54 protein-coding genes and 1 tRNA gene (1 of these 55 only partly in view) are annotated in these 56,073 nt (G+C 66.8%); 29 read left to right on the top strand and 26 right to left on the bottom strand.

The window, feature by feature from the left end; translation table 11 throughout:
- The coding region (locus tag H0X91_RS12695) for a hypothetical protein (RefSeq protein WP_179109032.1) at positions 1-291 on the top strand (291 nt) is incomplete at its 5' end.
- 929 nt (positions 292-1,220) lie between these two features.
- On the opposite strand, the gene H0X91_RS12700 is transcribed toward H0X91_RS12695, so the two are convergent.
- From H0X91_RS12700 to H0X91_RS12720, 5 genes are all read right to left on the bottom strand, one after another.
- The gene (locus tag H0X91_RS12700) at positions 1,221-2,231 is read right to left on the bottom strand and encodes a HoxN/HupN/NixA family nickel/cobalt transporter (protein WP_034201438.1); all 1,011 of its coding nucleotides are present in this window, start codon (positions 2,229-2,231) and stop codon (positions 1,221-1,223) included.
- A gap of 166 nt (positions 2,232-2,397) precedes the next feature.
- Positions 2,398-4,509 carry an elongation factor G gene (gene fusA, locus H0X91_RS12705; RefSeq protein WP_006496147.1) on the bottom strand — a complete coding sequence of 704 codons (2,112 nt, stop codon included), beginning with the start codon at positions 4,507-4,509 and terminating at the stop codon, positions 2,398-2,400.
- 239 nt (positions 4,510-4,748) lie between these two features.
- A complete protein-coding gene (locus tag H0X91_RS12710; protein ID WP_006496146.1) occupies positions 4,749-5,249 on the bottom strand; it encodes a DUF192 domain-containing protein in 501 nt (166 codons plus the stop codon).
- Between the two features lie 160 nt (positions 5,250-5,409).
- Positions 5,410-5,625, bottom strand: a complete 216-nt coding sequence (locus H0X91_RS12715; RefSeq protein ID WP_011352970.1) for a hypothetical protein — start codon at positions 5,623-5,625, stop codon at positions 5,410-5,412.
- 281 nt (positions 5,626-5,906) lie between these two features.
- Positions 5,907-6,485 carry a pseudouridine synthase gene (locus H0X91_RS12720; RefSeq protein ID WP_006490892.1) on the bottom strand — a complete coding sequence of 193 codons (579 nt, stop codon included), beginning with the start codon at positions 6,483-6,485 and terminating at the stop codon, positions 5,907-5,909.
- Positions 6,486-6,762: 277 nt separating this feature from the next.
- On the opposite strand from H0X91_RS12720, the gene icd reads away from it, so the two are divergent.
- Together icd and H0X91_RS12730 are read left to right on the top strand one after the other, a co-directional pair.
- A complete protein-coding gene (icd, locus tag H0X91_RS12725; RefSeq protein WP_006478026.1) occupies positions 6,763-8,019 on the top strand; it encodes an NADP-dependent isocitrate dehydrogenase in 1,257 nt (418 codons plus the stop codon).
- 282 nt (positions 8,020-8,301) lie between these two features.
- Positions 8,302-10,530, top strand: coding sequence for an NADP-dependent isocitrate dehydrogenase (locus H0X91_RS12730; RefSeq protein WP_048984425.1), 2,229 nt, complete (start codon positions 8,302-8,304; stop codon positions 10,528-10,530).
- A gap of 123 nt (positions 10,531-10,653) precedes the next feature.
- Here H0X91_RS12730 and H0X91_RS12735 read toward each other — a convergent pair whose 3' ends face one another.
- Positions 10,654-10,878, bottom strand: a complete 225-nt coding sequence (locus tag H0X91_RS12735) for a hypothetical protein (RefSeq protein WP_006490888.1) — start codon at positions 10,876-10,878, stop codon at positions 10,654-10,656.
- 587 nt (positions 10,879-11,465) lie between these two features.
- Between H0X91_RS12735 and H0X91_RS12740 the strand changes: the two genes are divergently transcribed.
- Positions 11,466-13,064, top strand: coding sequence for a multicopper oxidase family protein (locus H0X91_RS12740; RefSeq protein ID WP_080324362.1), 1,599 nt, complete (start codon positions 11,466-11,468; stop codon positions 13,062-13,064).
- A 181-nt stretch (positions 13,065-13,245) separates the two neighbouring features.
- Here the strand turns inward: H0X91_RS12740 and H0X91_RS12745 are convergent, their stop codons facing one another.
- On the bottom strand, positions 13,246-13,449 hold the full coding sequence (locus H0X91_RS12745; protein ID WP_006488945.1) for a cold-shock protein: 204 nt from the start codon (positions 13,447-13,449) through the stop codon (positions 13,246-13,248).
- Between the two features lie 88 nt (positions 13,450-13,537).
- On the bottom strand, positions 13,538-13,705 hold the full coding sequence (locus tag H0X91_RS12750) for a hypothetical protein (RefSeq protein WP_153260047.1): 168 nt from the start codon (positions 13,703-13,705) through the stop codon (positions 13,538-13,540).
- Between the two features lie 289 nt (positions 13,706-13,994).
- Here H0X91_RS12750 and clpS point away from each other — a divergent pair, with 289 nt between their 5' ends.
- The 4 genes from clpS to H0X91_RS12770 all read left to right on the top strand — a co-directional run bounded on the left by clpS (position 13,995) and on the right by H0X91_RS12770 (position 18,994).
- Positions 13,995-14,309 (top strand): ATP-dependent Clp protease adapter ClpS, encoded by a 315-nt coding sequence (gene clpS / locus H0X91_RS12755; RefSeq protein WP_006398529.1) that lies wholly within the window; start codon positions 13,995-13,997, stop codon positions 14,307-14,309.
- The gene (gene clpA, locus H0X91_RS12760; protein ID WP_006496143.1) at positions 14,306-16,606 is read left to right on the top strand and encodes an ATP-dependent Clp protease ATP-binding subunit ClpA; all 2,301 of its coding nucleotides are present in this window, start codon (positions 14,306-14,308) and stop codon (positions 16,604-16,606) included. The genes clpS and clpA overlap by 4 nt, the downstream gene beginning before the upstream one ends.
- 103 nt (positions 16,607-16,709) lie before the next feature.
- A complete protein-coding gene (locus tag H0X91_RS12765; RefSeq protein WP_080330740.1) occupies positions 16,710-18,089 on the top strand; it encodes an amino acid permease in 1,380 nt (459 codons plus the stop codon).
- Positions 18,090-18,223: 134 nt separating this feature from the next.
- Positions 18,224-18,994 (top strand): COG4705 family protein, encoded by a 771-nt coding sequence (locus H0X91_RS12770; RefSeq protein WP_006496142.1) that lies wholly within the window; start codon positions 18,224-18,226, stop codon positions 18,992-18,994.
- Between the two features lie 60 nt (positions 18,995-19,054).
- Here H0X91_RS12770 and dut read toward each other — a convergent pair whose 3' ends face one another.
- The 5 genes from dut to H0X91_RS12795 form a co-directional block, all read right to left on the bottom strand.
- Positions 19,055-19,501, bottom strand: a complete 447-nt coding sequence (gene dut, locus H0X91_RS12775) for a dUTP diphosphatase (RefSeq protein ID WP_124632976.1) — start codon at positions 19,499-19,501, stop codon at positions 19,055-19,057.
- Positions 19,502-19,556: 55 nt separating this feature from the next.
- Positions 19,557-20,768: a bifunctional phosphopantothenoylcysteine decarboxylase/phosphopantothenate--cysteine ligase CoaBC gene (gene coaBC / locus H0X91_RS12780; RefSeq protein WP_048984467.1), complete on the bottom strand. Its 1,212-nt coding sequence runs from the start codon at positions 20,766-20,768 to the stop codon at positions 19,557-19,559.
- Between the two features lie 67 nt (positions 20,769-20,835).
- The gene (lspA, locus tag H0X91_RS12785; RefSeq protein ID WP_006488949.1) at positions 20,836-21,336 is read right to left on the bottom strand and encodes a signal peptidase II; all 501 of its coding nucleotides are present in this window, start codon (positions 21,334-21,336) and stop codon (positions 20,836-20,838) included.
- Between the two features lie 2 nt (positions 21,337-21,338).
- On the bottom strand, positions 21,339-24,176 hold the full coding sequence (ileS, locus tag H0X91_RS12790) for an isoleucine--tRNA ligase (RefSeq protein ID WP_006488953.1): 2,838 nt from the start codon (positions 24,174-24,176) through the stop codon (positions 21,339-21,341).
- A gap of 104 nt (positions 24,177-24,280) precedes the next feature.
- Positions 24,281-25,273, bottom strand: a complete 993-nt coding sequence (locus H0X91_RS12795; protein ID WP_006488971.1) for a bifunctional riboflavin kinase/FAD synthetase — start codon at positions 25,271-25,273, stop codon at positions 24,281-24,283.
- 123 nt (positions 25,274-25,396) lie between these two features.
- Between H0X91_RS12795 and purN the strand changes: the two genes are divergently transcribed.
- The 6 genes from purN to nadC all read left to right on the top strand — a co-directional run bounded on the left by purN (position 25,397) and on the right by nadC (position 32,403).
- Positions 25,397-26,059 (top strand): phosphoribosylglycinamide formyltransferase, encoded by a 663-nt coding sequence (purN, locus tag H0X91_RS12800; RefSeq protein WP_084750603.1) that lies wholly within the window; start codon positions 25,397-25,399, stop codon positions 26,057-26,059.
- Entirely contained in the window at positions 26,056-27,321 is a 1,266-nt protein-coding gene (locus tag H0X91_RS12805; RefSeq protein ID WP_006488956.1) for an RsmB/NOP family class I SAM-dependent RNA methyltransferase, read from the top strand. The genes purN and H0X91_RS12805 overlap by 4 nt, the downstream gene beginning before the upstream one ends.
- An 18-nt stretch (positions 27,322-27,339) precedes the next feature.
- Positions 27,340-28,722, top strand: a complete 1,383-nt coding sequence (locus H0X91_RS12810; protein WP_006488952.1) for a mechanosensitive ion channel family protein — start codon at positions 27,340-27,342, stop codon at positions 28,720-28,722.
- A gap of 215 nt (positions 28,723-28,937) precedes the next feature.
- The gene (locus H0X91_RS12815) at positions 28,938-30,134 is read left to right on the top strand and encodes a DesA family fatty acid desaturase (protein ID WP_006491832.1); all 1,197 of its coding nucleotides are present in this window, start codon (positions 28,938-28,940) and stop codon (positions 30,132-30,134) included.
- A gap of 254 nt (positions 30,135-30,388) precedes the next feature.
- A complete protein-coding gene (gene nadA / locus H0X91_RS12820) occupies positions 30,389-31,525 on the top strand; it encodes a quinolinate synthase NadA (protein WP_048984591.1) in 1,137 nt (378 codons plus the stop codon).
- The gene (gene nadC, locus H0X91_RS12825; RefSeq protein WP_062884360.1) at positions 31,522-32,403 is read left to right on the top strand and encodes a carboxylating nicotinate-nucleotide diphosphorylase; all 882 of its coding nucleotides are present in this window, start codon (positions 31,522-31,524) and stop codon (positions 32,401-32,403) included. The genes nadA and nadC overlap by 4 nt, the downstream gene beginning before the upstream one ends.
- A gap of 95 nt (positions 32,404-32,498) precedes the next feature.
- On the opposite strand, the gene nadB is transcribed toward nadC, so the two are convergent.
- From nadB to radC, 4 genes are all read right to left on the bottom strand, one after another.
- Positions 32,499-34,085 (bottom strand): L-aspartate oxidase, encoded by a 1,587-nt coding sequence (gene nadB / locus H0X91_RS12830; RefSeq protein ID WP_006488962.1) that lies wholly within the window; start codon positions 34,083-34,085, stop codon positions 32,499-32,501.
- 169 nt (positions 34,086-34,254) lie between these two features.
- Positions 34,255-34,422 (bottom strand): 50S ribosomal protein L33, encoded by a 168-nt coding sequence (gene rpmG, locus H0X91_RS12835; RefSeq protein ID WP_006478046.1) that lies wholly within the window; start codon positions 34,420-34,422, stop codon positions 34,255-34,257.
- Positions 34,423-34,439: 17 nt separating this feature from the next.
- A complete protein-coding gene (gene rpmB / locus H0X91_RS12840) occupies positions 34,440-34,673 on the bottom strand; it encodes a 50S ribosomal protein L28 (RefSeq protein ID WP_004186391.1) in 234 nt (77 codons plus the stop codon).
- A 237-nt stretch (positions 34,674-34,910) separates the two neighbouring features.
- On the bottom strand, positions 34,911-35,684 hold the full coding sequence (radC, locus tag H0X91_RS12845; RefSeq protein WP_006496138.1) for a RadC family protein: 774 nt from the start codon (positions 35,682-35,684) through the stop codon (positions 34,911-34,913).
- Positions 35,685-35,819: 135 nt separating this feature from the next.
- On the opposite strand from radC, the gene H0X91_RS12850 reads away from it, so the two are divergent.
- From H0X91_RS12850 to H0X91_RS12885, 8 genes are all read left to right on the top strand, one after another.
- The gene (locus H0X91_RS12850; RefSeq protein ID WP_006488950.1) at positions 35,820-36,275 is read left to right on the top strand and encodes an FKBP-type peptidyl-prolyl cis-trans isomerase; all 456 of its coding nucleotides are present in this window, start codon (positions 35,820-35,822) and stop codon (positions 36,273-36,275) included.
- Between the two features lie 2 nt (positions 36,276-36,277).
- Positions 36,278-37,258, top strand: coding sequence for a 4-hydroxy-3-methylbut-2-enyl diphosphate reductase (gene ispH, locus H0X91_RS12855; RefSeq protein WP_006488968.1), 981 nt, complete (start codon positions 36,278-36,280; stop codon positions 37,256-37,258).
- 204 nt (positions 37,259-37,462) lie between these two features.
- Complete coding sequence (locus H0X91_RS12860; RefSeq protein ID WP_006488963.1) at positions 37,463-38,173, top strand: hypothetical protein; 711 nt, start codon at positions 37,463-37,465, stop codon at positions 38,171-38,173.
- A 211-nt stretch (positions 38,174-38,384) separates the two neighbouring features.
- Positions 38,385-39,335: a branched-chain amino acid ABC transporter permease gene (locus H0X91_RS12865; RefSeq protein ID WP_006488946.1), complete on the top strand. Its 951-nt coding sequence runs from the start codon at positions 38,385-38,387 to the stop codon at positions 39,333-39,335.
- Between the two features lie 19 nt (positions 39,336-39,354).
- Positions 39,355-40,524: an ABC transporter permease subunit gene (locus H0X91_RS12870; RefSeq protein WP_006488940.1), complete on the top strand. Its 1,170-nt coding sequence runs from the start codon at positions 39,355-39,357 to the stop codon at positions 40,522-40,524.
- Between the two features lie 23 nt (positions 40,525-40,547).
- A complete protein-coding gene (locus tag H0X91_RS12875; protein WP_006478053.1) occupies positions 40,548-41,324 on the top strand; it encodes an ABC transporter ATP-binding protein in 777 nt (258 codons plus the stop codon).
- The gene (locus tag H0X91_RS12880) at positions 41,324-42,040 is read left to right on the top strand and encodes an ABC transporter ATP-binding protein (protein ID WP_012492822.1); all 717 of its coding nucleotides are present in this window, start codon (positions 41,324-41,326) and stop codon (positions 42,038-42,040) included. The genes H0X91_RS12875 and H0X91_RS12880 overlap by 1 nt, the downstream gene beginning before the upstream one ends.
- A 246-nt stretch (positions 42,041-42,286) precedes the next feature.
- Positions 42,287-42,958 carry a DUF2278 family protein gene (locus tag H0X91_RS12885; RefSeq protein WP_058901746.1) on the top strand — a complete coding sequence of 224 codons (672 nt, stop codon included), beginning with the start codon at positions 42,287-42,289 and terminating at the stop codon, positions 42,956-42,958.
- A gap of 17 nt (positions 42,959-42,975) precedes the next feature.
- On the opposite strand, the gene H0X91_RS12890 is transcribed toward H0X91_RS12885, so the two are convergent.
- The 3 genes from H0X91_RS12890 to H0X91_RS12900 all read right to left on the bottom strand — a co-directional run bounded on the left by H0X91_RS12890 (position 42,976) and on the right by H0X91_RS12900 (position 45,953).
- A complete protein-coding gene (locus H0X91_RS12890; protein WP_006488959.1) occupies positions 42,976-43,431 on the bottom strand; it encodes a GNAT family acetyltransferase in 456 nt (151 codons plus the stop codon).
- A 13-nt stretch (positions 43,432-43,444) separates the two neighbouring features.
- Complete coding sequence (locus H0X91_RS12895) at positions 43,445-44,629, bottom strand: acetylornithine transaminase (RefSeq protein ID WP_006488944.1); 1,185 nt, start codon at positions 44,627-44,629, stop codon at positions 43,445-43,447.
- Positions 44,630-44,921: 292 nt separating this feature from the next.
- Positions 44,922-45,953 carry a CDP-6-deoxy-delta-3,4-glucoseen reductase gene (locus H0X91_RS12900; RefSeq protein WP_006478058.1) on the bottom strand — a complete coding sequence of 344 codons (1,032 nt, stop codon included), beginning with the start codon at positions 45,951-45,953 and terminating at the stop codon, positions 44,922-44,924.
- 107 nt (positions 45,954-46,060) lie between these two features.
- Here H0X91_RS12900 and H0X91_RS12905 point away from each other — a divergent pair, with 107 nt between their 5' ends.
- Positions 46,061-47,098: an NAD-dependent epimerase/dehydratase family protein gene (locus H0X91_RS12905; RefSeq protein WP_006496134.1), complete on the top strand. Its 1,038-nt coding sequence runs from the start codon at positions 46,061-46,063 to the stop codon at positions 47,096-47,098.
- On the opposite strand, the gene H0X91_RS12910 is transcribed toward H0X91_RS12905, so the two are convergent.
- Positions 47,081-47,269, bottom strand: coding sequence for a hypothetical protein (locus H0X91_RS12910; protein ID WP_006496133.1), 189 nt, complete (start codon positions 47,267-47,269; stop codon positions 47,081-47,083). The genes H0X91_RS12905 and H0X91_RS12910 overlap by 18 nt on opposite strands.
- Positions 47,270-47,374: 105 nt before the next feature.
- The gene (locus H0X91_RS12915; protein ID WP_006482773.1) at positions 47,375-48,091 is read right to left on the bottom strand and encodes a 16S rRNA pseudouridine(516) synthase; all 717 of its coding nucleotides are present in this window, start codon (positions 48,089-48,091) and stop codon (positions 47,375-47,377) included.
- A gap of 115 nt (positions 48,092-48,206) precedes the next feature.
- Here H0X91_RS12915 and copC point away from each other — a divergent pair, with 115 nt between their 5' ends.
- The 4 genes from copC to H0X91_RS12935 all read left to right on the top strand — a co-directional run bounded on the left by copC (position 48,207) and on the right by H0X91_RS12935 (position 51,203).
- Positions 48,207-48,581 carry a copper homeostasis periplasmic binding protein CopC gene (gene copC / locus H0X91_RS12920; RefSeq protein WP_059721392.1) on the top strand — a complete coding sequence of 125 codons (375 nt, stop codon included), beginning with the start codon at positions 48,207-48,209 and terminating at the stop codon, positions 48,579-48,581.
- 66 nt (positions 48,582-48,647) lie between these two features.
- Positions 48,648-49,148 carry a DinB family protein gene (locus H0X91_RS12925; RefSeq protein WP_062884363.1) on the top strand — a complete coding sequence of 167 codons (501 nt, stop codon included), beginning with the start codon at positions 48,648-48,650 and terminating at the stop codon, positions 49,146-49,148.
- Positions 49,149-49,328: 180 nt separating this feature from the next.
- Positions 49,329-50,102, top strand: coding sequence for an SDR family oxidoreductase (locus H0X91_RS12930; protein ID WP_006478064.1), 774 nt, complete (start codon positions 49,329-49,331; stop codon positions 50,100-50,102).
- Between the two features lie 165 nt (positions 50,103-50,267).
- Positions 50,268-51,203, top strand: coding sequence for a LysR family transcriptional regulator (locus H0X91_RS12935; RefSeq protein ID WP_043205222.1), 936 nt, complete (start codon positions 50,268-50,270; stop codon positions 51,201-51,203).
- 25 nt (positions 51,204-51,228) lie between these two features.
- On the opposite strand, the gene H0X91_RS12940 is transcribed toward H0X91_RS12935, so the two are convergent.
- Positions 51,229-52,125 carry a LysR family transcriptional regulator gene (locus H0X91_RS12940; protein WP_058901741.1) on the bottom strand — a complete coding sequence of 299 codons (897 nt, stop codon included), beginning with the start codon at positions 52,123-52,125 and terminating at the stop codon, positions 51,229-51,231.
- Positions 52,126-52,231: 106 nt separating this feature from the next.
- Between H0X91_RS12940 and H0X91_RS12945 the strand changes: the two genes are divergently transcribed.
- Positions 52,232-53,122, top strand: a complete 891-nt coding sequence (locus H0X91_RS12945; protein ID WP_062911217.1) for an alpha/beta fold hydrolase — start codon at positions 52,232-52,234, stop codon at positions 53,120-53,122.
- A gap of 30 nt (positions 53,123-53,152) precedes the next feature.
- Here H0X91_RS12945 and H0X91_RS12950 read toward each other — a convergent pair whose 3' ends face one another.
- Positions 53,153-54,052 carry an SDR family oxidoreductase gene (locus H0X91_RS12950; RefSeq protein ID WP_196433079.1) on the bottom strand — a complete coding sequence of 300 codons (900 nt, stop codon included), beginning with the start codon at positions 54,050-54,052 and terminating at the stop codon, positions 53,153-53,155.
- 43 nt (positions 54,053-54,095) lie between these two features.
- Complete coding sequence (locus H0X91_RS12955; protein WP_006482981.1) at positions 54,096-54,833, bottom strand: SDR family oxidoreductase; 738 nt, start codon at positions 54,831-54,833, stop codon at positions 54,096-54,098.
- A gap of 121 nt (positions 54,834-54,954) precedes the next feature.
- Here H0X91_RS12955 and H0X91_RS12960 point away from each other — a divergent pair, with 121 nt between their 5' ends.
- Entirely contained in the window at positions 54,955-55,857 is a 903-nt protein-coding gene (locus H0X91_RS12960) for a LysR family transcriptional regulator (RefSeq protein WP_006482979.1), read from the top strand.
- Between the two features lie 141 nt (positions 55,858-55,998).
- On the opposite strand, the gene H0X91_RS12965 is transcribed toward H0X91_RS12960, so the two are convergent.
- Positions 55,999-56,073 (bottom strand) — tRNA-Leu (locus tag H0X91_RS12965); it runs 10 nt beyond the window's last position.

Consider the following 56,073-nt stretch of genomic DNA (forward strand, 5'->3'; position numbering starts at 1 on the left):
GCCACCGCCACCGCCGTTACCATGGCCGCCGCCATTGCCGTGACCGCCGCCGTCACCATGGCCGCCGCCATTGCCGTGACCGCCGCCGTCACCATGGCCGCCACCGTTGCCGTGACCACCGTCACCATGGCCACCACCGTGGCCGTGACCGCCGCCATCACCGTCGCCATCGCCGTGGCCGCCACCATGGCCATGACCACCGCCGTCACCGTCGCCATCGCCGTGGCCGCCACCATGGCCGTGACCACCGCCATCACCATCGCCGCCACCACCGTGCCCACCGCCACCTGAGGTGCCGCCACCTGAAGTGCCACCGCCCGAAGTGCCGCCACCTGAGGTGCCTCCACCGGAATTGCCGCCACCTGAGGTGCCGCCGCCTGAAGTGCCACCGCCCGAAGTGCCTCCGCCCGAGGTGCCGCCACCTGAGGTGCCGCCACCGGAAGTACCACCACCGGAAGTACCACCACCGGAAGTGCCGCCACCCGAACCACCGTTACCCGACGCATTGCCTCCGCGGCCGGTGCCGCTCGTACTGCCTGAAGTTCCACCTGTCGTTCCACCGACACCGGCGGGTCCGACGGCCCCGTTCCCGTTATTTCCGCCGCTACCGGTCCCGTTGCCACTGCCATTACCGCTGCCGCTGCCGCTTCCATTCCCATTACCGCTGCCGCTCGCACCGGCCCCGCTGTTGCCGACGCCCCGGCCGGCATAAACGTGCACCGCGCACGCGGCCGGATTGGCGGCGCACGGCGAGGCATTCTCGACCAGCGTCATGATGGTGTCCGCGCTGGCGTTCGCGGCGGACGCGGTGTCGGGCGTGGTGTTTTGTGCGACGGCATACGAGCAGCAGCACGCAAACGCGGCCGCGGCCAGCAAGGTTGCACGAGGGCGCCGTCCCGCCGCGCGGAACGGTTGTTTCGTCTTATGCATCATGGCCTCCCCATGCGCGCGATGCCTCGTTGCCGCGCGACTATTCACGTGTGGTGCAGGGGGGCTTAAAAGATTCGTTGTCCTATCGTCAGCCGATGACCTCCTGGCCAGCGCTTGACGCTAGCCGCGAACGCGGATCGGCACGCGGGCCCGCCGTGCGCATCCCACTCTGCGAGATTCGTGCCATCGGCCGCGCGGGGCCGTGGCGCAAGGCGGGCGCAGTCGCGTGACCACGCATGCAACGTCGTTGGGGAGGGTTTTGTTTCCGGAATGAAACGTCGGGGCGTCGTTCAGCGCGCCGGCGCGTCGGCCGCGCGCTGCCAGCGGTGAAACAGGATCGACGCGATCCAGCAGACGAGGAACAGCGCGACGATGCCGTAGCCGATCGAGCCGAAGCGTTCGCCGAGCGCATCGAGCGTGTCGCGCACGGGGCCCGTCAGCGACAGCTTATCGGCCAGCAGTCCGGCTGCCTCGATCCCGCCGATCGCCAGCGCGACGGCCGCCGACACGAACGTGATGCTCGCGTTGTAGAGCAGCTTGCGCTGCGGATCGTCCATCGCCCAGCCGTATGCGTGAATCATCAGCACGTTGTCGGTCGAGTCGATCAGCGTCATGCCGGCCGTGAACAGCGCGGGAAACAGCATGACCGTATAGATCGGCAGCCCCTGGCTCGCCTGCGCGGCGGCAATCGCGAGCAGGCCGATTTCGGTTGCAGTATCGAAACCGAGCCCGAACAGCACGCCGACCGGGTACATGTGCCAGCTCTTCGACACGAACCGGAACAGCGGGCGCAGCAGCCGCGATACGAGGCCGGCGGGGCGATGATCATGCGCGCCGTCGTGCGCGGGCGCGGATACGCCGCGATAGCGTCGCCACACGTCGCGCAGGATCATCAGGTTCACGCACGCGAGCACCAGCAGGAACGTGGCCGATACCGCCGTGCCGATCGTGCCGCCGATATCGCGGAACGCATCGAACCGGTCGCGCAGCGCGAACGCGGTCAGCGCGATGCCGAGCGTCGCGGCGATCACGATCGTCGAATGGCCGAGCGAGAAGAACAGGCCGACGCTCACCGGACGCTGGCCGTCCTGCATCAGCTTGCGCGTCGCGACGTCGATCGCGGCGATGTGATCCGCGTCGACCGCGTGACGTAGCCCGAGCCCGTACGCGATCGCCGCGGTGCCGAGCAGCAGCGGATGATCGCGCAGCACCGCGAGCGCCCACAGCCAGACGGCGACGTTCGCGGCGATCAGGCCGGCATAGAGAGTCAGCAGGCGGCGCAGGGCAGGGGTGGGCGGCATCGGGCGGGTTCCATCGGACGAATCGCGATCCATTGTGGCACGCGAAAAAAATGTCCGGCGTGCCGATCAAAAAGCCGCGCACGCCGTGGTGCGCCGGATGAAAAAAAGGCCCGTCCGGAACCGGACGGGCCTTGCGTGCCTGCGACAGCGCGCGGGCGAACGGCGCTTACTTCGTCTTCGCGCTGATCACGCCTTCCGATACGTTGGCCGGCGTTTCCGCGTACTGCTTGAACTCCATCGTGTACGTCGCGCGGCCCTGCGTGGCCGAGCGCAGCGACGTCGAATAGCCGAACATCTCCGCGAGCGGCACTTCGGCGCGCACGAGCTTGCCGCCGCCGCCCGCGATGTCCTCCATCCCCTGCACGATGCCGCGCCGGCTGGACAGGTCGCCCATCACGTTGCCCATGAACTCCTCGGGCGTCTCGACCTCGACGGCCATCATCGGCTCGAGCAGCACCGGCTTCGCCTTGCGCATCGCTTCCTTGAACGCCATCGAGCCGGCCATCCGGAACGCATTTTCGTTCGAGTCGACGTCGTGGTACGAACCGAACGTCAGGTGCACCTTCACGTCGACGACCGGGTAGCCCGCGAGCACGCCGCTCTTCAGCGTCTCGGTGATGCCCTTGTCGACGGCCGGGATGAACTCGCGCGGAATCACGCCGCCCTTGATCTCGTCGAGGAACTCGTAGCCCTTGCCCGGGTTCGGCTCGAGCGTGATCACCGCATGACCGTACTGGCCGCGCCCGCCCGACTGCTTGACGAACTTGCCTTCGACGTCGGCCGCCGTCGTGCGCACCGTTTCGCGATACGCGACCTGCGGCTTGCCGACCGTCGCCTCGACGCCGAACTCGCGCTTCATCCGGTCGACCAGGATTTCGAGGTGGAGCTCGCCCATCCCCGAAATGATCGTCTGGCCGGACTCTTCGTCGGTCTGCACGCGGAACGACGGATCTTCCTGCGCGAGACGGTTCAGCGCGAGGCCCATCTTTTCCTGGTCGGCCTTCGTCTTCGGCTCGACGGCCTGCGAGATCACCGGTTCCGGGAATTCCATCTTTTCCAGGATGATCGGCTTGGCCGGATCGCACAGCGTGTCGCCGGTGGTCGCTTCCTTCAGACCGACGGCCGCCGCGATGTCGCCCGCGCGCACTTCCTTGATTTCCTTGCGCTCGTTCGCGTGCATCTGCAGGATCCGGCCGAGCCGCTCCTTCTTGTCCTTCGTCGCGTTGAGCACCGTGTCGCCCGACTCGACGACGCCCGAATACACGCGGAAGAAGATCAGCTGGCCGACGAACGGGTCGGTCATGATCTTGAACGCGAGCGACGAGAACGGCTCGTCATCGCTCGGATGACGTTCCGCCGGCTTTTCCGGATCGGCGAAGTCGTGGCCGAGGATCGCGGGCACGTCGACCGGCGACGGCAGGTAGTCGATCACCGCGTCGAGCATCGCCTGCACGCCCTTGTTCTTGAACGCGCTGCCGCACAGCATCGGCACGATCTCGTTCGCGATCGTGCGCTTGCGCAGCGCGGCCTTGATCTCGTCCTCGGTCAGCGATTCATGGTCGTGCAGATACTTCTCGAGCAGTTCCTCGCTCGCTTCGGCCGCGGCCTCGACCATCTTCTCGCGCCATTCGTGCGCGAGCTCGACGAGGTTCGCGGGGATGTCCTCGTAGGTGAACTTCACGCCCTGGCTTTCGTCGTCCCACACGATCGCCTTCATCTTCACGAGATCGACGACGCCCTGGAAATGGTCTTCCGCGCCGATCGGAATCTGGATCGGCACGGCGACGCCTTTCAGCCGCTCGCCGATCTGCTTCTGCACGCGGAAGAAGTCGGCGCCGATCCGGTCCATCTTGTTGACGAACGCGATGCGCGGCACCTTGTACTTGTTCGCCTGGCGCCACACGGTTTCCGATTGCGGCTGCACGCCGCCGACCGAGTCGTAGACCATGCACGCACCGTCGAGCACGCGCATCGAGCGCTCGACCTCGATCGTGAAGTCGACGTGCCCGGGCGTATCGATGATGTTGATCCGGTGTTCCGGATAGTTGCCGGCCATGCCCTTCCAGAAGGCGGTGGTCGCCGCCGACGTGATCGTGATGCCGCGTTCCTGCTCCTGCTCCATCCAGTCCATCGTGGCCGCGCCGTCGTGCACTTCACCGATCTTGTGGCTCACGCCGGTGTAAAACAGGATGCGCTCGGTCGTCGTGGTCTTGCCGGCATCGATGTGAGCGCTGATCCCGATATTTCGATAGCGCTCGATGGGGGTTTTGCGGGGCACGTGAACCTCCTGGTGGTTCGGATCGTAAGCGGGCCGTCTGATTGGGTGCCGGCCCGGGCTGGAACTAGCGAGATTTAAAGGATAGCGCTTGTCCGTGGCTTTTGCAGATGCGGGCAGCGGGTGCCGAATCAAGGCGGGCGCCGCCGGCGGGCGAAAAAAAACCGGCGCCCGACGACAAATGACGGGCGGCCGGCTTTCGGTCGGTGCGCGGCGCGGTGCCGCCGCGCGCGCCGGGGCGGTTACTGGGCCCGCGGCAGGCCGTCGAGCTTCATGCCGGGCTTGATGCCCTTCGCGGCGAACCAGCCCTTGCTCATTTCGAGCGCATAGACGCCGTTGTTGCGCGGGCAGTGGTTGTCGGTGGTTTCCGCGCGCATCTCGTCGATGTCGGTGATCGTGCCGTCGGCACGGATGAACGCGATCGACAGCGGAATCAGCGTGTTCTTCATCCAGAAGCAGTGCACGGCGTTCTCGTTGAAGACGAACAGCATGCCTTCGTTCGGCGCGAGCTGCGAACGGTACATCAGCCCCTGTTCGCGGTCGGCGTCGTTCGCGGCGACGGCCGCGTCGATCACGTACATGCCGGCGCGCAGCTTCACGCGCGGGAACTCGCTCGGCTGCTTGGCACCGGACGGCACTTGCGCGCCGGCGGCCTGCATGCCGAGCGCGAGGACGGCGAGCGCGGCGGGAAACACGGCGGCACGCGCAAGGCGGCCGAGCGACGGGCGCAGGGAGAAGTGCACAGCATGGCTCCTGTCTGGAAAACAAGACCCGCATGGTACGCGATGCGCGCCGGCGGGCACAAAAAAGAAAAAGGCAGATCGCCTTGCGGTGATCTGCCTTTCAACGCCGTAAGAACGGCAAGACTGCGTGTTCTTGACTGCGTTATTACAGCTTGCTTACTTAGTTCGAAGCAGCTGCCGGTGCTGCTGCGTCGCTTGCTGCAGCCTTCTTCGATGCCTTGTGGTGCTTCTTGGCAGCGTGGTGCTTCTTGGCAGCGTGCTTGGCCGGTGCCGAAGCAGCTTCTGCTGCTGCCGGAGCAGCTTCCGGAGCCGAAGCTTGTGCGAAAGCAGCCGTTGCGAAGAGGCCAGCGACCAGAGCGGCGATCAGTTTGTTCATGTTGTGTTCCTCAGCTTTAGTTAATTAACCAAATGACCCGGCAATAGGAGTCATGTCGTCTAACGGTGCCATCCACCTTTCGGTTGACAGACGCTTCGAGAAATTTCTCTTTGCGCTGCGGGCGCCGAATCGTATTCGAATAAAACGTCGCTTTCGTGACGCAAACACGGGTTCGGCTGCCAATGCCGGATAGCTAAGGTTGGCATCTGCGTGGTTTAACGCACGATCTCCGCAGGCGGTTGACGAAAAAGATGACGAAAAATTCGCGCGTCCCGGATGCGTCATCCGGCGGGCGCGAAACCGTCCCATGGCGCGCGCGGCGGCAGGGCAATTGTTTCGCCTGGCGCAATGCCGAGCGCGAATATATCGAGTGCGCCGATGCCGACGCGCACGAGGCGCAACGTCGGAAACCCGACGGCTGCCGTCATCCGGCGCACCTGCCGGTTCTTGCCCTCGGTGATCGCCAGCTCGATCCACGTGGTCGGAATCGCGGCGCGGTAGCGGATCGGCGGGTTGCGCGGCCACAGCGTGTCGGGTGGCTCGATGAATTCGGCGCGGCACGGGCGGGTCACGTAGTCGCCGAGGTCGACGCCGCGGGCGAGCGCCTTCAGGTCGGCCGGCCCGGGTGCGCCGTCGACCTGCGCCCAGTAGCGCTTCACCAGTTTGTGGCGCGGCTCCGCGATGCGCGCCTGCAGCGCGCCGTCGTCGGTGAGCAGCAGCAGCCCCTCGCTGTCCGCGTCGAGCCGGCCGGCTGCGTACACGCCGGGCGTTTTGACCCAGTCGCCGAGCGAGGGCCGCGTCTCGTGCGCGGAAAACTGGCAAATCGTGCCGAACGGCTTGTTGAGGGCGATGAGGTTCATGGCAGGGCGCCCGCCCGGCGCACCGCGGGAGGCGGGAGCGGGCGGTCTATGGCAAATGGCGGAATCTTAATGCATAATACGGAACGGCAAGTCCTCTGTCTTATATAAGACATAAGTGAGGTCTTGATACGCAGTGCCGCGGTTCACGCCGAAGTGCCCGGTTGGGGCGCTAGAATAGCGGCTCGCTGTTGCCGTCACGGGGTGGCCATGCCGCGCCCCCGCCGCGCGCGCAGCTTCGACCAGCATCACCTGCTCAGCCACGTCACTGGAGTCGATCATGCCGTATCAGCACATCAAGGTTCCGGAGGGCGGTGACAAGATCACCGTCAACAAGGACTTCTCGCTCAACGTTTCCGATCAGCCGATCATTCCCTATATCGAAGGCGACGGTACGGGCTTCGATATCACGCCGGTCATGATCAAGGTCGTCGACGCGGCGGTCGCGCACGCGTACAAGGGCAAGCGCAAGATCCACTGGATGGAGATCTTCGCGGGCGAGAAGGCGACCAAGGTGTACGGTCCGGACGTGTGGCTGCCGGACGAAACGCTGCAGGTCCTGAAGGAATACGTGGTGTCGATCAAGGGGCCGCTCACGACCCCGGTCGGCGGTGGCATCCGTTCGCTGAACGTCGCGCTGCGCCAGGAGCTCGATCTCTACGTGTGCCTGCGCCCCGTCCAGTACTTCAAGGGCGTGCCGTCGCCGGTGCGCGAACCGCAGAAGATCGACATGGTGATCTTCCGCGAGAACTCGGAAGACATCTACGCGGGCATCGAATGGGCCGCGGGCTCCGAGCAGGCGAAGAAGGTGATCAAGTTCCTGCAGGACGAGATGGGCGTGAAGAAGATCCGTTTCCCGGAAACCTCCGGGATCGGCGTGAAGCCCGTGTCGACGGAAGGCACCGAGCGGCTCGTGCGCAAGGCGATCCAGTACGCGATCGACAACGATCGCAAGTCGGTCACGCTGGTGCACAAGGGCAACATCATGAAGTTCACGGAAGGCCTGTTCCGTGACGCCGGCTACGCGCTCGCGCAGAAGGAATTCGGCGGCGAGCTGATCGACGGCGGCCCGTGGATGCGCGTGAAGAACCCGAAGACGGGTAACGAGATCGTGATCAAGGATTCGATCGCCGACGCGTTCCTGCAGCAGATCCTGCTGCGCCCGGCCGAATACGACGTGATCGCGACGCTGAACCTGAACGGCGACTACATCTCCGATGCGCTGGCCGCGCAGGTCGGCGGCATCGGGATCGCGCCGGGCGCGAACCTGTCGGATTCGGTCGCGATGTTCGAGGCGACGCACGGCACGGCGCCGAAGTACGCGGGCAAGGATTACGTGAACCCGGGTTCCGAGATCCTGTCGGCGGAAATGATGCTGCGCCACCTCGGCTGGACGGAAGCAGCCGACACGATCATCGCCGCGATGGAGAAGTCGATCCTGCAGAAGCGCGTCACGTACGACTTCGCGCGCCTGATGGAAGGCGCGACGCAGGTGTCGTGCTCCGGCTTCGGCGAAGTGTTGATCGAGAACATGTAAGACCCCTTCCGGGGTGGGCCGGCACGTTGCCGGCCGCCCCGGCGCTGACTGCCGGCGCCGGAGCGTTTCGTGGATGGCAGGTTTGTTGGCAGGGCGGTCCGGCATGCGGGCCGCGGCGCCGCGATGCGGCCCGCAAGCCCTGCAAGGTAGAACATGACGGCCCTCGCAACACCTCCGCCGGGCTGAGCCGGCGCACCCCTTTCGCGATCGACCCGGTCGCTCCCCGCCGGTTACCGCCGGCGCTCTTCAGTCCCACCATTACGTAGCAATGCTTTGACCACCATGTCCACTTCGCCCAAGATCATCTACACCCTCACCGACGAAGCGCCGGCGCTCGCGACCTATTCGCTGCTGCCGATCGTCAAGGCCTTCACGCGTTCGTCCGGCGTCGCCGTCGAAACGCGCGACATCTCGCTCGCCGGCCGCATCATCGCGGCATTCGCAGACGTCCTGCCGTCGGAGCAGAAGGGTTCCGACGATCTGGCCGAGCTGGGCCAGCTCACGCTGAAGCCGGAAGCGAACATCATCAAGCTGCCGAACATCAGCGCATCGGTGCCGCAGCTGAAGGCCGCGATCGCCGAACTGCAGGCGCAGGGCTACGCGCTGCCGGCCTATCCGGAAGATCCGTCGACGGACGAAGAGAAGGCCGTCAAGGCGCGCTACGACAAGATCAAGGGCAGCGCGGTGAACCCGGTGCTGCGCGAAGGCAACTCCGACCGCCGCGCGCCGCTGTCGGTCAAGAACTACGCACGCAAGCATCCGCACAAGATGGGCGCGTGGAAGTCCACGTCGAAGGCCCACGTCGCGCACATGAGCGAAGGCGACTTCTACGGCAGCGAGAAGTCGGCGCTGATCGCCGAGGCCGGCAGCGTGAAGATCGAACTCACGACGACCGACGGCGCGAAGAAGGTGCTGAAGGAAAAGACGGCCGTGAAGGCCGGTGAAGTGATCGACGCATCGGTGATGAGCCGCAACGCGCTGCGCAGCTTCATCGAAGCGCAGATCGCCGACGCGAAGGCGCAGGACGTGCTGTTCTCGGTGCACCTGAAGGCGACCATGATGAAGGTCTCGGACCCGATCCTGTTCGGTCACTTCGTGTCGGTGTTCTACCGCGACGCGCTCACGAAGCACGCGGACGTGCTGGCGAAGGCCGGCTTCAATCCGAACAACGGGATCGGCGACCTGTACGCGCGCCTGAAGGACCTGCCGGCCGACACGCGCGAAGCGATCGAGGCCGACGTCAAGGCCGAGTACGCGGTGCGCCCGCGCCTCGCGATGGTCAACTCGGACAAGGGCATCACGAACCTGCACGTGCCGAGCGACGTGATCGTTGATGCATCGATGCCGGCGATGATCCGCGATTCGGGCGGCATGTGGGGCCCGGACGGTCAACTGTACGACGCGAAGGCCGTGATTCCGGACCGCTGCTACGCAGGCGTGTACCAGGCCGTGATCGAGGACTGCAAGCAGCACGGCGCGTTCGATCCGGTCACGATGGGCAGCGTGCCGAACGTCGGCCTGATGGCGCAGGCGGCCGAAGAATACGGTTCGCACGACAAGACGTTCCAGATCCCGGCGGACGGCGTCGTGCGCGTCACCGACGAAGCCGGCAACGTGCTGCTCGAGCACGCGGTCGAGGCGGGCGACATCTGGCGCATGTGCCAGACGAAGGACGCACCGGTGCAGGACTGGGTCAAGCTCGCGGTCAACCGCGCCCGCGCGACCGGCGCCCCGGCCGTGTTCTGGCTCGATCCGGCGCGCGCGCACGATGCGCAGATCATCGCGAAGGTCGAACGCTACCTGAAGGATCACGACACGAACGGCCTCGACATCCGGATCATGACGCCGGTCGACGCCACGCGTTTCTCGCTCGAGCGCATCCGCGCGGGCAAGGACACGATCTCGGTCACCGGCAACGTGCTGCGCGATTACCTGACCGACCTGTTCCCGATCATGGAACTCGGCACCAGCGCGAAGATGCTGTCGATCGTGCCGCTGATGGCCGGCGGCGGGATGTTCGAAACGGGGGCGGGCGGCTCCGCGCCGAAGCACGTGCAGCAGTTCGTCGAGGAAGGCTTCCTGCGCTGGGATTCGCTCGGCGAATTCCTTGCGCTGGCCGCGTCGCTCGAGCACCTCGGCAACGCGTACCAGAACCCGAAGGCGCTCGTGCTCGCGAAGACGCTCGACCAGGCAACCGGCAAGTTCCTGGACGAGAACAAGTCGCCGGCGCGCAAGGTCGGCGGCCTCGACAACCGCGGCAGCCACTTCTACCTGTGCCTGTACTGGGCGCAGGCATTGGCCGAGCAGACCGAGGACGCCGCGCTGAAGGCGCAGTTCGAGGGCGTGGCGAAGGCGCTGTCCGACAACGAAGCGCGCATCCTGGAGGAACTGGCGGCCGCGCAGGGCAAGCCGCAGGCGATCGGCGGCTACTACCGTCCGAACGTCGACCTGACGAGCCAGGCCATGCGCCCGAGCGCGACGCTGAACGGCATCGTCGACGCGGTCGCCTGACGCCGGGCGCGCACTCGCGCGAGCCGATGCGCGTGTCGACGCGGCGCGGTCAGCCGTTCGCCGCCCGACATCCAATGAAAACGCCCCGGTCGCCCGGGGCGTTTTTCGTTGCAGGCGTGCCATTCAGACGTGGACGATTTCCCATTCGGCGATTTCGTGCGGCACTTCGAGCGTCGCGGTGTCGAGTTCGGACAGTTGCTCGCAGTCGCCGCGGGAGATGTGGTCGGCCGCCACTTCGGGGCACGAGAATGCGCCGAGCAGGGCGTTGCCGAACGTCGCTTCCCAGCCGCCGTTACCCGGCAGGATGTAGAACGACCCGAGCGCTGAACCAAAGCGAAATCCCTTCATTTCCGTTCTCCCTTTCTGATGACGAGCGATTCTGTTGTGCCGCCTGCCGGCTCGGCCGGCGGTGGCCCGACTGGCTGCCTGCGCCGCGTTCCGTGTCGGACCGTCGTGGCGAAGCGTCAGTGCATGGAACAAAGTCTACGTCCGCGACCCGCCCGGATGGTGCATGTAGAACGGCTTCTCGAAACAAAAATTCTCTTTTAAAAACAAATAATTATTTCGATCGTTTTGTATTGCGGAACGTTTTTCGGCATCGCGAAACGGGAAATTTGTGCCCTGCACCACGAATTTTTATAACGCAGTGACTTGTTCCGCATCGTGAAAAATCAACGGGTTTGCGGATCGTCGATGCAGCGGGTGGAAACGTGGGGGCGGGCGCAACGCGCATGGGACGGCGGACGAGGAGCGACCGCTGGCGAGGCGCCGCTCGGCGATGCCAAGCGTGGCGCCGCATCCGGCACGGTGGCGATGCTCGCTGCGGCGTATCGCCGCCCGCCCGGCGACGGCGTTTTCCGATCCGGCCCTGCGGTTATGATGACGCGACCGCCGCGGCTGTCGCGCGGCGCTGCATGAACAACGAGGATCGATTGATGAGACGGAGAACTTTCCTGTCGCGTGCCGTCGGTGTCGCGGCCGCATCGCTGTTCGCGCGCACCGCGTGGGCGCAGCATGCCGGTCACGCGGGCATGGCCGGCATGGATGCGATGGACGACATGCCGGGCATGTCGGGGATGTCGGCGCACGCGCAGCACGGCCAGCCCGCGCCGGCCGCGCTGGCGGCCGCCGACGCGCTGCCGGCCGGCGCGCCGCTCGCGACGTTGCGCACGCTGGCCAACGAAAGCCGCGAGCCCGGCACGTTCCGGGCCACGCTGGTTGCTCAACCGGTGGCGCGACCGCTGCTGCACGGCGCGCGGCCGACCTTGTTCTGGCAGTTCGGCGCGGGCACGCAAGGCCCCGTCGTCGGCCCCCTGATCGACGTGCGCGAGGGCGATACGGTCGAGATCAGGTTCGTCAACAAGCTGCCGCAGCCGTCGACGATTCACTGGCACGGCTTGCCTGTGCCGCCCGACCAGGACGGCAATCCGTCCGATCCCGTCGCGCCCGGCGGGTCGCGCGTGTATCGCTTCACGCTGCCGAAGGGCAGCGCCGGTACCTATTGGTACCACCCGCATCCGCACATGATGACCGCCGAGCAGGTGTTCCGCGGGCTGGCGGGCCCGTTCGTCGTGCGCGCCGCGGACGATCCGCTTGCCGGCTGGCCCGAGCGCCACTTGTTCGTGTCGGACCTGAAGCTTGCACGCGACGGCACGATTGCGCCGAACGACATGATGGACTGGATGAACGGCCGTGAAGGCCAGTTCGTGCTGGTCAACGGCGCGCGCCGGCCGCGCATCGACGTCGCGGGTGACGAACGCTGGCGGGTCTGGAACGCGTGCAGCGCGCGCTACCTGCGCATCAAGTTCGACGACGGCCGCGCGTTCGAGCACGTGGGCACCGACGGCGGGTTGTTCGACGCGCCGCGGCGCGTGACGTCGCTGCTGATCGCGCCGGGCGAGCGCGCGGAACTGCTGGTGCGTGCCGGCGACCGCGCGTCGCGCGCGGTGCTGCAGGCGGCCGAGTACGACCGCCGCAAGATGGCGATGTCGCACGACGACGGCCACGGCAGCCTGCCGCCCGATCCGGCGCTGGCGCTGGCCGATGTCGCGTTCGCGCCCGCCGAGGCCCGCGCGCTGCCTGCCACGTTGCGCGCGGTGGCGCCGCTGGGCGAACCGGTGGCGCACAAGACGGTCGCGTTCGGCGAGGAAATGGACATGGACGCGATGATGAAGGGCGCGGCGCACGGCCGGCCGGCGGGCATGCGCTTCACGATCAACGGCGACACCTACGCGCCGCACCGTGCGACGCTGACGAGCCGGCGCGGCGACGTCGAGCGCTGGGAGATCCGCAATACGACGGACATGGACCATCCGTTCCATCTGCACGGCACGCAGTTCCAGGTGATCGAGCGGGCGTCGGCCGGTTCGCGCACGAGCGAACCGTTCCGCGCGTGGCGCGATACCGTGAACGTGCGCAGCGGTGAAACCGTGTCGATTCTGGTCACCCAAGACATGCCCGGCGAGCGCATGTTTCACTGCCACATTCTCGAACACGAGGATCTCGGGATGATGGGGACGCTGAAGGTCGTGTAACGAAGCCGCGAAACTGTTTCACGTGCGGATTCGATATCCGATCTGCATGCGTGACAAGACAATGCGTGTTCAATTATCGGGATTGAACGAAAAGGCCGGCCAATCGATTATCGATTGGCCGGCCACAAAAAAAGAAACCCGGCGCATTTGCGCCGGGTTTCTTCGTCAGATATCCGATGCCTTATACGGCCTGGATGTTCGACGCTTGCTTGCCCTTCGGCCCTTGGACGACGTCAAAGCTCACCTTCTGGCCTTCCTTCAGCGTCTTGAAGCCATTCATGGTGATAGCCGAGAAGTGCGCAAACAGATCCTCACCGCCCTCATCGGGAGTGATGAAACCGAAGCCCTTCGCGTCGTTGAACCACTTAACGATACCAGTTGCCATTTCCTACTTCCCCTGTCACACAGTCGCTGCTACTTACCACGAGCACGCTCGAAAAGCTAAACGACCGGAAAATGCAGCCGTTCCCCCCTCACAAGCTCACCTCGGCCTCTTTCGTTTCGCCAACCGGCAAATTGAAAAAAGTGCCAGCTTGATTGTTGGCGCTCTTTATTGGAGTGTCAAGTGGAATTTTTAGACGTTTAGAGGGTCGTTGTAAAGAACCCATTTTCAGGGTTTTTCCGGCTTTGCTTTGCAGCATGCGGCCAAGCGCGGGGGCTTGAAAAGCCGCATAATCGGCTCATATACCAGGCTCGAGTGACACGCGTTCGAGTCGTCCCGGCTTGTGGGATACTGGATGCGGACACGACGTTCCGGTGCGATTCCCCCTGACGGTTCGTGTTCCGCGCCATGCGTGAAAGCCGGCACCGCAGCCGGCTTTCGTATGGCGCGAAGACGAGCGCGTGTTCCGGGATACCGGGGAGGGCGCCGGCCGGTCGGTCGGGTAATGGCAGGATTGCGGGCCTGTCCGAGTTGTTTAGAATGGGTGTATGGCGATTATCCCGGACAAGCAGGACAGTACCGTCCTGGAACGCAAGCAGCAGAAGCTCAAGCCGCCTTCGATGTACAAGGTGGTGCTGCTCAACGACGACTTCACGCCGATGGAGTTCGTCGTGATGGTGGTCCAGGAGTATTTCAAGAAGGATCGCGAGACGGCCACGCAGATCATGCTGAAGGTCCATCGCGAAGGGCGAGGGGTTTGTGGGGTCTATACGCGGGACATCGCGTCGACCAAGGTTGAGCAAGTCGTTACCCATGCGCGGCAGGCAGGGCATCCGCTGCAGTGCGTGATGGAGGAAGCATGATTGCCCAGGAATTGGAAGTCAGCCTGCACATGGCGTTCATGGAAGCACGCCAGGCGCGCCATGAGTTCATTACGGTCGAGCATCTGCTGCTGGCCCTGCTGGATAATCCGACGGCAGCCGAGGTGTTGCGCGCGTGCGCGGCCAACATCGAGGACCTGCGTCAGAACCTGCGCAATTTCATCCACGACAACACACCTACCGTCCCGGGCACCGACGATGTCGATACCCAGCCGACGCTCGGTTTCCAGCGTGTGATCCAGCGCGCGATCATGCACGTCCAGTCGACGTCGAACGGCAAGAAGGAAGTCACCGGCGCGAACGTGCTGGTCGCGATCTTCGGCGAGAAGGATTCGCACGCCGTGTACTACCTGCAGCAGCAGGGCGTCACGCGCCTCGACGTGGTGAACTTCATTTCGCACGGCATCGCGAAGACGAACAACGGCGAAGCCGCGAAGTCGACCGACGCGAACGCGGAAAGCGAAGACGCGAATGCGCAGAAGGAAACGCCGCTCGCGCAGTTCACGCAGAACCTGAACCAGATGGCGAAGGACGGCCGCATCGATCCGCTGATCGGTCGCGAGCCCGAGGTCGAGCGCGTCGTGCAGGTGCTGTGCCGTCGCCGCAAGAACAACCCGCTGCTCGTCGGCGAAGCCGGCGTCGGCAAGACCGCGATCGCCGAAGGGCTCGCGTATCGGATCACGCGCGGCGAAGTGCCGGACATCCTCGCGAACGCGCAGGTGTACTCGCTCGACATGGGCGCGCTGCTCGCGGGCACCAAGTATCGCGGCGATTTCGAGCAGCGCCTGAAGACGGTGCTCAAAGAGCTGAAGGAGCGCCCGCACGCGATCCTGTTCATCGACGAAATCCATACGCTGATCGGCGCGGGCGCCGCGTCGGGCGGCACGCTCGATGCGTCGAACCTGCTGAAGCCGGCGTTGTCGTCGGGCACGCTCAAGTGCATCGGCGCGACGACGTTCACCGAATATCGCGGCATCTTCGAAAAGGATGCGGCGCTGTCGCGGCGCTTCCAGAAGGTCGACGTGACGGAGCCGAGCGTCGAGCAGACGGTCGCGATCCTGCGCGGGCTGAAGTCGCGCTTCGAGGAGCATCACGGCGTCAAGTATTCGTCGGGCGCCCTGTCGGCCGCGGCCGAGCTGTCGGCACGCTTCATCACCGACCGTCACCTGCCGGACAAGGCGATCGACGTGATCGACGAGGCGGGCGCCGCGCAGCGCATCCTGCCGAAGTCGAAGCAGAAGAAGACGATCGGCAAGAGCGAGATCGAGGAAATCATCTCGAAGATCGCGCGCGTGCCGGCGCAAAGCGTGTCGCAGGACGATCGCAGCAAGCTGCAGACGCTCGACCGCGACCTGAAGAGCGTCGTGTTCGGCCAGGATCCGGCGATCGACGCGCTCGCGGCCTCGATCAAGATGGCGCGTGCGGGCCTCGGCAAGATGGACAAGCCGATCGGCGCGTTCCTGTTCTCCGGCCCGACGGGCGTCGGCAAGACCGAAGTGGCGCGCCAGCTCGCGTTCACGCTCGGCATCGAGCTGATCCGCTTCGACATGTCGGAATACATGGAGCGTCACGCGGTGAGCCGGTTGATCGGCGCGCCGCCGGGCTACGTCGGGTTCGACCAGGGCGGCCTGCTGACCGAAGCCGTCACGAAGAAGCCGCATTGCGTGCTGCTGCTCGACGAAATCGAGAAGGCGCATCCGGACATCTTCAACGTGCTGCTGCAGGTGATGGACCACGGCACGCTGACGGACAACAACGGCCGCAAGGCGGATTTCCGCAACGTCATCATCATCATGACGACGAACGCGGGCGCCGAGTCGATGCAGAAGGCGACGATCGGTTTCACGACGCGCCGCGAAACGGGTGACGAGATGACCGACATCAAGCGCCTGTTCACGCCGGAGTTCCGCAACCGCCTGGATGCGATCATCAGCTTCCGCTCGCTCGATGAGGAGATCATCATGCGCGTGGTCGACAAGTTCCTGATCCAGCTCGAGGAACAGCTGCACGAGAAGAAGGTCGACGCGCTCTTCACCGACGCGTTGCGCAAGCATCTCGCGAAGCACGGCTTCGACCCGCTGATGGGCGCGCGGCCGATGCAGCGGCTGATCCAGGACACGATCCGGCGTGCGCTGGCCGACGAACTGCTGTTCGGCAAGCTCCTCAACGGCGGCCACGTGACGGTCGACGTCGACGAAAGCGACAAGGTGCAGTTGTCGTTCGACAAGCTGGCGAATCCGCCGCACAAGCCGAACGAAGAGACGGTCGAAGTCGAGTAAGCGATAATTCGTTGTTCATGCGAACGGCGCGGGAAGGTCTCCGCGCCGTTTCGTTTTATCCGGCGCCGGCGGCGCGATGGTGGTGCAGGGGAGTGGTAACGCAGTGACACAACAACAACGGTCGTTCGACGCTATCGTCGCGCGCGAACAAGGGTTGCGCCACGCGCTGACGTCGGGGCAGATGGCGATGATCGCGATCGGCGGCGCGATCGGCACGGGGCTGTTCCTCGGCAGCGGGTTCGCGATCGGGCTCGCCGGCCCGAGCGTGCTGGTTTCCTATGCGATCGGCGCGCTGATCGCGCTGGTGCTGATGGGCGCGCTCGCGGAAATGACCGTCGCGCATCCGACGGCCGGCTCGTTCGGCGCGTATGCCGAGCATTACGTCGGCCCGCTCGCGGGCTTCCTGGTGCGCTATGCGTACTGGTTCGCGGTCGTGTTCGCGATCGGCACCGAGATCAGCGCGATCGCGGTGTTCATGAAGTACTGGTTCCCGGCGGTGCCCGGCTGGTACTGGGTGATCGGCTTCTCCGCGCTGCTGATCGCGGTGAACCTCGCGAGCGTCACGCTGTACGGCACGGTCGAATACGCGTTCTCGCTGCTGAAGATCGCGGCGATCGTCGTGTTCATCGTGCTCGGCGCCTATCTCGTGTGGGCGGCGCCGGCCGCGTCGGGCATCGGTTTCGCGAACTACACCGCGCACGGCGGCTTCATGCCGAAGGGACCGTGGGGCACCTGGGTCGCGGTGATCGTCGCGATCTTCAGCTACATGAGCATCGAAGCCGTCGCGATCGCGGCCGGCGAAGCGCGCGATCCGCAGCACGCGGTCACGCGCGCATTCCGCTCGACCGTGTTCCGGCTCGTGCTGTTCTACCTGCTGACGCTGTCGCTGATGCTCGCGATCGTCCCGTGGACGCAGGCCGGCACCGACGAAAGCCCGTTCGTGAAGGTGATGGCCGCGACGCACGTGCCGTATGCGGCCGGCGTGATCAATTTCGTGCTGCTGATCGCGGCGCTGTCGGCGATGAACAGCCAGCTCTACGTGACGACGCGGATGATGTTCAGCCTGTCGCGCGCGCGCCTCGCGCCCGCGGCGTTCGGCCGGCTCGGCGCGAACGGCGTGCCGCGCGCGGCGCTGTGGATCTCGACGAGCGGCGTCGCGGTGGCGGCCGTGCTGGTCGCGGTGGCGCCCGACACCGCGTTCACCGTGATGATGGCGATCGCGATGTTCGGCGCGCTGTTCACGTGGCTGATGATCTTCGTCACGCACTTGCGGTTCCGCTCGCAGTATCGCGGCCCCGCACTCGCATTCCGGATGTGGGGGCACCCGTTCGGCAGCCTGCTCGGCGCGGGGCTCGTCGCGGCGATCCTGCTGACGACCGCCTTCACGCGCGAATTCCGGATGACGATGGTGGTCGGCGTCGTGTTCGTCGTGCTGCTGACGCTCGCCTACGCACTGCATTACCGGCACCAGAACGCGCGCTGACCGCGCCGGGGCGGCCGCCCACGCCGTTCTCCAGTCGCTAAGGTTCCGTTAAGCGAGCGGCGACTACATTCGATCCTGTCTGCAATGCGTGCCGGTCCGCACCGGCACGCCGCTTCCTGCAAAAAGGGGTTCGAATGAACAAACTTCCCGAAATCACGCTCGCGTTCTGGATCATGAAGATCTGTGCGACGACGCTCGGCGAGACCGGCGGCGATCTGCTGTCGATGACGCTGAACGTCGGCTACGCGGTCAGCTCGATCCTGCTGTTCGGTTTCTTTCTCGTGACGCTGGGCGCCCAGCTCAGGACGACGCGCTATCGCCCGGCGATCTACTGGGCGGTGATCGTCGCGACGAGCACGGCCGGCACGACGATGTCCGATTTCATGGATCGCACGCTCGGCCTCGGCTATGCGGCCGGCTCGTCGATCCTCGTCGCGATCCTGCTGGCGATCTTCGCGGTCTGGCGCGTCAGCGGCGAATCGCTGTCGGTCGACCTGATCCGTACACGCAAGGTCGAGCTGCTCTACTGGATCGCGATCCTGTTCTCGAACACGCTCGGTACCGCGCTCGGCGACTTCCTCGCGGACAGCTCGGGGCTCGGCTTCGGCGGCGGCGCATTGCTGATCGGCGGCCTGCTCGCGGCGATCGTGCTCGCGCACTACTTCACGCGCCTCTCCGGCGTGCTGCTGTTCTGGGCCGCGTTCGTGCTCACGCGGCCGTTCGGCGCGACGGTCGGCGACCTGCTGACGAAGCCGGTCGCGAAGGGCGGCCTCGCGCTCGGCACGGTCGGCTCGTCGGTGGTGCTGTCGGGCGTGCTGGTCGCGATGGTCGCCTATGCGAGCATCACGCAGGCGCGGCGTCGCGAACCGGTGCCCGCGCGGATCGCGCAACCAGCCGGCAAGTGACGGGTGCGCGCCAAAGAAAAGGGGCCGCGAGGCCCCTTTTTCGTGCTGCGTGGCTCAGGTTCAGTGGCGGCCGGTGCTGCCGAAGCCGCCTTCGCCGCGATCGCTCTCGGTGAATTCGTCGACGATATTGAACTGCGCCTGCACGACCGGCACGATCACGAGCTGCGCGAGGCGTTCGAACGGGTTCAGCACGAACTCGGTCTGACCGCGGTTCCATGTCGAGACCATCAACTGGCCCTGGTAGTCGGAGTCGATCAGGCCGACGAGGTTGCCGAGCACGATCCCGTGCTTGTGGCCGAGGCCCGAGCGCGGCAGGATCAGCGCCGCATAGCCGGGGTCCGCAAGGTGGATCGCGAGGCCCGTCGGCACGAGCGTGGTCTCGCCCGGCTGCAGCGCGACCGGTGCGTCGAGGCACGCGCGCAGGTCGAGGCCCGCGCTGCCGGTGGTCGCGTAGGCGGGCAGGTAGTCGCGCATGCGCGCGTCGAGGATCTTCAGGTCGAGTTTCATGCGGTCGTCGAATCGGTCGGGAAGGGCGCAGCGGCACGCGCCGCCGCGCGGGTGATCAGATCAGGCGGTTGTCGGGCAGGCGCTTCGCGATTTCCGCGACGAGCGCATGCGCGAGTTCGTCTTTGGGCGCGCGGGGCAGGCGCGTGAGGCCGGCGGCCTCGAACAGCACGACTTCGTTGTCGTCGCGGCCGAACGTCAGCGGGCCGAGGTTGCCGACGAGCAGCGGCACGTTCTTGCGCTTGCGCTTCTCGTCGCCGTGCACGTCGAGGTCGCCGCTTTCGGCCGCGAAGCCGACGCAGAACGGCGCATCGGGCAGCGCCGCGACCGACGCGAGGATGTCGGGATTCTCGACGAACGCGAGCGCCGGCATCTTGCGGTCGGCCGTCTTCTTCATCTTCTGCTCGGCCGGCTGGTCGACGCGCCAGTCGGCGACCGCGGCCACCGCGATGAAGATGTCGGCATCGGCGACCGCATGCATCACCGCGTCGTACATCTGCTGCGCGGTCTGCACGTCCTGGCGGTACACGCCCCACGGCGTGTCGAGCGCGACCGGCCCGGCGACCAGATGGACGTCGGCGCCGGCCTGTTGCGCGGCGCGCGCGAGCGCGAAACCCATCTTGCCGCTGGAGCGGTTCGTCAGGCCGCGCACCGGATCGAGCGGTTCGAACGTCGGGCCGGCCGTGATCAGCACGCGCCGGTGCGCGAGCACCTTCGGCGCGAAGTGCGCGACGATCGCCTCATAGATCGCCTCGGGCTCGAGCATGCGGCCGTCGCCGACTTCGCCGCACGCCTGCGCGCCCGAATCCGGGCCGAGCACCGACACGCCGTCCGCGCGCAGTTGCGCGGCGTTGCGTTGCGTGGCCGGGTTCTGCCACATCTGGCGGTTCATCGCGGGGACGACCAGCAGCGGACAGTCGCGCGCGACGCACAGCGTCGACAGCAGATCGTCCGCGAACCCGTGCGCGAGCTTCGCGAGGAAATCCGTCGACGCGGGCGCGATCACGATCGCGTCGGCTTCGCGCGACAGGTCGATGTGCGCCATGTTGTTGTCGATGCGCGCGTCCCACTGGCTCGTATAGACGGGCCGGCCCGACAGCGCCTGCATCGTGACGGGCGTGATGAACTGGGTGGCGGCGTCGGTCATCGCGACCTGCACGGTCGCGCCGGCCTTCACGAGCAGCCGCGTGAGCTCGGCGATCTTGTAGCAGGCGATGCCGCCCGTCAGGCCGAGAACGAGGTGTTTTCCTGCGAGTTCTGCGTGTGCCAACTCAGGCCTCCTGGGGTCAAACGGAACGGCCGGCGCGAAGCCGGCCGTCGACACGGAGTATGCGCGCTCAGCGCGAACCGCGCACGCGCCGCAGCTCGTCGTAGATCAGCAGCACCGCGCCGATCGTGATCGCGGAATCGGCAAGGTTGAACGCCGGGAAGTGCCACGCGCCGAGATGGAAATCGAGGAAGTCGATCACGTGACCGTAGACCAGCCGGTCGATCACGTTGCCGAGCGCGCCGCCGAGGATCAGCGCGAGCGACACGCTGAACAGCCGCTGGTGGCCGTGGCGCTTCAGCAGGAAGCAGATCACGAGCGTCGCGCCGACGCCGAGCGCGGTGAACGCCCAGCGCTGCCAGCCGCTCGCGGTCGACAGGAAGCCGAACGCGGCGCCGCGGTTGTACACCAGCACGAGGTTGAAGAACGACGTCAGCGCATGCTGCGCGCCGTACGCGAACGTTTTCAGGATCGCGATCTTCGACAGCTGGTCGAACAGGATCACGATCAGCGAAATGCCGAGCCAGGGCGCGAGCGCGCCGCTGGCCGGTTTCGACAGGGTCTTCGCCATATTTACGCAGCGCTCCGGATTTCGCCGTTTTCAAACAGGTTCGAGAAGCAGCGGCCGCACAGCGTCGGATGCTCGGCGTGCGCGCCGACATCTTCGCGGTAGTGCCAGCAGCGCTCGCACTTCTGGTACTTCGACGCGGCCACGTCGACGCTTTCCTGCGCTTCGTCGTCGACCTTGACGACCGTCGCGGCCGACGTGATCAGCACGAACTTCAGGTCGTCGCCGAGGCTCGTCAGCGCGTCGTAGCGCGCGCCGCTCGCATGGACGGTGACTTCGGCCTGCAGCGACGAACCGATGCGGTTCGCGGTGCGCGCTTCCTCGAGCGCCTTCGTCACGTTGCCGCGCACGTCGCGCAGCAGCGCCCACTTGTCGATCAGCGCGGCCGAGCCGGCGACTTCCGGATACGCATAGTAGGTCTCCGTGAAGATCGTGTCGCTCGCCGGCTGGAACACCTTCCACGCTTCTTCCGCCGTGAACGACAGGAACGGCGCGAGCACGCGCAGCAAGCCGTGCGTCAGGTGGTACAGCGCGGTCTGCGCGGAGCGGCGCGCGCGCGAATCGGCGGCGCTCGTGTACAGGCGATCCTTCAGCACGTCGAGGTAGAAGCCGCCGAGGTCTTCCGAGCAGTACGTCTGCAGCTTCGCGACGACCGGGTGGAATTCGTACTTCTCGTAGTGGCCGAGCAGTTCCGTCTGCAGTTGCTGCGAGAACGCGACCGCATAGCGGTCGATCTCGAGCCATTCGTCGACCGGCACCGCGTGCTGCGCGAAGTCGAAGTCCGACAGGTTCGCGAGCAGGAAGCGCAGCGTGTTGCGGATGCGGCGATAGCCTTCGGTCACGCGCTTCAGGATTTCCTCGGAAATCGCGAGCTCGCCCGAGTAGTCGGTCGACGCGATCCACAGGCGGATGATTTCCGCGCCGAGGCGGTTCGCGACTTCATGCGGGTCGATGCCGTTGCCGAGCGACTTGCTCATCTTGCGGCCTTCGCCGTCGACCGTGAAGCCGTGCGTGAGCAGGCCCTTGTACGGCGCGCGGCCATCGATCATCGAGGCCGTCAGCAGCGACGAGTGGAACCAGCCGCGATGCTGGTCCGAGCCTTCGAGGTACAAGTCGGCCGGGAACTGCAGCTGATCCTTGTGCGAGCCGCGCAGCACGTGCCAGTGCGTCGTGCCCGAGTCGAACCACACGTCGAGTGTGTCGCGGTTCTTTTCGTACAGGTTCGCGTCGTCGCCGATCAGCTCGCGCGGGTCGAGCGATTGCCACGCCTCGATACCCGACTGCTCGACGCGCTTCGCGACTTCCTCGAGCAGCTCGAGCGTGCGCGGGTGCAGCTCGCCGGTTTCCTTGTGCACGAAGAACGCCATCGGCACGCCCCACTGGCGCTGGCGCGACAGCGTCCAGTCCGGACGGTTCGCGATCATGCTGAACAGGCGCTGCTTGCCCCACGACGGGTAGAACGCGGTCGCGTCGACGCCTTCGAGCGCCGTTTCGCGCAGCGTCTTGCCGCCGTCTCGCGGCGTCACGTCCATGCCGGCGAACCATTGCGACGTCGCGCGGTAGATGATCGGCGTCTTGTGGCGCCAGCAGTGCATGTAGCTGTGCGTGTACTTCTCGCTGCGCAGCAGCGAGCCGGCCGCGTTCAGCGCGTCGACGATCTTCGGGTTCGCATCCCAGATCGACAGGCCGCCGAACAGCGGCAGCGATTCGATATAGCGGCCGTCGCCCATCACCGGGTTGATGAAGTCGGAATCGGTCATCCCGTGCGCCTTGCACGACATGAAGTCCTCGATACCGTACGCGGGCGACGAGTGCACGACGCCGGTACCGGTGTCGGTCGTCACGTAGTCGCCGAGGTAGACGGGCGCGGTGCGCTTGTAGCCGGGGTGGGCCGATGCGAGCGGGTGGTGGAAGCGCAGGTTCGCGAGCTTCACGCCGGGTGTGGTCGCGATGATGCGGCCCGTCAGCTTGAAGTCGCTCATGCAGGCTTCGACGCGCTCTTCCGCGATGATCAGCAGCCCGCGCTCGGTGTCGACCAGCGCGTAGACGATTTCCGGATGGAGGTTCAGCGCCTGGTTGGCGGGAATCGTCCACGGCGTGGTGGTCCAGATCACGATGCCGCCGTCGGCGCGCGGCAGCGCCGGCAGGCCGAACGCCTGCGCGGTCTTTTCCGGTTCCGCGAACGCGAACATCACGTCGATCGTCGGATCGGTGCGGTCCTTGTACTCGACTTCCGCTTCCGCGAGCGCCGAGCCGCAGTCGAAGCACCAGTTCACCGGCTTCAGCCCGCGGTACACGTAGCCCTTCTCGATGATCTTGCCGAGCGCGCGGATTTCTTCCGCCTCGTTCACGAAGTTCATCGTCTTGTACGGATTCGCCCAGTCGCCGAGCACGCCGAGGCGCTTGAAGCCGACCTTCTGCTTCTCGATCTGCTCGGTCGCGTATGCGCGCGCCTTGCTCATCACTTCGGCCGCCGGCAGCGACTTGCCGAACTGCTTCTCGATCTGGATCTCGATCGGCATCCCGTGGCAATCCCAGCCCGGCACGTACGGCGCGTCGAAGCCGGCCATGTTGCGCGACTTGACGACGATGTCCTTCAGGATCTTGTTGACCGCATGGCCGAGGTGGATGTCGCCGTTCGCATACGGCGGGCCGTCGTGCAGGATGAACTTCGGCCGGCCCTGGCTGGCCGCGCGGATCTTGTCGTAGATGCCGCGCTCTTCCCACTCCTTGACCCACTGCGGCTCGCGCTTGGGCAGGTCGCCACGCATCGGGAACGGCGTGTCGAGCAGGTTGACCGGATACTTGGCCTGCGGTTTCGAATCGGCTTTCTTGTTGCTCATGATGGGATCGCTATCTCAATCGGGGGACGCTCGGGCGTCGTGAATCGGGGATGCGCGCGAGAGGGCGGCGCGAGGGGGGCGGCGCCCGCGCGCCGCCGTCCGGATCAGCTAATTCGGTCGGTAGCCGACGTCGCGAAGCCCGTCGCGCGGCTGCCCGGCGCACGGTCGCGTTCGATGAAGTACGCGCGCGCATTCGCGACGTCCAGCGCGATCGCGCGCGACAGCGCCTCGAGATCGTCGAACTTCGCCTCGTCGCGCAGCTTCTTCAGGAATTCGACACGGATCAGCTTGCCGTACGCATCGCCGTGCCAGTCGAGCAGGTGAACTTCGAGCAGCACGCGGCCCGAATCGTCGACGGTCGGGCGCAGCCCGAGGCTCGCGACGCCCGGCAGTGGCTCGGGGCCGAGGCCGTGCACCTGCACGACGAAGATGCCCGCGAGCGCCGGCCGCTTGTGCGCGATCGGCAGGTTCAGCGTCGGGAAGCCGAGATCGCGGCCGAGCTTCAGCCCGTGCGCGACGTGGCCGCTGATCGCGTAGCCGTGGCCGAGCGCCTGCGCGGCCGCGTCGAGATCGCCCGCGGCGAGCGCCGCGCGCACGCCGGAGCTGGAAATGCGCGTGCCGTCGCTGCCGGCCACCGTGCCCATCTGCTCGACCTCGAAGCCGTGCTGCTCGCCGGCCGCCTTCAGCGTGTCGAAGGTGCCCGCGCGCTTCGCGCCGTAGCAGAAATCGTCGCCGACCATCATCCAGCGCGTATGCAGCCCGTTCACCAGCGTGCGCTCGACGAACGCCTGCGGCGACTGGCTCGCGAAGGTGTGGTTGAAGTGCTCGACGACGACGCGGTCGACACCGTGATCGCGCAGCGCTTCGAGCTTGTCGCGCAGCATCGCGATGCGCGGCGGCGCGCCGGCCGGATTGAAGAATTCGCGCGGGTGCGGCTCGAACGTCATCACGCACACGGGCAGGCCGCGCGCGTCCGCTGCCGCGCGCACGCGCGCGAGCAGGGCCTGGTGGCCGCGATGGACACCGTCGAAGTTGCCGATCGTCAGCGCGCACGGGGCGCGGCTCTCGGCGTTGGGCAGGCCGCGGAAGACTTTCACGATAGCGGATGCAGCGTCGGGGGAATGGGCGGTGGGATGCCGCAAAGCAGAAGATTATAAACGTTCGGGCGGGCCGGCGGCCGAGAAGGCGGGAAACGCGGGGGCGAATGGTAAAATTCGCGGATGAAAAAACTCGTGATCCTGATTTCCGGTCGCGGCAGCAACATGGAGGCCATCGTCCGCGCGTGCGCGCAGGAACGCTGGCCGGCCGAGATTGCCGCCGTGATCGCCAACCGGCCCGATGCGGCCGGACTGGCTTTTGCCGCGTCGCACGGGGTGGCGACGGCGGTGGTCGACCACCGGTCGTTCGACGGCCGCGACAGCTTCGACGCGGCGCTCGCCGCCGAGATCGACCGCTTCTCGCCCGATCTCGTCGTCCTCGCCGGCTTCATGCGCATCCTCACGCCCGCATTCGTCAGACGATACGAGGGCCGGCTGCTGAACATCCATCCGTCGCTGCTGCCGAGCTTCAAGGGCATCCACACGCACCAGCAGGCGCTCGACGCCGGGGTCGCGCTGCATGGCGCGAGCGTGCATTTCGTGATTCCCGAGCTCGACAGCGGGGCGATCGTCGCGCAGGGCGCGGTGCCCGTGCGCGCCGGCGACGACGCGGCCGAGCTCGCGCAGCGCGTGCTGGCGGTCGAGCACGTGCTGTATCCGCGTGCGGTGCGCTGGTTCGTCGACGGGCGGTTGCGCCTCGAGAACGGCCGCGCAGTGGTGGCGCCCGAAGAGGCGCGCTGGATTTTCGCGGACCAACCGCAAACCGAAACGAGTGAGGGCGTATGAAGCTGCACGGATTCCTGATCGGCCAGACCGAGACTTTGCTGGCCGAGGTGCTGAAGTTCGCCGGCCCCGCCGACGCGACGACGAGCCGGTTCTTCCGCGCGCACCCGAAGCTCGGGCATGCGGAGCGCGGCGTGATCGCCGAGGCCGTGTTCGCGGTGCTGCGCCGGAAGATGGAGTTTTCGCACCTGGCCGAGAGCGGCACCGGCACGCCTGCGCGACGCCTCACGCTGCTCGGCCTGATGCAGACGGTCGGCCGCAATGCGCTGAAGCCGTTCCTGTCCGACACCGAGTCCGCGTGGCTCGAGCACGTGTCGAAGATCGATCCGGCGAGCCTGCCGGTGCGCATTCGCACCAACCTGCCCGACTGGATTCACCAGGCGCTGTCGGAGCGTTTCGATGCCGAGGAGCTCGCGCAGCTCGCCGCCGCGCTGAACTACCCGGCGCCGCTCGACCTGCGTGCCAACGCGCAGAAGGCAAGCCGCGACCAGGTGATCGAAGCGCTGCGCGTGAGCGGCATCGATGCGGGCGCGACGCCGTTCGCGCCGTTCGGCGTGCGCGTGGTCGGCAAGCCGGCGCTGACGCGCCTCAAGTTGTTCGAGGAGGGCGCGATCGAGGTCCAGGACGAAGGCAGCCAGCTGCTGTGCTCGCTGGTCGCGCCGCGCCGCGGCGAGATGGTCGTCGATTTCTGCGCGGGCGCGGGCGGCAAGACGCTCGCCCTCGGCGCGATGATGCGCTCGACCGGGCGCCTCTATGCGTTCGACGTGTCGGAGAAGCGTCTCGCGAAGCTGAAGCCGCGCCTCGCACGCAGCGGGCTGTCGAACGTGAACCCGGTGCTGATCGACAGCGAGCACGACGCGAAGATCAAGCGCCTCGCCGGCAAGATCGACCGCGTGCTGGTCGATGCGCCGTGCAGCGGCCTCGGCACGCTGCGTCGCAATCCGGACCTCAAATGGCGCCAGACGCGCACCGCGATCGACGAACTGACGCCGAAGCAGGCGTCGATCCTCGCGAGCGCCGCGCGGCTCGTGAAGAAGGGCGGCCGGCTCGTCTACGCGACCTGCAGCGTGCTGGATGCCGAGAACGAGCGCATCGTCGAACAGTTCCTGGCCGACCATCCGGACTTCGTGCTGGTGCCGGCGCAGAAGGTGCTGGCCGACCAGCGCATCGAGCTCGAGACGGGCGACTATCTGTCGCTGTGGCCGCACCGTCACGCGACCGACGGCTTCTTCGCCGCGGTGCTCGAGCGCCGCGCGGCGCAGTAACGACCGCCCGGACGGACGATGGAGAACCTGCAGAGCCGCCTGCTGTCGCACCGGCTGGCCTCGGTGATTCGCGATTTCCACCAGCCGGTGATGATCTGGCAGGCGGCGATCCTCGTCGGTGCGCTGTGTTTCGCGTGGGTCGCCGCGCGCTTCGTGCACGGCCGGATCGATGCGCGGCGCCGGGCGGCCGGACGCGCGCCGGGCGCGGGCGCGCAAAGCCTCAAGCGCGCGTTGTTTCCGCTGTTCGGCAGCGTGTTCGTCGGCGGTGCGCAGCTCGCGTTCGACCCGTTCATGTCGACGTCGCTGCTGTCGCTCGCGCTCGTGCCGCTGTTCGGCATCGGGCTGATCTACGTGCTGTTCTTCTTCGCGCGGCGCGTGTTCGCGCGTGACGGCCACACGCACGCATGGCTGTCGATCGTCGAGAAGATCGTGTCGACCGTCGTGTGGGCCGCGATGGTGATGACCGTGCTCGGCATCCAGCGCGACGTGCTCGGCTGGCTCGACAGCGTGCAGTTCCGCGTCGCGACCGCGCACCTCACGCTGCTGTCGGTGATTTCCGGCGCGCTGTGGGTGTGCGTGACGCTGATGGTCGCGATGTGGCTCGGCTCGGTGCTCGAGGATCGCCTGTCGCGCGCGAGCACGCTCGACGCGAACCTGAAGGTCGTGCTGTCGCGGGTCGGCCGCGCGCTGCTCGTGTTCGCGGCGATCCTGATCGGGCTGTCGCTCGTCGGCATCGACGTGACGGTGCTCGGCGTGTTCGGCGGCGCGGTCGGCGTCGGCCTCGGGTTCGGGCTGCAGAAGATCGCCAGCAACTACGTGTCGGGCTTCATCATCCTGCTCGACCGCTCGCTGCGGCTCGGCGATGCGATCAGCGTCGGCGGGCTGCAGGGCGTGGTCACCCAGATCCGCACGCGCTACACGGTCGTGCGCGGCCTCGACGGCAACGAGACGCTGATCCCGAACGAGAAGCTGATCACCGACGTCGTGCAGAACCAGTCGTCGTACCTGACGCGCGGCTATGCGAAGGTGGCGGTGCAGGTGGCGTACACGAGCGACGTCGAGCAGGCGCTCGCGTTGCTCGCCGACGCGGCGAAGGACGTGCCGCGCGTGCTGGCCGAGCCGGCGCCCACCCCGTACCTCGTGAGTTTCGGCGCGGACGGGATCGACCTGGAGCTCGGCTTCTGGATCGAGGATTCGGCGAAGGGCACGTCGGGCGTGCGTTCGAGCGTGAACCGCAACATCTGGCGGCTCTTCAGCGAGCACGGGATTTCGATTCCGTTTCCGCAGCGCGAAGTGCGCGTGGTCGGGTTGCCGGACGGCTTCGCCGCGGCCGGCGTGGCGGCCGGGCACGATTCGGCCGCCGCCAACGGTGCGCTGGACGGGCGCGCGCCGGCCGCGTAGCGGGTGCGGGCGGTCAATCGTACCGATTCCGCGGTCGGAACCGGATCGCGGGCCTTTCCCAGTCCGGCCGTGGACCGCGCGGATTGCGTCAGGGCAAGAAAATATTCATTTTTTACAAAGACTTGGAACGGTTGAAGTAAAATTCTGGTCTACACGCGGTATGCTTTCATTCTTCTGACGCCGGTGCGGCGTCGCTCTCATCACAGGTAACTGCCTTGTTGAATTCCCTGCTCGATTTTCTTTCCCACGGGCTCCTGCATTTTTCGTGGTGGCAGGTCGCGCTGTTCGCGCTCGCCGTCACGCACGTCACGATCATCGGTGTGACGGTCTACCTGCATCGCTGCCAGGCGCACCGCGCGCTGGAGCTGCATCCGATCGCGAGCCACTTCTTCCGTCTCTGGCTGTGGATGACCACCGGCATGCTGACCGGCCAGTGGGCCGCGATTCACCGCAAGCACCATGCGAAGTGCGAGACCGAGGAAGATCCGCACAGCCCGCAGACGCGCGGCATCTGGAAGGTGTTCCTCGAGGGCGCCGAGCTGTATCGCGCGGAAGCGAAGAACGAAGAGACGATGCGCAAGTTCAGCCACGGCACGCCGAACGACTGGATCGAACGCAACCTCTACTCGAAGTACCCGATCCTCGGTGTGAGCCTGATGATGGTGATCGACGTCGCGCTGTTCGGCGTGCTCGGCCTGACCGTCTGGGCCGTGCAGATGGTGTGGATCCCGTTCTGGGCGGCCGGTGTCGTCAACGGCTTCGGTCACTTCTGGGGCTATCGCAACTTCAACTCGGCCGACGCGAGCACGAACCTGTTCCCGTGGGGCATCGTGATCGGCGGCGAAGAGCTGCACAACAACCACCACACGTTCGCGACGTCGGCGAAGCTGTCGAACAAGTGGTACGAGTTCGACATCGGCTGGATGTACATCCGCATCATGTCGGCCTTCGGTCTCGCGAAGGTGAAGAAGGTCGCGCCGACGCCGCGCCTGAACAAGCCGAAGACGGTGCTCGATCAGGAAACGCTGCAGGCCGTGCTGTCGAACCGTTACGAAGTGATGGCGAGCTACGGCAAGGCCGTGAAGCGTGCGTACCGCCAGGAGCTCGCGCACCTGAAGGAACTCGGTTCGAGCGAGAAGTACCAGTTGATGCGCGGTGCCCGCAAGTGGTTCCACAAGGACGCCGACGGTCTCGACGAGCCGCAGAAGAAGCTGCTGCCAGAAATCTTCGCGAACAGCCAGAAGCTGCATACGTACTTCCAGCTGCGCCAGGATCTGGCCGCGATCTGGGATCGTTCGACCGCGTCGCGCGAACAGCTTCTCGCGCAATTGCAGGATTGGTGTCATCGCGCAGAACAAAGCGGCATCAAGGCGCTGCAGGAATTCGCGACGCGCCTGCGTCGCTACGCCTGATTCGAAATCGATTAGAATCTCAGGACGTCACAAACCCCGCGTTGGCGGGGTTTTTTCATTTGGGCCGCCGGTTTGTGAAGCGCGTCGGCGGGCCGGGATTTGTCTGACGCTTGGGGTCGTGGCGGGTGGTGTCCCGGGGCGAATGAAAGGGATGGGATCGGGGCAGGCGCGAACGCGCCAACGCCGATCGACCGCGTAGCATGGGATCAGGGTAAGCGCTCAAGCGCCAACGCTGATCGACAGGAGATATGGAGATGCAATCGACGATCAAACCCGTCGAGTACGACCGGCCCGTCGCAGCCGGGACCGTGTGCGGCGTGGGGCAGGCATGGGCCAAGGTGCCCGATGCGCCGTCCGCCGAGGAACGCGCTGCGCTGAAAGCACGCATCAAGGCGTTGCTTGCCCGTGAAAAGGCCGTGCTGGTCGCCCACTACTACGTGGACGCCGAACTGCAGGAACTGGCCGACGAAACGGGCGGCTGCGTGGCGGATTCGCTCGAAATGGCCCGCTTCGGCCGCGATCACGACGCGCAGACGCTGGTCGTCGCCGGCGTGCGCTTCATGGGCGAAACCGCGAAGATCCTGAGCCCGAACAAACGGATCCTGATGCCCGATCTCGACGCGACCTGCTCGCTCGACCTCGGCTGCCCGGTCGACGAATTCTCGGCGTTCTGCGATGCGCATCCCGACCGTACCGTCGTCGTCTACGCGAACACCAGCGCGGCCGTGAAGGCGCGCGCGGACTGGATGGTCACGTCGTCGATCGGCCTCGAGATCGTGGCCGACCTGCACGCGCGCGGCGAAAAGATCATCTGGGCGCCGGACCGCCATCTCGGCAGCTACATCCAGAAGAAAACCGGCGCGGACATGCTGCTGTGGCAGGGCTCGTGCCTCGTCCACGACGAGTTCAAGGGCATCGAGCTCGACCTGCTGCGCGCCGAATATCCGGACGCGAAGGTGCTCGTCCATCCCGAGTCGCCGGAAAACGTCGTGGCGCAGGCCGATGTCGTCGGCTCGACCACGCAGCTGATCGACGCGGCCGTCAAGTTCGACGCGACCCGCTTCATCGTCGCGACCGATCTCGGCATCCTGCACAAGATGCAGCTTGCCGCGCCCGGCAAGACCTTCATCGCCGCGCCGACGGCCGGCAACAGCGCGACCTGCAAGAGCTGCGCGCATTGCCCGTGGATGGCGATGAACGGCCTCGCGAACCTCGCCGACGTGCTCGAACGCGGTCACAACGAGATCTTCGTCGATCCCGCGATCGGCGAGCGCGCGCGTCTGCCGATCGACCGGATGCTCGAATTCGCGGCTGCGCACAAGAAGCGCGTGCAGGCGAGCGGCGACCTGCAGCGCGACCAGCAATTGTTCGCGAACGTGGGGGCCGCATGAGCAACGCCGTATCCCCGCTGTTCGACGCCGTCCGCGCGCAGTACGGCGCGGCATTCGACGAAGCGATCGCGCGCAACGTGGCCGATGCGATCGCCGAAGACGTCGGTGCCGGCGACCAGACCGGGCGGCTCGTGCCGGCCGGCGAGCACCGCCGCGCGCGGATCATCGTGCGCGAGGAAGCGGTGCTGTGCGGCGTACCGTGGTTCGAGGCCGTGATCGGACGGATCGATCCGTCGATCGTCGTGCGCTGGCGCTATCGCGAAGGCGGCCGGATGACGGCCGATTCGACCGTCTGCGAACTCGAAGGGCCGGCACGCGCGCTGCTGACGGCCGAGCGCAACGGGCTGAACTTCCTGCAGTTGCTGTCGGGCGTCGCGACGGCGACGCGCCGTTACGTCGACCGCGTCGAAGGCACGCGCGCGAAGATCCTCGATACGCGCAAGACGTTGCCGGGGCTGCGGCTCGCGCAGAAGTATGCGGTCCGGGTCGGCGGCGGCGAGAACCAGCGTCTCGCGCTGTACGACGGCATCCTGATCAAGGAGAACCACATCGCGGCGGCAGGCGGTGTCGGCGAGGCGCTCGATGCGGCGTTCGCGCTGAAATCGGGCGTGCCCGTGCAGGTCGAAGTCGAGACGCTCGCGCAGCTCGACACGGCGCTCGCGCACGGGGCGCAGTCGGTGCTGCTCGACAACTTCACGCTCGACATGATGCGCGAAGCGGTGCGCGTGGCGGATGGCAAGGCCGTGCTCGAAGTCTCGGGCGGCGTCAATTTCGAGACGGTCCGCACGTTCGCGGAGACGGGCGTCGATCGCATCTCGATCGGCGCGCTGACGAAGGATGTGCGGGCGACCGATTATTCGATGCGGATCGTCGACTGACCGAACATCATCCGATCAGACAAAAAGCCGTTGGCGCGCAAGCGCCAACGGCTTTTTTCTTGTGCTGCCGCGGCCGCGGAAGGGCGGCGCGCCGCTCAGCGGCGCACGCGCGGCGTGAGCACGCTCGGCAATGCTTTCGGCAGCGTATGCGGCCAGTCGCGGCTGTAGTGCAGCCCGCGGCTTTCGCGGCGCGAGTGCGCGCTTTTCACGATCAGCGTTGCCACGTCGACGAGGTTGCGCAGTTCGAGCAGATCGCGCGTCACGCGGAAGTTCGCGTAGTACTCGTGGATCTCGTCGCGCAGCAGCGACAGGCGATGTTTCGCGCGCTCGAGGCGCTTGTCGGTGCGCACGATGCCGACGTAGTTCCACATCAGGCGGCGCAGTTCGTCCCAGTTGTGGGCCACGACGACTTCCTCGTCCGCGTCCGACACGCGGCTTTCGTCCCACGCGGGCAGCGCGGCCGGCGTGTCGGCGTCGAAGCCGGCCGCCTCGATCGCCTCGGCTGCCGCGCGGCCGATCACCAGACATTCGAGCAGCGAGTTGCTCGCGAGCCGGTTCGCGCCGTGCAGCCCCGTGTACGAGGTTTCGCCGACCGCGTACAGGCCGGCGAGGTCGGTGCGTCCGGCGAGATCGGTGACGACCCCGCCGCACGTATAGTGCGCGGCCGGCACGACCGGGATCGGTTCTTTCGCGATGTCGATGCCGAATTCGAGGCAGCGCGCATGGATCGTCGGGAAATGTTCGCGCAGGAACGCTTCCGGCTGATGGCTGATGTCGAGATACACGCAGTCGATCCCGCGCTTCTTGATCTCGAAGTCGATCGCGCGCGCGACGATGTCGCGCGGCGCGAGTTCGGCGCGCGGATCGTGCGACGGCATGAAGCGCGTGCCGTCAGGCAGCTTCAGCAGGCCGCCTTCGCCGCGCACGGCTTCCGAAATCAGGAACGATTTTGCGTACGGATGGAACAGGCAGGTCGGGTGGAACTGGATGAATTCCATGTTCGACACGCGGCAGCCGGCACGCCACGCCATCGCGATGCCGTCGCCGGTCGCGGTGTCGGGGTTCGTCGTGTACAGGTAGACCTTGCCGGCGCCGCCGGTGGCGAGCACCGTGTGCGGCGCCTCGATCGTGATCGTGCGGTCGTTGTCGACGTCGAGTGCATACAGGCCGTGGCAGCGGCGGCCGGGCAGGCCGAGCCGATCCGACGTGATCAGGTCGATCGCGTGATGATTTTCGAAGAACGTGATGTTCGGATGCTGGCGCGCGCGCGCCGACAGCGTCGCGAGCACCGCATGGCCGGTCGCATCGGCCGCATGGATGATCCGGCGATGGCTGTGGCCGCCTTCGCGCGTCAGGTGAAAGCCGAGTTCGGCCGCGTCGTCCTTCGTGAACGGCACGCCTTGCGAGATCAGCCATTCGATGGCTTCGCGGCCGTGCTCGACGATGTAGCGCGTCGCGCCTTCGTCGCAGAGGCCGCCACCGGCGACCAGCGTGTCGTCGACGTGGTTCTCGATGCTGTCCGCCGAGTCGAGGACCGCCGCGATGCCGCCCTGCGCGTTATCGCTCGCCCCCTCCATCATCGAACGTTTCGCGATCAGCGCGACACGTCGCGTGCTGGCCAGATTGAGTGCGACCGACAGCCCTGCCAGGCCGCTGCCGACGATCGCCACGTCGAATTTCATGCTGCATCTCCATCGTTACGCTTTTGATCTTGCGTTCCGTCGACCGCGGCCGCGGAAAGGGGAGAGCATACCGCGTCGGGCTCACGCGTGCGCGCAAAAACCGCGCAAAACAAAAAGCCCCGCATGTGCGGGGCTTTTCGGTCGCCGTCAGGCTGGCAGAAACCGGAGATTACTTGATCTTGGTTTCTTTGTATTCAACGTGCTTGCGGACGACGGGATCGAACTTCTTGATCGCCATCTTTTCCGGCATGTTGCGCTTGTTCTTCGTGGTCGTGTAGAAGTGACCCGTACCAGCGGTCGACTCGAGCTTGATCTTGTCGCGGGCGCCTTTTGCCATGATTGTGCTCCTTGGGCTTAGGCTTCGCCGCGTGCGCGCAGGTCAGCGAGCACGGAATCGATGCCGTTCTTGTCGATCAGGCGCAGGCCGGCGTTCGAGACGCGCAGGCGCACCCAGCGGTTTTCGCTCTCAACCCAGAACCGGCGGTTCTGCAGGTTCGGGAGGAAGCGACGCTTCGTCTTGTTGTTGGCGTGGGAAACGTTGTTGCCGCTCATCGGCGCTTTCCCAGTTACTTGGCATACGCGTGCCATGAGAGCACTCCTAATACGCTAAATTCGGGGTTCGATCGCCGGTGAAGGTTCCATCGCACCGCCACGTGATCCATGGCTGCACTCAGAACGCCGTAGCCCTTACAGACAAGGCCCTTCGATGGCTAGAACTGGTTGGAAAAAAGACAGACGACGATTCTAGCAGAAAAAGTTCAGAAAAATCAAACCCAATTTCGCTTCGTCGTTGCGGCGCCCTGGGACGGGCCGCCGCGCCACAGTCTACAGCCAACCGGCCCGCGCGAACGAGAAAGTATCGCTGACCCCGACGACGACGTGATCGAGCAGCCGCACGTCGACGAGCTCGAGCGCGTCTTTCAGCACGCGGGTCAGGCGGCGGTCTTCCGCGCTCGGCTGTACCGCGCCCGACGGATGATTGTGCGCGACGATCAGCGCCGCGGCGTTGTGCTTCATCGCGCGGCGCACGATCTCGCGCGGATAGACGGCCATGCGGGTGAGCGAGCCGCGCGCGATTTCCTCCATGTCGATCAGACGGTTGCGCGCATCCAGATAGACCGCGATGAACACTTCGTACTGGCGCGTGCCGATCTTCAGTCGCAAGCAATCCTCGACCGCGCCGGGCGAGTCGATCGGCATCCGTTCTTCCGCTTTCTCCACCAGCATGCGCCGCGCGATCTCGGTGACCGCGACGAGCCGCGCGGAGCGTGCGGGGCCGATGCCGGGGTACGCCTCGAAATCGTCGGCGCTCGCTTCGAGCAGCCCGCGCAACGTGCCGAACTGCTCGACCAGTGCGCGGGCGGTGACGAAGACGTCGTGACCGGGCTTGCCGGTGCCGAGCAGCAGCGCGATCAGCTCGTCGTCGGTCAGCGCGGCCGGCCCGCGCTCCAGCAATCGCTCGCGTGGCCGCTCGGGCCGCCAGTCGCCCGGGCGGCGCCTGCGCCGGTTGATCGGGATCACGCGGCCGGGCGGATCGGCCGGCGTGTCGGCGGTGTCGCGGCATTCGGCCGGCGGCACGATGAGGCAGGGTGACAGCATGGTCGGAACTCCATTGGCGGCGGGCGGCGTGCGCAACGTCGTCGCACTTTCCGCCTTGCACGCTCAGGTGACTTACAATATTGGCTTTGCGCCGGGCCATTCGGCCGTAGCGGGCGCCGACTGAACGAGTAATTCATGAGCCTCATCGATCTATCCGAAGTGAAGCCCGGTTCCCACGTCACGTTGCATTACCGGCTGGCACTGGCCGACGGCGCCGACATCGTCAACACCTTTTCGGACAAGCCGGCCACGCTGTTGCTGGGCGCGGGGCAACTGGCGCCGTCGCTGGAACAGATTCTGCTCGGGCTCCGGGTCGGCGACCATTCGACTTTTCAGCTAGCCCCCGATCAGGGGTTCGGCCCCCGCAATCCCGACATGCTCCAGCGCGTGACGCTGTCGACGCTGCGCGAGAACGGGATGGTCGGCGACGATTTCACGCCGGGCGAACTCATCGAGTTCAACGCACCGGATGGCGGTCGCTACGCGGGGGTGCTGAAGGAAGTCAGCGAGACCTCGGCGCTGTTCGACTTCAATCATCCGCTCGCGGGCCAGGCGCTCACGTTCGAAGTGAAAATCATCGGAATCCTGTAATCATGAGTACCACCGATACGCTGTCCGGGCAGACCGTCGCCGCCGACGCCGAAATCCTGCTGGCCCAGCCGCGCGGTTTCTGCGCGGGTGTCGATCGCGCGATCGAGATCGTCGAGCGCGCCATCGCGATGCACGGTGCGCCGATCTACGTGCGTCACGAAATCGTCCACAACAAGTACGTGGTCGAGGATCTGAAGAAGAAGGGCGCGATCTTCGTCGAGGAACTCGAGGAAGTGCCGGCCGGCAACACTGTGATCTTCAGTGCGCACGGCGTGTCGAAGGCCGTGCGCGACGAGGCCGACGTGCGCGGGCTGCGCATTTACGACGCTACCTGCCCGCTCGTCACGAAGGTGCACGTCGAAGTGGCGAAGATGCGCCAGGACGGCGTCGACATCGTGATGATCGGCCACAAGGGCCATCCCGAAGTCGAAGGCACGATGGGCCAGGTCGAGCGTGGCATGCACCTCGTCGAAAGTGTGGAGGACGTGCAGAAGCTCGAGCTCGCCGATCCCGAGCGCATCGCGCTCGTCACGCAGACGACGCTGTCCGTCGACGACGCGGCCGAGATCATCGGCGCGCTGAAGGCGAAGTATCCGAAGATCCGCGAGCCGAAGAAGCAGGACATCTGCTACGCGACGCAGAACCGCCAGGACGCGGTGAAGTTCATGGCGCCGCAATGCGATGTCGTGATCGTGGTCGGTAGTCCGAACAGCTCGAACTCGAGCCGGCTGCGCGAAGTGGCCGAGAAGCGCGGCGTGGCCGCGTACATGGTCGATGCACCGGACCAGATCGATCCGGCGTGGGTCGCCGGCAAGCGCCGCATCGGCGTGACGGCCGGCGCGTCGGCGCCCGAGGTGCTCGCCCAGGCCGTGATCGCGCGGCTGCGCGAGCTCGGCGTGCGCAACGTCCGCGCACTCGACGGCATCGAGGAAAACGTGTCGTTTCCGCTGCCGCGCGGGTTGAACCTGCCGCCCGCCGCCTGATTGCCGCATCGCACCCGCGGAACACCGAAGCGCGCCTCCCGGCGCGCTTTTTTTTGGTGTCTCGAAATTGTAATCGCAACCATTATTCCCAATGATGGTGCAACCCGGTTGCTCCCGCCTCATCCAATCGTTTCTCAAAATTGGTTGCAATGCAGGAAAACCCCATCGAATCAGGATTATTGGCGTCCTATAAATGGAGTTACAATGCGCCCGTTTTCAAGCCGGAATGGCTTTGAAATCGGGTTTTGGCAAGGCGCGGGAGACCATTCAATGCATGTGAAGTTGGCTTACGCCGTGTCCGTCGCCGCACCGGTTGCAATGCTTGCCGGCTGCAGCAAAAAGAGCGACGACGGGGCGGGCAGGGACGCTGCGGTAATCGCGGCATCATCGGCCAGCGGCGTGCGCGTCGCCGGAGCCGGACGTGCGGCGCCATCGGCGCGCCGTATCGCGCAACTGGGCAGGGACAAGGAAAACGGGGCAGGTTTGACGATCGAGGACATCAACGCGCTTGGCCTGACGACGGGCCGGGCAGCGGGCATGCAGACTGCGTCGCGGCAAGCCGCCGGTCGACGGATGCCGGACGATCGCGGCGTTGCCGGCAGCGTGCCGAAGCCACTGTCCCCCCTTCAATTCGATTCGACGAAACAGCGCGCCGCCGCGACCGACCGTGTCGTGACGCGCAGTCTGGTTCGTACGATGGATTCCGATGCAGTCCTGACGAAAGTCGGGCGCGACTGCCGCAACGCCCTGCCGGGCGACGCGGCGCGGAATCCGATCCGTCCGGGCGCGCTGCTTGCGCGGCGCCGGACGGGCCAAGGCACGGATGCCGGGAAACCGGACGACGGCCGTCTCGGCATGCTGCCCCACGACTTCAAGGAGGCCACGAACACCGTCCTCGATGTCGTGACGATTTAGCGACGGGACTCATGACGGCACCGGAACAGTGCGGTGCCGTTTTTGTATCCGCTCCGGCGGCAGGTCCGGCCGTACAGGCCGGGCGGCGCGCGCCGGGACGATCCACCCTTACCGGTATCGACTAGTACCCGCAGTGTCGCCGAGAAGGCGCGATTCCTCGCTTACCCGCGGGGCGCAACGTCCTCCGGCAGCACGGGCCAAGGAGCTTTAAATGGATATTTTCGTCCAGCAGGTTCTCAACGGGCTGGTGCTCGGCAGTGTGTACGCCATCATCGCGTTGGGATACACGATGGTGTACGGCATTCTCGGCATCATCAACTTCGCGCACGGCGACGTGCTGATGATCGGCGCGATGGTTGCGCTGTCGGCCATCACCGTGCTGCAGAACCACTTTCCCGGACTCGGCAACGTCGCGACGCTGACGATCGGCCTGGGCATCGCCGCGGTCGTCTGTGCGTTCGTCGGCTTCACGATCGAACGCGTCGCGTACCGGCCGCTGCGCCGCGCGCCGCGTCTCGCGCCGCTGATCACCGCGATCGGCGTGTCGATCCTGCTGCAGACGGCTGCGATGATCATCTGGTCGCGCAACCCGCTGCCGTTCCCGCAATTGCTGCCGACCGACCCGATCAACGTGATCAAGGCGACCGACACGACGCCCGGCGCCGTGATCTCGGTCACGGAAATCGTGATCATCGCGGTCGCGTTCATCGTGATGGGCGGCCTGCTGCTGCTCGTGCACAAGACCAAGCTCGGCCGCGCGATGCGCGCGATCGCCGAAAGCCCGAATACGGCAAGCCTGATGGGCGTGAACCCGAACTTCGTGATCTCGGCGACGTTCATGATCGGCTCCGCGCTCGCCGCGCTGGCCGGCGTGATGATCGCGTCCGAATACGGCAACGTGCACTTCTACATGGGCTTCATCCCCGGCATGAAGGCGTTTACCGCGGCGGTGCTCGGCGGGATCGGCAACCTCGGCGGCGCGATGGTCGGCGGCGTGCTGCTCGGCCTGATCGAGCAGCTCGGGGCCGGCTACATCGGCAACCTCACGGGTGGCGTATTCGGCAGCAACTACCAGGACGTGTTCGCCTTCATCGTGCTGATCATCGTGCTGGTGTTCCGTCCGTCGGGCCTGCTGGGCGAACGTGTCGCGGACCGCGCGTAACGGAAGGGGAGCAAACAACATGACATCCATTCAACCGATCGAATCGTCGACGTCGCTGGTCGAAGAGCGCAACACCGCCAAGACCGTCGTCATCGGCCTCCTCACTGCCGTCCTCGTGATCGCCGCGCCGATCGTGATCGGCTCGGCCGGCGGCAACTACTGGGTCCGCGTGCTCGACTTCGCGATGCTGTACGTGATGCTCGCGCTGGGCCTGAACGTGGTGGTCGGCTTCGCCGGCCTGCTCGACCTGGGCTACATCGCGTTCTACGCGGTGGGCGCCTACACGGCGGCGCTGCTGAGCTCGCCGCACCTGACCTCGCAGTTCGAGTGGATCGCGGCGCTCGCGCCGAACGGCCTGCACGTGCCGTTCCTGCTGATCGTGCCGATCGCGATGGCGCTGGCGGCGACCTTCGGGATCCTGCTCGGCGCGCCGACGCTGCGCCTGCGCGGCGACTACCTGGCGATCGTCACGCTCGGCTTCGGTGAAATCGTCCGGATCTTCATGAACAACCTCGACCGTCCGGTGAACATCACCAACGGCCCGAAGGGGATCACGGGCATCGATCCGGTGCACGTCGGCGGCTTCAACCTGTCGCAGACGCATACGCTGTTCGGCTTCCAGCTGCCGTCGGTGTACATGTACTACTACCTGTTCGTGCTCTGCTCGCTGCTGGTGATCTGGGTGTGTACGCGTCTGCAGCACTCGCGTATCGGCCGCGCGTGGGCCGCGATCCGCGAAGACGAAATCGCCGCGAAGGCGATGGGCATCAACACCCGTAACGTGAAGCTGCTCGCGTTCGCGATGGGCGCTTCGTTCGGCGGCCTGTCGGGCTCGATGTTCGGCGCGTTCCAGGGCTTCGTGTCGCCCGAGTCGTTCACGTTCTGGGAATCGATCGTCGTGCTCGCCTGCGTGGTGCTCGGCGGCATGGGCCACATCCCGGGCGTGATCCTGGGCGCGGTGCTGCTCGCGATCTTCCCGGAATTCCTGCGCTCGACGATGAGCCCGCTGCAGCACGCGCTGTTCGGTCACGACATCGTCGATACCGAAGTGATCCGTCAGGCGCTGTACGGCCTCGCGATGGTGATCATCATGCTGTACCGCTCGGAAGGCCTGTGGCCCGCGCCGAAGCATGAGGACAAGATCGCGAAACTGGCGAAGCGCAACAGCAAGAAGCCGGTGCGCGCTTAACCTACGGACAAGGGGATACACACATGAGCGACAAGCAAATCCGACTGTCCGTCTCGGGCGTGAACAAGCGCTTCGGCGGGCTGCAGGCACTGTCCGACGTCGGCCTGCAGATCCGCGAAGGCGAGATCTACGGTCTGATCGGCCCGAACGGGGCCGGCAAGACGACGTTCTTCAACGTGATCACGGGCCTCTACACGCCGGACTCCGGCGACTTCAAGCTGGACGGCACGAACTACACGCCGACGGCCGTGCACCAGGTGGCCAAGGCCGGCATCGCGCGCACGTTCCAGAACATCCGCCTGTTCGGCGGGATGACGGCGCTCGAGAACGTGATGGTGGGCCGCCACGTGCGCACCAAGCACGGTCTGCTGGGCGCGGTGTTCCAGACGCCGGCCGAACGTCAGGAAGAGCGCGAGATCAAGGAGCGCGCGATCGAGCTGCTCGAATACGTCGGCGTGCTGCAGTACGCGGACTACACGTCGCGCAACCTGTCGTACGGTCACCAGCGTCGTCTCGAAATCGCCCGCGCGCTCGCGACCGACCCGAAGCTGCTCGCGCTCGACGAGCCGGCGGCCGGGATGAACGCGACCGAGAAGGTCGAACTCACGCGCCTGCTCGACAAGATCCGCTCGGACGGCCGCACCATTCTCCTGATCGAGCACGACGTGAAGCTCGTGATGGGGTTGTGCAACCGGATGACGGTGCTCGATTACGGCAAGGTGATCGCCGAGGGTCTGCCGCAGGACGTGCAGAAGAATCCGAAGGTGATTGAGGCATATCTCGGCGCAGGGGTGCACTGATGGCAGCGGCAATGTTGAAAATCAAGGGCTTGCAGGTCAACTACGGCGGCATTCAGGCCGTCAAGGGCGTTGACATGGAAGTCCGTCAGGGCGAGCTCGTGACGCTGATCGGTGCGAACGGCGCCGGCAAGACCACGACGATGAAGGCGATCACCGGCCTGAAGCCGTACTCGGCGGGCGACATCGAGTACGACGGCAAGTCGATCAAGGGCATCCCGCCGCACGAACTGCTCAAGCGCGGCCTCGCGATGGTGCCGGAAGGCCGCGGGATCTTCGCGCGGATGTCGATCATCGAGAACATGCAGATGGGCGCGTACCTGCGCAACGACAACGAGCAGATCAAGAAGGACGTCGACCGGATGTTCGGCTTCTTCCCGCGCCTGAAGGAGCGGGCGACGCAGCTCGCGGGCACGTTGTCGGGCGGCGAGCAGCAGATGCTGGCGATGTCGCGCGCGATCCTCTCCAAGCCGAAGCTGCTGTTGCTCGACGAGCCGTCGATGGGCCTGTCGCCGATCATGGTCGAGAAGATCTTCGAAGTGGTGCGCGAGATCTCGAAGGAGGGCATCACGGTGCTGCTGGTCGAGCAGAACGCACGCCTCGCGCTGCAGGCGGCCGACCGCGGCTACGTGATGGATTCGGGCACGGTCACGATGGAAGGCGACGCGAAGCAGATGCTCGACGATCCGAAGGTGCGCGCCGCGTATCTGGGCGAGTAAGCGATCGAACGCGCGGGCCCGGTTGCGCATGGCGCATCCGGGCTGTCGAAAAGCCGTCACGGGAAACCGTGACGGTTTTTTTTCGTCGTGCGCGATTCGCGTCGAACTGTGCGCGCAAAGGCGACTCCATTCGACTGTTGCACTGCGCAGGCTGCATCGCGTGCCGGCGACACCGCGGCCGGCCGTCGGCAAACCGACACACGGGCTGCGTAGCATCGATGACCCATCGGGACACGGAGAACACGCATGAGTCTGGACTACGGTTTCGTGAAGGCGAAGGTGACGTCGGTGGCGAAGCTGAAGGGCTCGCCGCACGGCAGCGAGATCCAGTATCACGTTCACCTGACGCTGGCGCTGCCGGCGGGCGACTGGGATGTCGCGATCAACGTCGGCACCAACGACGCGGACGACCTGCTGAACTACAAGCTCGTCTACGATTTCCACCATCCGGTCACGCAGACGCTCGCCGCCGCGGCCGAAGGCTATACCGATCTGACGGGGCAGACCGCGCTGCCCGCGCTCGACTACCTGCGCAGCGACATCCTGAACGAGACGGGCGCGTGGCGCGCGAGCGCGGTGATGGACGGCACCGAGCATCCGGAGCCGATCCCGTCGCTGCTGCGGCTGGTGAGCGCCGCGCAGTCGCAGGGCCTCGACGTCGTCGTGTTCGGACGCACCTATGCGCAAGGCAACGGCATCCACGACACGCACATGAACCAGGGCTCGACGGGCCCGCACTACCTGCATCGCGCGGGCGACGACCACAACGACCACAACGACGTGTGGCAGGACGGCGCGCTGCTGGTGCGCGTGAGCGAATCGCAGTGGGCCGCGTATTTCGCGGCGTTCGAGCAGCAGGCCGTGCCGACCGACGGGCTCGGCAATCCGCTGCCGGGCGCGGGGCCGATCACGCGCTGAATCGGCCGGCGGCGGTCTTACGCGGCCGGCAGCGTCTTGCCGAACGAGATGCGTTCCTCGACGCGATAGCCGAGCGCCGCATAGAAGCGGCATGCGTCGTCGTTGCCGGGCAGCACCTGCAGGTTGATCTTCAGGCAGCCGCGCGCGGCGAGCGCGCTTTCCGCATGCGCGATCAGCGCGCGGCCGACGCCGAGCCGGCGCGCGTCGTTCGCGACGCCGAACGAGTAGAGCCAGCCGCGATGTCCGTCGAAACCGGCCATCAGCGTGCCGACGACCCGCGCGCCGCTGGTCGCGACGAAGAACAGTTCCGGCTGGGTCGCGAGCTTCAGCTCGATCGATCGCAGCGGATCGCGGTGCGGCGGCGCACCGGCTTCGTCGTAGTGCGGGAACGCGTCGCGCCATACCGCGAGCACGGCATCGGTGTCGGCGCGTTCGAACGGGCGGATAGCGACAGCATCGGCGGCGGCATCCATCGCGGCGGTCTCCTTACAGCGTGTCGAGGATCGACCGCAGCATCGCCATCATCTGGTCGATTTCTTCGGTCGTCACGTTCAGGGCAGGCATGAAGCGCAGCAGGTTCGGCCGCGCGGCGTTCAGCAGCAGGCCGTCGGGCTGCATGTCGCGCGCCTTCTCGACGATCTGCGGGCCGATGTCCTTGCCGAGTAGCAGCGCGCGCAGCAGGCCTTCGCCGCGTTCGCCCTCGAAGCCGCGTTCCTCCGACAGTTCGAGCAGCTTGCGCTTCAGGTATTCGCTGCGCGCACGCACGCCTTCGAGGAAGCCGGGCGCGACGAGCTGCGAGATCACCGAATAGCCGACCGCCGTCATCAGCGGGTTGCCGTTGTACGTACCGCCCTGGTCGCCGGCCTCGAACACCGCGACGTCCGCCTTCGACAGCAGCGCGCCGAGCGGTGCGCCGCCGCCGATGCCCTTCGCGAGCGTCATGACGTCCGGCTCGATGCCGGACAGCTCGTACGCGAACAGCGTGCCCGCGCGGCCGCAGCCGCTCTGCACTTCGTCGACGATCAGCAGCAGGTTGTGCTGCTTCGTCAGCGCGCGCAGCGCCTGCATGAATTCGCGCGTCGCCGGAATCACGCCGCCTTCGCCCTGGATCGGTTCGAGCATCACGGCGACGGTCTTGTCGGTGATCAGCTTCTCGACCGACGCGATGTTGTTCAGCTCGGCCTTCGGGAAGCCCGGCACCTGCGGTGCGTAGATCGTGTCCCAGCCCGGCTTGCCGCTGGCCGACATCGTCGCGAGCGTGCGGCCGTGGAAGCTGTGGTCGAACGTGATGATCTCGTATGCGCCGTTCTTGAACTTGCGGCCCCACTTGCGCGCGAGCTTGATCGCGCCTTCGTTCGCTTCCGCGCCGCTGTTCGTGAAGAACACCTTGTCGAACACGCTGTGCTGCGTGAGCAGGCCCGCGAGCTTCGCCATCGGCTCGTTGTAGAACGCGGGCGACGGGTTCAGCAGCTTGTCGGCCTGCGTCTTCAGCGCCTCGACGATGCCGTCGTTGCAGTGGCCGAGGCTGTTGACGGCCCAGCCCTGGATGAAGTCCAGATAGCGCTTGCCCGTGTGATCGTAGAGCCACGAACCCTTGCCGTGCGTAAACACGATGTCGGGGCGGTTCGTGATGTACATCAGCGAGTCGATCGGATAATCGTTCAGGGGCATGGCAGCAGACTCCAGCGGGCGTTGAAAGGGAAACGGGCAATAAAAAAGCCACGGAAGGCCGTGGCTGGTGGGTCGAACAGCTTGTGCGTAACCGGTGAAGCGGAGGAGGGTTACGCGCGAGTCCGTGACGAGCCGGCGGCATCCGGGCGGAGCGGCGAGCGGCGACGTCGGAGAGCGGACAGGAAGCGGTTCATGTGCGCAAGCATAAGGCATCCCGCGCCCCACTGTAAACCGCCGCGATGCCACGGATGTGACGCGGCGGCGCACGGCGGGGTGCGGTCGCGCCCGGTGTTCAGACCGGATGCGCGAGATCGGCGGCGCTCGTGAACGAGTCCGCGTAGAACTCGTCGGCCGGCAGCGCGTGGTGCTGCGTGAAGTCGCGCTGCGCGGATTCGACCATCACCGGCGCGCCGCACGCGTACACCTGGTGGCCGGACAGGTCGGGCAGATCCTCGATCACCGCGCGATGGACGAAGCCGGTGCGGCCCGTCCACTGGTCGGCGTCGTCCGGCTCGGAAAGCACCGGCACGTACTTGAAGTTCGGGATCTCGCGCGCCCACTGCTCGGCGAGCTCGGCGAGGTAGATGTCCTTCTTGCGGCGCGCGCCCCAGTAAAGCGTCATCGGGCGCGTGATGCCCGAATGCTTCACATGCTCGATGATCGCCTTGATCGGCGCGAAGCCGGTGCCCGACGCGAGCAGCACGATCGGCTTGTCGGAGTCTTCGCGCAGGAAGAACGTGCCGAGCGGGCCTTCGAAGCGCAGGATGTCGCGCTCCTTCATCGCACCGAACACGTGGTCGGTGAACTTGCCGCCCGGCATGTGGCGGATGTGCAGCTCGATCGGGCCTTCCTCGTGCGGCGCGTTCGCCATCGAGTAGCTGCGGCGCGAGCCGTCCTTCAGGATGAATTCGACGTACTGGCCCGCGAGGTACTGCAGGCGTTCGTTGGCGGGCAACTGCAGCTTCACGACCATCACGTCGTCCGCCTTGCGTTCGAGCGCGGCGATCCGGCACGGCAGCTTCTTGACCTGCACGCCGTCGACGCCGGCGATCTCGCGCACGTCGATCTCGAGGTCGCATTGCGCCTTCGAGCAGCACAGCAGCGCCAGGCCGCGCGTGCGTTCGTCGTTGGACAGCGCCGACGCGGCGTGCGGGCCCTGTTCGATCTGGCCCGACACGATCTGGCCCTTGCAGGAGCCGCACGCGCCGTTCTTGCAGCCGTACGGCAGATGGACGTTCTGGCGCAGCGCGGCCGCCAGCACGGTTTCGTCCGACTCGACCTGGAATTGCCGGCCGCTTTGCTTGAGAGTGACGTTGAATGCCATAGAACCAAACTAGAACAAAATGGGGGGACCGTGCATGTCGCGCACGGCAGCTACAATGCAAAACCGCTGCGCGTCGCGCAACGGCGGCTACTGATTTCGCAACCAACATGATCGCGACACGAATCCTGCGCCGGCCGCGCGTACTGATCGTCGGCTGCGGCGACGTCGGCATGCGCTGCGTCGCGCAATGGCGTGACGCGCGCCGCAATCTGCGCATCCTCGCGCTGACGAGCCACCCGGCCCGCCGCGACGAACTGCGCGCCGCGGGCGCGACGCCGATCGTCGGCGACCTCGATCGCCCGGCGACGCTCGGCCGTCTCGCGGGCCTCGCCCGCATGATCCTGCATCTCGCGCCGCCGCCATCCGACGGCCGCGACGACCGGCGCACGCGTGCGCTGATTGCCGCAACGTCCATGCCCGCGCGTCGACCGGCGGCACCGCCGGCCCCGGCGGTCGGCCGGCTCCGAACGCTGCGCACCGCGGCCCGACAGGCCGGCGCGCCCGTTCGGGCAGCGCGTATTGTACCCGACGGTCTTCGCGCGCCGACGCTCGTCTACGCCAGTACGACGGGCGTCTACGGCGACTGCGGCGGCGCGCGCATCGACGAAACGCAGCCGCTGCGCCCGGCGAATCCGCGCGCGTTCCGGCGCGTGTCGGCCGAGCGGCAACTGCGTGCGGCGACGGTGCGCGGCGTGCTGTCCGCGCGCATCGTGCGCATCCCCGGCATCTACGCGGCGAACCGCCTGCCGGTCGCGCGGCTCGAGCGCGGCACGCCGGCGCTCGAGCCGGCCGACGACGTATACACGAACCACATCCACGCGGACGATCTCGCGGCGATCCTGCGTCGTGCGGCCGTGCGCGGCAAGCCGGCGCGCGTCGTGCACGCGTCGGACGACACGGAACTGCGGATGGGAGAGTATTTCGACCGGGTCGCGCAGGTGCTCGGCCTGCCGAGGCCGCCGCGCGTCAGCCGCGCGGACGCCGAGCGTCTGCTCGAGCCGACGCTGCTGTCGTTCATGCGCGAGTCGCGGCGCCTGTCCAACGCACGGCTCAAGGCCGAATTGTGCGTGACGTTGCGCTATCCGACCGTAGACGATTTCCTTCAAACGCTCGCGCCGGGCAGCGCGTCAGGTGAGCGCCGGTAACGCCTCGATCAGCAGGAAGCACAGCAGCGCACCGATCAGCGCGCCGATCAGGTTCGGGTGATATTTGTGCTTCAGATGCATCGCGGCCAGCAGGCCGCCGATCACGATGACGCCGATGACCGCGAACGCGATCATCACGGACGACAGTTCGAAAGAATGGTCGATGTTCATGATGTCTCCCCTGCGTCGCTGCTCTTGCAGCTTGTGATTTCAGTATAGCGGGGGAACCTGCGGCAAAGAGGCGGCCGGACACCGAACGGTCGTGCGGATTTTCCCTTACAGGGTTTTGACGGGATTGCGCAGTGCGGCAAGGTCGGCTTCGTCGAGCCAGCGCCATGCGCCGGGCGCGAGGTCGGCCGGCAGCGTGAAGCCGCCGATGCTTTCGCGATGCAGCAATTCGACGCGGTTGCTCGCCGCGGCGACCATCCGCTTGACCTGGTGGTACTTGCCTTCGAGGACGGTCAGCGCGAGCGCGTGCGGGGCGCGGGCGTCGGCCGCGACGGCCGCGATCGGCTTCGGCTCGCCGTGCAGTTGCACGCCGGTGCGCAGCGCGTGCAGTTGCGTGTCGTCGAGCGGGTGGCGCACGGTCGCGACGTAGGTCTTCGGCACCTTGCGCTTCGGCGACGTGTACGCGTGCACGAACTGGCCGTCGTCGGACAGCAGCAGCAGGCCGGTCGTGTCCTGGTCGAGCCGGCCGACGCACTGCACGCCGCGCGCGACGAGCGGCGCGGGCAGCAGGCTGAACACGCTCGCATGGTGCTGCGGATCGCGCGAACACTCGTAGCCGGCCGGCTTGTTGAGCGCGAGATACGCACGCGCATGGAACGGCCATGCCGCATCGTCGACCGAGAACACGAGGCCGTCGGTGTCGAACGCGGCGTCCGGGTCGGTCGCGGCGGCGCCCGCGACGGCGACGCGGCCGGCTTCGATCAGGCCGCGGCACTGGCGACGCGAGCCGAAGCCCTGGGTGTAGAGAATGCTTTCGAGATCCATAGCGCGCGCATTCTATCAAGCACTGGTGCCCGACCGGCATGAACGCGCGTGCGCTGGTAAGCTGCCGGAACGCTGCGCGGTGCGCGGCGCCCCGTTCATTCTTCACGGAAAGTCCATGCCTTTCGATTCGTTCCCGTTCGGCCGACACGTTGCCGCCGTCATCGTGGCCGCAACCGTTTCGTCGGCCGCGTTCGCGCACGCGCATCTCGCGCACAGCGACCCGGCGGCGGGCGCGGCGCTGGCTGCCGCACCGGCCGCCGTCACGATCGACTTCACCGAGCCGCTGGAGCCGGCATTCAGCTCGATCGTCGTCGTCGACGGCGCCGGCAAGACGGTGTCGGACGGCCGCGCGCGCATCGACGCGTCGAACCGCAAGCGGATGACGGTGCCGCTCGCGGCGCCCGGTACGGGCGCGTACACGGTGAAGTGGGTGGCCGTCGCGACCGACGGGCATCGCACGCAGGGCGCGTACGGCTTCAGCGTGAAGTGACGCAACGGCGGCGGCAGGCCCGTGCCAGGGTTGCCGCCCGCCTTTATCCGACAGGGAGTCTCCCGCATGAATCCGACGACGCTCGACGCACTCGCCGATTTTCCCCGTCAGCTCGAAGCGCATTTCGCGGCCGTGCCCGACGGCTATGCGCGCTGGACCCCCGACGACTGGTCCGGCATGCCGAGCGAGCATTTCTCGCCGCTCGGGCAACTCTGCCATGTGCGCGACATCGAGATCGACGGCTATCACGTACGGCTGCGACGCATGCTCGACGAAGACCGGCCGCTGCTGGTCTCGCTCGACGGCGACGCACTCGCGATCGAGCGGCGCTACGACGACGCGTATGCGTCCGACGTGCTCGCGGCGATTCGCGACGCACGACGCGAGACGCTGGCGCTGCTGTCGCGCCTCACGCCCGAACAGTTCGCGCGTACCGGCGAGTTCGACGGCTACGGTTCGCTGACCGTGCGCGGGCTGGTCCATTACCTGTGCAGCCACGATCAGCAGCACCTGTCCGGCATGCAGTGGCTGCTCGGCAAGATCGACGCGGCGCTGTACGCGCGCTGAGTCGGCCGGCGCTCGCGCATTGGCATGCCGGAATCCGGCGCCGCCGTCGGTGCGGCACGCCACATTGCGCGGCTCGGATTGGATCGGTTTTCTGGATAATCCATCCAGCCGCAGCCGGCTGATCGAGCGGGCGCGGATGCCTACACTCCTAGCTTCGTCCAACGAAAAAAGGAGTCAACCGTGGCAACTCATACGCTCGCAGACAAGGTCGTCCTGATCGCAGGCGGGGCAAAGAATCTCGGTGGCCTGATCGCCCGGGACCTGGCGGGCCACGGCGCGAAGGCGGTGGCGATTCACTACAACAGCGCGGCATCGCAGGCGCAGGCCGAGGAGACCGCCGCGGCGGTCCGTGCGGCCGGCGCGGAGGCCGCGACGTTCCAGGCGGACCTGACGACGGCCGCCGCGGTCGAGAAGCTGTTCGACGACGCGAAGCAGCGCTTCGGCAAGATCGACATCGCGATCAACACGGTCGGCAAGGTGCTGAAGAAGCCGTTCACCGAGATCAGCGAGGCCGAGTACGACGAGATGTTCGCGGTCAACAGCAAGTCGGCGTTCTTCTTCATCAAGGAAGCGGGCCGGCATCTCGAGGATCACGGCAAGCTCGTCACGCTCGTGACGTCGCTGCTCGGCGCGTTCACGCCGTTCTACGCGGCGTACGAAGGGTCGAAGGCGCCGGTCGAGCACTTCACGCGCGCGGCGTCGAAGGAGTACGGCGCGCGCGGGATCTCGGTGACGGCCGTCGGGCCGGGCCCGATGGACACGCCGTTCTTCTATCCGGCCGAAGGCGCCGACGCGGTCGCGTATCACAAGACGGCCGCCGCGCTGTCGCCGTTCAGCAAGACGGGGCTGACCGACATCGAGGACGTCGTCCCGTTCATCCGCCATCTGGTGACCGACGGCTGGTGGATCACCGGCCAGACGATCCTGATCAACGGCGGCTACACGACCAAGTAACCGGGCCGCTCGCGGCCGCACGGCGCACCGCACTGGCGCGTTTGCGTGGACAATGGACGGGCGCGCAGCCACGAGGCCGCGCGCCCGTTTTCTCTGTGCCGCCGAAGCCGGTCGCGATGCGCGGCGGCCGGCGGTGACCGTCGTTCGAACCCGGGTTTCCCGCCGATGGACAAGCTGGATCAGGTCAGGATCTTCCTGCAGGTTGCCGAGATGGGCAGCTTCATCAAGGCCGCGCATGCGCTCGACGCGCCGCGCGCGACCGTGTCGGCGGCCGTCCAGCAACTGGAGACGGCGCTCGGCACGCGTCTGTTGCACCGTACGACGCGCCAGGTGCAATTGACTGCCGACGGCGCGCTGCTGCTGGAGCGCGGTCGGCGCCTGCTCGCGGAGGCCGATGAACTCGACCGCCTGTTTCGGCGCCGCGACCACGACGTGGTCGGGCGGCTGAACGTCGACGTGCCGAGCCGGATCGCGCGGCGCGTCGTGGCGCCCGCGCTGCCGTCGCTGTTTCGCCGCTATCCGAAGCTGCAGCTGTCGCTCGGCTCCACGGACCGCTCGATCGACCTCGTGCAGGAGGGCGTCGATTGCGCGATTCGCGTCGGGCGGCTCGCGGACAGCAGCCTCGTCGTGCGGCCGCTCGGGCAGTTCACGCTGATCAACTGCGCGAGCCCCGACTACCTGCGCGAGTGCGGCGTGCCCGAGCATCCGGACGCGCTCGCGCACGGGCACTGGGCGATCGGCTATGCGTCGCCGACGACGGGGCGCGAACTCGGCTGGGAATACTGCGCGGACGGGCAGCGGCACGTGCTGACGCTGCCGAGCCGCGTGATCGTCAACAACGCCGAAACCTATATCGCCAGCTGCATCGCGGGCATGGGGCTGATCCAGATTCCGCGCTTCGACGTCGAGCATCTGCTGGCAAGCGGCGCGCTCGTCGACGTGATGCCCGGCCACCGCGCCGAGCCGATGGACGTGTCGGCCGTGTATCCGCACCGCCGGCACCGGTCGAGGCGGCTCAATGCGTTCATCGAATGGTTCGGGGAACTGATGGCCGATGCGCTGACGGGGACCGGCGAAGCAGCGAGTTCGGACGGCGACTGACCGGCAGGCCGGCGCGCGCGGCTCTTCAGTCGGGCTGTGTGGCGAACCGCCGGTCGCGCCCGATGTCCCGCACGGCCTCGATCAACGCCGCGCCGGGGCCGTCCGGTTTCGCCGCGAACGCATGAAAGCGCGCAGCCGGCAGCGCCGGCAAGCCGTCCTGCGGCCCGCATTCGCGCAAGCCGTCGCGCAGCTGGCTGCGCGCCAGCGCGGTGACCGCGAAGCCGGCGAGCGCGGCCGACACGCAACCGGCCATGCTGCCGCTTTCGAACAGTACGCGAAACGGCCGCAGCGCGGCGGCGAGCGCCGCGACGGCGGCTTCCCGATAGACGCACGGCTGCGGAAACAGCGCGAGCGGCACTTCGCCGCCTGCGTCGAGCGGGCGGTCCGCTGCGAACGCCCACACGAGCGGCTCCTCCCACAGCAGCTCGCCCGGCGCGTCGACCTGCCGGCACTGCTTGCCGAATACGACGTCGAGCCGGCCGAGCGTCTGCTCGCGCAGCAGCGACGCGGTGATCCCGACCTTCAGCTCGATCGACGTGTGCGGGTGGCGGTCGCGGAACGTGCGCAACACGTGCGGCAGCCACGCGCCGGCGAAGTCCTCCGACGCGCCCACCCGCAACGGTCCGTGCGCCGGCGCGCCGCGCAGCCGCGCGCGCACCTCCCGCTCCATGTCGACGATGTTGCGCGCGTAGGCGTACAGCGTGTCGCCGGCCGGCGTGAGCGCGATACGGCGCGTCGTGCGCGCCAGCAACACGGTGCCGGCCGCCTGTTCGAGCCGCTTGATGTGGCCGCTGACGGCGGACGGCGTCAGCGCGAGGCGCTCCGCGGCCGGCGCGAACCCGCGGCGGTCGACGACTTCGAGAAAGGTGCGCAGCAGCGCGATGTCGAGCGCGGTCGACGCGGGATCGGTCGGCGGTTCCATGGATCGATTCGACGCGAAATATGAGGAATGAATCATGATACTCCGTGAATCGTGATGAAAGACCGGCCTACCATCGTAGGTTCAGGCTGACCTCACGGAGTACACGATGACGACCTACGCGCATGCGGCCACCGCGTCGCTCGATATTGCCTATCTGGAATGGAACCCGCGCGGCGAACGCGCGGCCGTGCTGCTGCACGGCTGGCCGGACAGCCCGGTCGGCTGGGAAGCGGTGGCCGCGGCGCTCGCCGCACGCGGCTACCGCGTGCTCGCGCCCGCGTTGCGCGGCTTCGCGCCGACGCGCTTTCGCGACGCGTCCGTGCCGCGCAGCGGCCAGCTCGCGGCGCTCGGGCGCGACCTGCTCGAATTCGTCGATGCGCTCGGCATCGAGCGGCCGCTGCTGGTCGGGCACGACTGGGGCGCCCGCGCGGCCGCGAACGCGTGCGGGTTGCGCGACGGTGTCGCGTCGCACCTCGTGATGCTGTCGGTCGGGTACGGCACCAACGATCCCGCTCAGCCGCTGTCGCTGCAGCAGGCGCGCAACTACTGGTATCACTGGTTCATGGCGACGCCGCGCGGCGAGCAGGCGCTGCGCGACGACCGCCGTGCGTTCGCGCGCCTGATGTGGGATACGTGGTCGCCGCCGGGCTGGTATCGCGACGGCGATTTCGACGCGGCGGCCGTTGCGTTCGACGGACCCGACTGGATCGACGTCGTGCTGCATTCGTACCGGCAGCGCTGGGGCTTCGCGCCGGGCACGCCGGCCTATGCCGACGACGACGCGCGGCTGAACCCGGCGCCCGTGCTGGCGGTGCCGACGCTCGTGCTGCACGGCGGCGCGGACACCTGCAATCATCCGGACAGCTCGGCCGGGCGCGAGCGGTTCTTCTCCGGGCGCTACGAGCGGCAGGTGCTCGACGGAATCGGGCACTTCCCGCAGCGTGAATCCGCGGCGGCGGTCGCGGACGCGATTCTCCGGTTCTGCGGGCACGGGTGACGCGCGCCGGCCGGCCCGGCGCGCGAAGGATCAACCGCCGGCGCGCGGCGCGAGCAGGTCGGCGAGCCCGATGTTCCTGAACATCTCGCGGCGGATGCGATCGCCGACGCGGAACACTTCCTCGGCGCCGTCCTGCGACGGATCGACGAACACGCGGTAGGGGCGCTTGCCGGCCGGCGCCGCGACGAGCTCGGCAATCGCCGTGGCGACGGCGCCCGCGTCGGCGTCCGCCGGTTCGAGCGCGGCGAGGCCCCGCAACGCCTGATCGGCGACGCCCGCGTACGGCCCGCCGTCGTAGGCGGCCTGCACGGCGGTATCGGCCGGCTTGCCCGCATGGAGGAAGTGATTCGTGCCCCGGGTGAACGCGCCCGGCACGACGATCGACGTTTCGATGCCCCAGCGGGCGAGTTCGGCGGCGTAGGACACGGCGAGCGAATCCATCGCGGCCTTTGCGGCGAAGTAGGGCGCGAGGAACGGCGGGGTGCCGCCGCGCGCCGACGAGGACGATACCCAGACGAGCAGGCCGCGGCGCTGGCCGCGCAGGTGCGGCAGCGCCGCGCGGTTTACGCGCTGGGTCGACACGACGTTGACGTCGTAAAGCTGCGCAAGCTGTTCGGGCGTGAACGCTTCGGCCGGCCCGAACACCATGTGGCCGGCGTTGTGGACGACGACGTCCAGACGGCCGTGGTCGGCGATCACGCGCTCGATGGCGGCGTCGACCGACGCATCGTCGCCGACGTCGAGTTCGAGGCTGCGCAGGTCGACGCCGTGTTCTTGCGCATAGGCCGCGACGGCGGCGGCGCGCGGCGCGTTGCGCCCGGCGCTCTCGCGCATCGACGCGTAGACCGTGTGACCGGCGCGGGCGAGCGCCTGGGCCGTCAGCAAGCCGAAGCCGCTGGACGCGCCGGTGACGAGGACGACTTCCTTCATGAGCGATCTCCTGGCGGAAAGATAGGGTGGCAGCGAGCGGCCGTCAGCACATGCCGCCGTTGGCGCGCAGGATCTGGCCGTTGATCCACGCACCGTCCGGGCCGGCGAGGAACGCGACGACGCGCGCGATGTCGTCGGGCTGGCCGAGCCGCTCGAGCGGGTTCAGCTTCGCGAGCCGGTCGACGAGTTCCGGGCTCTTGCCCTGCAGGAACAACTCGGTCGCGACCGGTCCCGGCGCGACGGCATTCACGCGGACGCCGCGCCCGCGCATTTCCTGCGCGAGCACTTGCGTGAGGCTTTCGACCGCTGCCTTGCTGGCGACGTACACGCCGTAAGTCGGCATGCGCATGCCGATCACGCTGGTCGACAGGTTGATGATGCGTCCGCCGTCGCGCACCCGCTTTGCCGCTTCGCGGCAGACGTTGAAGGTGCCCTTCACGTTGATGGCGAACGTTTCGTCGAAGAGCGCATCGTCGCAGTCGGCGATGGTCGCGAGCTTCATCACGCCCGCGGAATTGACCACCACATCCAGACCGCCGAATGCGTCGCGGGCGGCGTCGAACAGCGCGGCGACGGCCGCCGGGTCGGCGACGTTCGCCTGCACCGCGACGGCATGGCCGCCGTCGGCGACGATCGCGTCGACCACTTCGCGGGCCGGGCCGGCGCTGCCGGCATAGTTGACGACGACCCGGAAGCCGTCCCGGGCGAGTTGGCGGGCAATTTCCGCGCCGATGCCGCGCGACGAACCCGTGACGAGGGCGACCTGTTCCGATGTGTTCATGTCCTGCTCCTGATGAATGGATGAATGCCGTTCGATCCGGCGACAGGGACAAATGTAGGCTTCTGCGATCAATAAAAATAATGAATAATGCTCAGTCAATACATGACTAAAAGTATGTCTTATGGCATTCGACAGCAGGCTTCTGAGCGGAATCGGCGTGCTCTCGGCGGTGATCGAGGCGGGCACCTTCGCGCGTGCCGGGGAGGCGATGGGCCTGACGCAGCCGGCGGTGAGCCGTGCCGTCGCGCGGCTGGAAGAGCGGGTCGGCATCCGGATCTTCAACCGGACGGCGCGCGCGATCACGTTGACCGACGAAGGACGGCGCTTCTACGAGGCGGTCGCGCCGCTGCTGGCCGGCATCGAGGACGCGGCGATCGACGCCGGCCGATCGAAGGCACGCGTCAGGGGGCGGCTGCGGGTCAACGTGGACGGCACGTTCGGCCACTACGTGCTGGCGCCGAGGATGGCGGAGTTTCTCGACCGCTTTCCCGACCTGTCCGTCGAGATCAGCGTGCGCGACCGGATGGGCGACCTCGTCGCCGACGGATTCGACGTGGCCGTGCGCTTCGGCGTGCCCGAGCCGTCGTCATACCGTGCGCGGCTACTGCTCGAGACGCGCGTGCTGACCTGCGCGTCGGCGGCCTATGTCGAGCGTCACGGCGAACCGCGTCATCCGCGCGATCTCGCGCACGGGCATCGTTGCGTGCTGATCCGCGACCCGGTAACGGGGCGGCCGTACGAATGGGAATTTCATCGGGGCAAGGAAGTGGTGCCGTTCGATGCCGGTGGACGATTGATGGTCAACGATACGGGCGGCCTGCTCGGCGCGTGTGTCGGTGGCGCGGGCATCGCACAATTGCTGGAACTCTACGCGCGGGACATCGTTGCCGACGGGAAACTGGTCCTGCTGCTGCCGGAGTGGACGGACGAGACATTTCCGCTCTACGCGTACCACCACGCGTCGAACCTCGTGGCCGCGAAGGTGCGGGTGTTTCTCGACTTCGTCCGCGAGTTGACGGTCTGAGCGTATCGGGGGAGGGAGATCGGCGGCAGGCCACCGTCGGTCGCCCGGTGCGGGGCGGAACGCGCGGCAAAAATAAAAAAACCCGCGAAGCGGCAGCTTGCGCGGGTTTCGACAGATGCAGCGCGTGACGCTGCGAAATACTGGTGCCCAGGGCCGGAATCGAACCGGCACGCCTTGCGGCGGGGGATTTTGAGTCCCCTGCGTCTACCAATTTCA

Origin of the sequence: Burkholderia sp. 9777_1386 (assembly GCF_015712265.1) — a bacterium.
Lineage (GTDB): Bacteria > Pseudomonadota > Gammaproteobacteria > Burkholderiales > Burkholderiaceae > Burkholderia > Burkholderia cenocepacia.

What these genes read in the sequence shown, in the direction of transcription:
- H0X91_RS12700 (WP_034201438.1), bottom strand. Translation starts at nt 2,231, where the DNA reads ATGCCGCCCACCCCTGCCCTGCGCCGCCTGCTGACTCTCTATGCCGGC.
- H0X91_RS12715 (WP_011352970.1), bottom strand. Translation starts at nt 5,625, where the DNA reads ATGAACAAACTGATCGCCGCTCTGGTCGCTGGCCTCTTCGCAACGGCT.
- H0X91_RS12720 (WP_006490892.1), bottom strand. Translation starts at nt 6,485, where the DNA reads ATGAACCTCATCGCCCTCAACAAGCCGTTCGGCACGATTTGCCAGTTT.
- icd (WP_006478026.1), top strand. Translation starts at nt 6,763, where the DNA reads ATGCCGTATCAGCACATCAAGGTTCCGGAGGGCGGTGACAAGATCACC.
- H0X91_RS12730 (WP_048984425.1), top strand. Translation starts at nt 8,302, where the DNA reads ATGTCCACTTCGCCCAAGATCATCTACACCCTCACCGACGAAGCGCCG.
- H0X91_RS12735 (WP_006490888.1), bottom strand. Translation starts at nt 10,878, where the DNA reads ATGAAGGGATTTCGCTTTGGTTCAGCGCTCGGGTCGTTCTACATCCTG.
- H0X91_RS12740 (WP_080324362.1), top strand. Translation starts at nt 11,466, where the DNA reads ATGAGACGGAGAACTTTCCTGTCGCGTGCCGTCGGTGTCGCGGCCGCA.
- H0X91_RS12745 (WP_006488945.1), bottom strand. Translation starts at nt 13,449, where the DNA reads ATGGCAACTGGTATCGTTAAGTGGTTCAACGACGCGAAGGGCTTCGGT.
- H0X91_RS12750 (WP_153260047.1), bottom strand. Translation starts at nt 13,705, where the DNA reads ATGCTGCAAAGCAAAGCCGGAAAAACCCTGAAAATGGGTTCTTTACAA.
- clpS (WP_006398529.1), top strand. Translation starts at nt 13,995, where the DNA reads ATGGCGATTATCCCGGACAAGCAGGACAGTACCGTCCTGGAACGCAAG.
- clpA (WP_006496143.1), top strand. Translation starts at nt 14,306, where the DNA reads ATGATTGCCCAGGAATTGGAAGTCAGCCTGCACATGGCGTTCATGGAA.
- H0X91_RS12770 (WP_006496142.1), top strand. Translation starts at nt 18,224, where the DNA reads ATGAACAAACTTCCCGAAATCACGCTCGCGTTCTGGATCATGAAGATC.
- dut (WP_124632976.1), bottom strand. Translation starts at nt 19,501, where the DNA reads ATGAAACTCGACCTGAAGATCCTCGACGCGCGCATGCGCGACTACCTG.
- lspA (WP_006488949.1), bottom strand. Translation starts at nt 21,336, where the DNA reads ATGGCGAAGACCCTGTCGAAACCGGCCAGCGGCGCGCTCGCGCCCTGG.
- ileS (WP_006488953.1), bottom strand. Translation starts at nt 24,176, where the DNA reads ATGAGCAACAAGAAAGCCGATTCGAAACCGCAGGCCAAGTATCCGGTC.
- purN (WP_084750603.1), top strand. Translation starts at nt 25,397, where the DNA reads ATGAAAAAACTCGTGATCCTGATTTCCGGTCGCGGCAGCAACATGGAG.
- H0X91_RS12805 (WP_006488956.1), top strand. Translation starts at nt 26,056, where the DNA reads ATGAAGCTGCACGGATTCCTGATCGGCCAGACCGAGACTTTGCTGGCC.
- H0X91_RS12810 (WP_006488952.1), top strand. Translation starts at nt 27,340, where the DNA reads ATGGAGAACCTGCAGAGCCGCCTGCTGTCGCACCGGCTGGCCTCGGTG.
- nadA (WP_048984591.1), top strand. Translation starts at nt 30,389, where the DNA reads ATGCAATCGACGATCAAACCCGTCGAGTACGACCGGCCCGTCGCAGCC.
- nadC (WP_062884360.1), top strand. Translation starts at nt 31,522, where the DNA reads ATGAGCAACGCCGTATCCCCGCTGTTCGACGCCGTCCGCGCGCAGTAC.
- nadB (WP_006488962.1), bottom strand. Translation starts at nt 34,085, where the DNA reads ATGAAATTCGACGTGGCGATCGTCGGCAGCGGCCTGGCAGGGCTGTCG.
- rpmG (WP_006478046.1), bottom strand. Translation starts at nt 34,422, where the DNA reads ATGGCAAAAGGCGCCCGCGACAAGATCAAGCTCGAGTCGACCGCTGGT.
- rpmB (WP_004186391.1), bottom strand. Translation starts at nt 34,673, where the DNA reads ATGGCACGCGTATGCCAAGTAACTGGGAAAGCGCCGATGAGCGGCAAC.
- radC (WP_006496138.1), bottom strand. Translation starts at nt 35,684, where the DNA reads ATGCTGTCACCCTGCCTCATCGTGCCGCCGGCCGAATGCCGCGACACC.
- H0X91_RS12850 (WP_006488950.1), top strand. Translation starts at nt 35,820, where the DNA reads ATGAGCCTCATCGATCTATCCGAAGTGAAGCCCGGTTCCCACGTCACG.
- ispH (WP_006488968.1), top strand. Translation starts at nt 36,278, where the DNA reads ATGAGTACCACCGATACGCTGTCCGGGCAGACCGTCGCCGCCGACGCC.
- H0X91_RS12860 (WP_006488963.1), top strand. Translation starts at nt 37,463, where the DNA reads ATGCGCCCGTTTTCAAGCCGGAATGGCTTTGAAATCGGGTTTTGGCAA.
- H0X91_RS12865 (WP_006488946.1), top strand. Translation starts at nt 38,385, where the DNA reads ATGGATATTTTCGTCCAGCAGGTTCTCAACGGGCTGGTGCTCGGCAGT.
- H0X91_RS12870 (WP_006488940.1), top strand. Translation starts at nt 39,355, where the DNA reads ATGACATCCATTCAACCGATCGAATCGTCGACGTCGCTGGTCGAAGAG.
- H0X91_RS12875 (WP_006478053.1), top strand. Translation starts at nt 40,548, where the DNA reads ATGAGCGACAAGCAAATCCGACTGTCCGTCTCGGGCGTGAACAAGCGC.
- H0X91_RS12880 (WP_012492822.1), top strand. Translation starts at nt 41,324, where the DNA reads ATGGCAGCGGCAATGTTGAAAATCAAGGGCTTGCAGGTCAACTACGGC.
- H0X91_RS12885 (WP_058901746.1), top strand. Translation starts at nt 42,287, where the DNA reads ATGAGTCTGGACTACGGTTTCGTGAAGGCGAAGGTGACGTCGGTGGCG.
- H0X91_RS12890 (WP_006488959.1), bottom strand. Translation starts at nt 43,431, where the DNA reads ATGGATGCCGCCGCCGATGCTGTCGCTATCCGCCCGTTCGAACGCGCC.
- H0X91_RS12895 (WP_006488944.1), bottom strand. Translation starts at nt 44,629, where the DNA reads ATGCCCCTGAACGATTATCCGATCGACTCGCTGATGTACATCACGAAC.
- H0X91_RS12900 (WP_006478058.1), bottom strand. Translation starts at nt 45,953, where the DNA reads ATGGCATTCAACGTCACTCTCAAGCAAAGCGGCCGGCAATTCCAGGTC.
- H0X91_RS12905 (WP_006496134.1), top strand. Translation starts at nt 46,061, where the DNA reads ATGATCGCGACACGAATCCTGCGCCGGCCGCGCGTACTGATCGTCGGC.
- H0X91_RS12910 (WP_006496133.1), bottom strand. Translation starts at nt 47,269, where the DNA reads ATGAACATCGACCATTCTTTCGAACTGTCGTCCGTGATGATCGCGTTC.
- H0X91_RS12915 (WP_006482773.1), bottom strand. Translation starts at nt 48,091, where the DNA reads ATGGATCTCGAAAGCATTCTCTACACCCAGGGCTTCGGCTCGCGTCGC.
- copC (WP_059721392.1), top strand. Translation starts at nt 48,207, where the DNA reads ATGCCTTTCGATTCGTTCCCGTTCGGCCGACACGTTGCCGCCGTCATC.
- H0X91_RS12925 (WP_062884363.1), top strand. Translation starts at nt 48,648, where the DNA reads ATGAATCCGACGACGCTCGACGCACTCGCCGATTTTCCCCGTCAGCTC.
- H0X91_RS12935 (WP_043205222.1), top strand. Translation starts at nt 50,268, where the DNA reads ATGGACAAGCTGGATCAGGTCAGGATCTTCCTGCAGGTTGCCGAGATG.
- H0X91_RS12940 (WP_058901741.1), bottom strand. Translation starts at nt 52,125, where the DNA reads ATGGAACCGCCGACCGATCCCGCGTCGACCGCGCTCGACATCGCGCTG.
- H0X91_RS12945 (WP_062911217.1), top strand. Translation starts at nt 52,232, where the DNA reads ATGACGACCTACGCGCATGCGGCCACCGCGTCGCTCGATATTGCCTAT.
- H0X91_RS12950 (WP_196433079.1), bottom strand. Translation starts at nt 54,052, where the DNA reads ATGAAGGAAGTCGTCCTCGTCACCGGCGCGTCCAGCGGCTTCGGCTTG.
- H0X91_RS12955 (WP_006482981.1), bottom strand. Translation starts at nt 54,833, where the DNA reads ATGAACACATCGGAACAGGTCGCCCTCGTCACGGGTTCGTCGCGCGGC.
- H0X91_RS12960 (WP_006482979.1), top strand. Translation starts at nt 54,955, where the DNA reads ATGGCATTCGACAGCAGGCTTCTGAGCGGAATCGGCGTGCTCTCGGCG.